Origin of the sequence: Roseateles sp. SL47 (assembly GCF_026625885.1) — a bacterium.
Classification (GTDB): domain Bacteria; phylum Pseudomonadota; class Gammaproteobacteria; order Burkholderiales; family Burkholderiaceae_C; genus Roseateles.
In genome coordinates, this window is sequence record NZ_CP113068.1 from 1,654,567 (window position 1) to 1,711,722 (window position 57,156).

Sequence of the window (57,156 nt, forward strand, 5' to 3'; positions counted from 1 at the left end):
GGCGGAACTATCAGCGCTCTTGGAAGGCCAACTCTTGGCCGAATTGGAATCGCCCGTTTACGCAATGCCCAGGAAGTTTGATCGTCAGCGACTGCTCGCCGATATCAAAGCAGTATTGCTTTAACTTGAATCACAGACAATGGAGTGGCTTGAGAATATTAAGTCGACCTTGATTGTGCGGCCCGAGCCGCACAAGCGTGGGTGCCGGGACCGCTGAGCATGGTATGGCGCGAGAGGTGCGCCGCTGAGGGCCCGCAGCGCAGGAAGGCGCTTTCTGGGGCGAGACGTGTGGCCTCCAATCAAGCGCCAGCCGCGTGGACGCTGGTCGCCTCGCAGAGTGACCTCCTGCACTGTGAGTCCCTACCGTCCAGGCGGCGTGATGGCCAGGTCACAGCTTCGTTCAATTCGAGGCGCGCGCGCCTATCCCGCACACACCCAGGCCGGCCGTCGCGCACCCGCTTCGCGCTGTCATCGCGGAAAGTGACAGTGCGTCTCGCACTTTCCTCAGTCTGCGATTCGACGCGGCCCACCAAGGCCGCTTTCACCGAAGGCTTCGGTGATGTGATGGCCGGACTCAATACACGTAGCGCGCTCCGGCGCCCGCCAGTCGAACGCGTATCTGTGAGCCGCATTTGAGCGCCCGGCCGGGAACGGCTGCAGCCCGTGCTTCGGGTTCGCGCATGGGCGCCGACAGCACCCGAGTCAGCCGACGCCATCACCCGCAATAACGCTGGATTCAATCAACACCAATAAGGTGCATTTCCTGTCGCGTGATGCATATTGGGGCATTGTGAAAATTGTTGGGGCATCACGAAAATAATTTGGCCCGCATACATGGTCGGCGTGTATTTGTGATGTTTGAGGGTTAAGTTTTAATGCTGATCGCAACAGAGTTTCTCAAATGACAGGCTGCCGAATTTCAGAATTGATACCTGAAATCGCCCTCCCTCCTCTGATCCGATCAGCGAAGCGCACGCACCCAACGTCGTGCGACAGGCCGCTTCTGTGTGCATTCCACGGGCTTCACCCGTCACCCGGCCACAACACCCATCCCAAACCTTAATAAACATATGCGACCTGGGCAGATAAATTCGCGCCCGTTGAGCATCGTGCAACTTTCCTCTGGATACCAGCAGGGAAATTGAGCCGCCTCCTTCGGCGCCGCTTGCATATCCAAACTTGGCGCCGCGGGCGCAGCAGGAGTGATGGGAATGATTCACCAGAGATTTGATCGCTTTGCCCTTACCGCACTGGGCTTGGCCGTAACCACCCTGGTCGCTGCAACCAGCGCTAAAGCGCAAACGATTGCAGACGCGCCGAAGCCGGCAACGGACACCTCGAAGCCCGCACCGGACGCCGCAAAGAAGGCGTCCGACTCAGACAAGAAGGCCGCTGACGCCCCGAAGGACCAGACCCCGCAGCGCGCCACGGCGTCCAGCACGTCCAACACAACGAACACCAACTCCACCAAGGCCACCATCCAATCCCTGGAGAAGGTGACCGTCAACGGTCGCCAGGAGATCGGAGGCGGCCTGATGTCGGTGCAAGTCGCGCCCAAGGCCGTCTCCACCATCACGCGCGCGGCCATTGAGGAAGGTGCGCCCAGTGCCACCTATGCACAACTGATCGACTCCATTCCCGGCGTCGTGGCCATCACCGACGACCCGAGCGGCCTGTTCGACGGCAACTACCAGATCCGCGGTTTCACCAACGATCAGATCGGCGTCACGGTCAACGGCGCACCGGTCAACGACAGCGGCAACTACCGTGTCTATCCGACCGAATACGGCGACACGGAGAACATGAACGACATCACCGTGCTGCACGGCTACCCGGATGTTGATCAGGCAGTGGCCGGCGCGGCGGGAGGCTCCATCGCCTGGTCCACCATCGACCCGTCCCACAAGTTCAGCTTCGACACCACCTTGTCCGGCGGCAGCAACCACTACCGGCGCGGATTCATGCGCGTGCAGACGGGGGACATCGGCCCGGTGCGCTCATGGCTGTCCTACTCCCACAACAGCACGGACATCTGGCGCGGCAAAGGCAACGCCGAGGTCTGGAAGGTGGACGGCAAGTCGGTGTGGACCATCAACAGCGGCAACTCGATCTCGGCCTCGCTGCAGTACAACCACCTGATCCGCACCGGCGGCTATCAGTACGAGACACAGGCCACTGCGTCATCGAACTACTACGCCAATTACGACACCACCTACACCGGCGCCAATACCAACTACTACAAGCTGCACACCAATCCCTTCAAGGATTACATGCTGAGCCTGGACGGCGAGTTCACGCTGACGCCCAACCTGCACCTGACCGTGATCCCGTACTTCCAGTACGGCTCCGGCGGCAGCGGCTCCGGCTACACCATGACCGAGAACACAACGGCCGCCAACGTGGGCCGCTTCGGCTACGTCAACTATGACCTGGACGGTGACGGCGTTGTCACCAATGCCAAGAAGGTGATGACCTACACCTACAGCGGCTCGCAAACCTGGCGTCCGGGTGTGCTGGCCAAGCTGATCCAGGACTTCGGCGACAAGGACACCCTGACCTACGGCATCTGGTTCGAGCGTCCCCGCCAGGAGCAGAGCCAGAACTATTCCAAGGTGGATGCCGATGGCAACCCCCTGGACATCTGGGGCGAGAAAAACCTGATCAGCTATGTGGACGGTGGCGGGCCGCAGTACAACTATCTCGACAGCACCACCACCACGCTCAAGCGCGCCTTTGCCAGCAACGAGTGGACACCGAATGACCAGTGGACGGTGACCCTGGCGGGCGCCTACACCAGCGTGGAGCGCGCGGGCTACGGCTACCAGCATTACGGTGCCCACGCGGCCTCGGCCAGCCTGGCCTACCTCAACCAGTACGGCGGCTACAGCTCCCACACCTGGAACAAGTTCACCCCGTCGGCGGGTGTGAAGTTCCAGGTCGACAAGTCCAACCAGCTCTACATCGGTTATGGCCGCAGTTTCCGCGCGCCCGTGAACGGTGTGGTCACTCAGAGCGATGCCGTCAGCGCCTTCTACGCGCAGAACCCGAGTGAAGTCGCGTACAGCGGCTACACGCAGGAGCAATTGCAGGCCGCGCTGAACAAGCTCGCCTCCAATCAGCCGGAAACGGCCGACACGGTCGACCTCGGCTGGCGCTACTACCAAGGCGCCTTTGCAGGCAGCGTCAACGTCTATGGCTCCAACCTGAAAAACAAGCAGGTCAACGGCTACGACAGCGCCAGCGGCCAGACCATCTACCTGGCGGTGCCGATGCTGCACCAGCGCGGCATCAACGCCGAAGGCGCCTACAAGCTGACCCGCAACCTGAGCTTCTACGCCTCCTACGCGCACACCAAGTCCACCATCATGGACGACACCTTCGCGCTGGGCGACGGCACCTATCCCACCACCGGCAAGTCCTTCGTGGACATCCCGAAGAACACCTTTGCGCTCGGCACGAACTATCGGATCGGTGCGTTCTGGATCGGCGTGAACGCCAAGTACCGTGGGCCGTTCTGGGCCGACTGGATGAACACCGAGCAAGCGCCCGGCTTCACCACGGTGAACCTCAATACCGGCTGGAACTTCGGCGATGTGGCCTCCTGGGCCCACAAGGTCAAGCTGAAGGTCAACGTGACCAACCTGACCGACAAGAAGGCGGTGACGTTCGCAAGCGCCACCAACTTCATGTCCAAGAACCCGGCGGGTGCGACCCAGTTGATCGACGCGACCACGGGCAAGGCCCTTTACGCCAGCGCCTCCACCTACAACCTGCAGGCCCCACGCGCCGTGATGGTGACGCTGAGCGCGTCGTTCAACTGATCTGGATCGTCCAGCAGCGCCTCTGGCGTCGCGCACGGCACATGCCGGAGCAGACGCCTGGCGCAGCCCCCTCATGTGCCGGCACAGCGGTCGGCGAGTCAAGGAAACCCTCATGAAGACCTTCAATTTCTGGATGGCCGGTGCAGCGCTCGCCGTGCTGGCCACACTCTCCGGGTGCGGCGGCGGCGGCGACAGCAGCAGCCAGGTGTCCCCCACACTGTCCGCAACGCTGCCGACCACGGCCACCGCCGGTGTCGCGGTGACCATTTCCGGCATCACCGCCACCAACACCTCGGCCCTGACCGTGGATTGGGGCGACGGCACCCAAGAGGCCCCGGCGACCATTCCGACCAGCCTGACCCACACCTACGCCGCGACGGCGACCTGCGTGAAGGCCGGGTCGTGCAGCATTGACCTGGCGGCGCTCGGCTCGGGCACGCCTGCTGAGGTCAAGGGCACCGTGGTGATCAGCCCGGCCCCCACACTGACCGCCACACTGCCGACCATCGGCACGGCAGGCGCGGCGATTACCGTCTCGGACATTGCAGCCGCCAATGGCACCGCGCTGTCGGTGGACTGGGGCGACGGCACGAAGGAAGCGCCGGCCACCAGCAGCACCAGCCTGACGCACACCTACGCCGCCGCAGGCAGCTACACCATCGACCTGGTGCTGACCGGCGCGAACGGCAGCTCGGCGGAGAAGAAGGGCAGCATCACCATCAATTCCGCTGCGGATCCGGCGCTGGCCGCCACGCTGCCCACCAGCGGTGTGACAGGCACGGCCGTGAGCGTGACGGGCATCACCACCTCCAACGGCACGGCGCTGAGCGTGAATTGGGGGGACGGCACCACCGAGGTTGCGGATGTCAGCGCCACCAGCCTGACCCACACCTATGCGGCGACCGGCACCTTCACCATCACCCTGACCCTGGACGGCCCTCCGACCAGCACGCCGAGCGTGAAGACCGGCAGCATCACGATCAACACGCCCGAGCTGTTCTTCAGCGAGTACGTTGAAGGTTCCAGCAGCAACAAGGCGCTGGAAATCTACAACCCGACCTCGAGCACGGTGGACCTGAGCCTCTACTCGGTCCAGATGTGGTCGCGCAGCGCCTCAGGTGTGCCAGTGGCCTCCACGGCCAGCCAGACGCTGACCTTGACGGGTACGCTGGCCCCGGGCAAGACCCTGGTGATCTACAACGCCTCGTCGTCGGCCACGCTGACCTCGGCCGTTGCCGCCAGTGGCACGCAGACCCAGGCGGACGGCACCTACGCGTCCACCAACGGCCACCAGGTGACCTCCTTCAATGGCAATGACACGGTGTTCCTGCTGAAGTCGGGGACGGTAATCGACGCCATCGGCGCCACCACCGACCTCGCCTCGGGCGCTACCGGACCCACCTCCGGCTGGGGCGCAGCCGACGCCTCCGGCACGATGTTGACGGTGGACCATACGCTGCGTCGCAAGGCGGGCATCGGTCGCGGTACACCCAGCCTGGATGAAACCTGGGATCCGACCGTGCAGTGGGATGTCTACGTGAAGGACACCTTCACCGGCCTGGGCGCGCGCTGAGCCCCCGGTGATTCAGGCCAGCGTTGTTCCTCTGGCCCTGAAGAAGACCACGGCCCTGCCTCCATTTGGCAGGGCTTTTTTACTTCGGCGCGGCCGTGCCACGCCGTGTCACCCCGCATCACAGCACCCACCATGACCCAGCAGACCCTCTCCCGCCCGCGGCTGCGCCGCGCCTTGATCGCTCTCGCTGCGGTCCCTTTGTTCGCGGCGCCCAATGCCTTCGCCTGGAGCCATCTCGGCCATTGGCTGGTGGGCGACCTGGCCCAAGGCCAGCTCACACCCGCAGCACGTCAGCAGGTGGCCCTCCTGCTGAAGGATGAGCCGACCCCGACGCTGGCCGGCGTGGCCTCCTGGGCGGATGAGATGCGCAGCTCCGGTTCAGAGCTCGCCAGGAAGTCCGCCAAGTGGCATTACGTCGATCTCGACCCCAATCGTTGTGACTACGAGCCCCAGCGCATGTGTCCCGACGGGGATTGCGTGATCAACGCGATCGACGTCCAACGCAAGATCCTTTCCGACACCACCCAGCCGCTCGAGGTGCGCCGCGATGCACTCAAGTTCCTGGTCCACTTCATTGGAGATGTGCATCAACCGCTGCACGCCGGTTCACGCCAGGATGCCGAAGGCCATACGGACGCGGGCGGCAACAAGTACCAGATCAGCCTGCGCACGGCGGTCACGCCGCAGTCGCGCAACGACAAGCAACGCGCGCCAGGCGGCCCCCTCGGCACCAACCTGCATGCGGTCTGGGACTACTACGAACTCGAATCGGCGGTGCTGCCCCCGGACGACTACGCTGCGAAGCTGCGGCAGGCGGGCGTTCCCTTGCCCACACCGGAGACCCTGGGCACGCCAGCCGAGTGGGCCGTTGAATCCTGCAAGGGCATCAACACGCAAGGCATCTATCCGCTGGATGACGACGGCCAATGGCAGCACAAGATCGGTGGCGGGTATCTGGATGCCAAGCGGCCCTATGCTGAAGCACGCATCCGCATCGCCGCCGGCCGCTTGGCCGAGGTGCTCAATGAAACGCTGAAGTAGTGGGAGCAGACGGTGGTCCGGCGCGTTGAGCGCCTGGCCGCTGCTGTTCGGCAGGCCTGCTCAGCGTGGGCCGCTGGCCGCCGCCGCTCTGGGTACCGCACCGGGCGCCGCACCGGGCGCGACCACGGCCTTCGGTTCGCTCACGGTCACCTCACCCGAGGTCTGATGGATGGCCTTGTAGGCCGAGCGCTCCACCGACTTGACCAGCTTGCCGATCAATTCACCGTTCGACATCTGGCTGGCGACGTCCAGTGCTGTGGAGTCCGGGTCGGCGTACTTGGTGTTGTCGAAATGGCGTTCGCGCCTGATCAGCGCCATGGACTTGGCGTCGAAGGTGAGCCGTTCGAAGTACATGTAGGGCGCGACATAGGTCGATGCGTGCGCCGTCTCGCCCGTGCGCGGATTGACCGTCTTCTCGTCACCGTCATCGCCCTGGCTCATGATGAGGGAGCCTGCGGCCGAGCCATCATTCATGCTGTCGAGGTCGAAGTCCATGCGCTCCACCGGCTGCACGTACACGCCGATGCCGCTGAGCTTGGTGCCGATGCCCTTCATCTCCAGGTCGGCGTACGCCGGGACAATCACTTCGATCCGGTCCCAGGTCTGTCGTTCCGCCAGGCCGTTCAGGTGCTCGGTCAGCGCCGCCAGCACAATGCCCTGACGCTCATTGCCGCGTGCCTTGGCCAGCCTGGAGGCCACGTCGTCGGGCATGGTCCATTGCAGGAGCACATGCTGGGCGCCGGGTTCTTCTTCCGTCAGCGCTTGGTCCAGTCCACGCAGCACCGCGAAGTTCAGTGCCTGGCCGGACACCTGCAGCGTCTGGCGCTTGTAGGGCGCGGTCTTGCTGCTCGAGCGCTTGAGCTGGCGCACAAATTCGATGCGATCACCGACAGCGGCCAGCAGGGCCAGCGTGGGTGGTGTCACCGGCCCAGCCTGGGCGGCCACCACCATCAGCGGCTGGGTGAGCGCAAGAGCAAGAACAAGAGCGAGCGCTAGAGGGGGGAGCGATCTCATGGAGGCACCGGCAGGGGTTTCGATCCAGGGATGCTAGGGACGGTATGTACGGGGCTTGTGAAGCGGGGCGGGTGTGTTGCGCCGATGCCCTGTCATGGTCGGCCCTCTTGCATCAATCGACAGGCAGCTCCCGATACGACGTCTTCACGCGTCCCGTCGCCGCAAAGTCCTTCAACAGTTCCAGGAGCGAAACCGGCTGGCGTGTCGCCAGTCGATTCCCGTCAACTTCTTCAAACGCAAAGAGGCCATGCTCGACATGCGGGTAGACCACCACTGAAATCGGGTGGCCTTCCTGCTTCAGTTTCTTCAAGCGCCTCAAGGTTTCACCGTGCGGTGCGTCGATGTCTTCGCCCCCCAGGATCCACAGTTGGGGCACCTTCAGCGTTTCCAGCACTGGCATCGGGTCGTAGTCCGGCTGGACGCCGTTGAATGCAACCGGGCCGATCTGGCGAATGGTCGCCTCCGGCATCTCCATCATCAGCCGGGTGAGGTTGCCTCGCACGAACGGGAACCATGGCTCGTTGCGATAGGACGCCAGCAAGGCCGCCAGTTCCTGGTAACCGGATTGAAAGCCGCTGCGGAGAATGGCCTCAGCGGCTTTCCCGATCTCAAGGGCCTTGGCGGTTTCCTCGGGGCCGAAACCGTGCCGGGTCATGTCGAGCGCCAGGGCCTCCTGGTCTTGCTCAATCGGCTTGATGGCAAGCCCGTAGCCCACCATCACGAAATCGGCGCGGGTGAGCGTGGCCGCGCGTGGGGCCGTCCACCCGCCCTGGCTGGTGCCATAGAAGCCGACCCGGTCGAGACGGGGTCCAGTCAAGCGCCGAACTTCGGAGAGTGCTGCTGCGGCGTCGCCTGCCAATTGACTGATGTCGTGGGTAAAGGTGCCGAAGGAAGCTCCCGTGCCGCGCTTGTCGTACACAAAGGCGCCCACCCCCACAGCGGGTAACAGGCGCTGGAGGGCGTAGAAGCGCAACGCGGAGAAATCTTCGGAGCCGTGCACCAGCACGACCACCGGCACGCGCGCCCTTCCTGGCGGCAGGACAAGCCGGCCCGCCAGCGTGACATCTCCGCTGGCAAAGCGGCTCTCGACCACAACAAGGGGCTCCCGCTGCGCCCTCTGCCCTTTAAAAATGATGTGTCCTTTTGCACAAGAGCGGGTGTCGACCTGTACGCCATCTGGGCGGCCCGTCCAGCCCAACGTGCTGGTCCATCCCCGTTCGCCCGACGGTGTGAGGAGTCCAGAGGTGCCGTCAGGGCGCCGCCAGCGCAGCTTGCCGTCCGCCGCCGGGCCGAGATCCACGCCACCTCCCCCCGGGAGACGGTAGTAGCCGACTTCGCAATCCACGGGGCGGTCGGATGAACGGACAGCCGAGCCGGCCGCCGCACTGGTGCCACCGGTTGCCAGCGCCGCCCAAAAGACCAACAGAAAGCGGGCCATCAGGTCTTGGAGCTTCATCACGGACGTCCTTCCAACCAGGTGGGGAGAACTGCAAGGTTCAGCGGGTGGGCCCGAGCCGGCAGGGGGGGGCGTCTGAGGCCCCACGAGGCGCCCGCCATGGTTCTGATTGTCAGACTCAGCGGCCAGCTCAAGGAATAGCGCCCCCTGCATCTCATCCCCCCTTTCCTGCATTTCGTCGCCCACCCTTGGCGCGCCCCCCTGGCCCTCGTTATGGTGTGTTACCTCACCAACACACCGGCGCCTTGGCGCCCCACCCGATGCCCAGCTGGAACGACCATGCGCCGATCTACCAGCAGCTTGCCGACCAATTGGCCGCGCAATTGCTGGACGGTGATCCCCATGAAGGCGATGCCATGCCCTCGGTCCGGGTGCTGGCCAGCCGCTATGTGATCAACCCGTTGACCGTCAGTCGGGCCCTTCAGTCGCTGGTGGACGAGGGCCTGCTGGAGAGCCGCCGCGGCATGGGCATGTATGTCCGCAGCGGCGCCCGCACCCGCCTGCTGCAGACGGAGCGCGAGCACTTCCTGCAGCAGGAATGGCCCCGGCTGCGGGAGAAACTGCGTCGCCTGGGCCTGCGCCAGGAAGACCTCTCCTGGGAGGACGCATGAGCCTCCTGGCCTGCCGCACCAACCCGTCGAACATCCGGATCACACGCGATAGGGAGCACCCATGACCCACCTGATCGAGGCTCGCAACCTCAGCCTCCAGTACGGCCGCAAGGTCGCCTTGCAGGACGTGAGCTTCAACATCCCGCCCGGCCGGGTGGTCGGGCTGCTGGGCCACAACGGCGCCGGCAAGACCTCCTTGATGAAGGCGCTGGTCGGCATCAAGGCCTTCAGCGGCGAATTGAAGGTGCTCGGCCTGGACCCGCATGCCCATCGCAGCCAGTTGCTCGACGCTCTGTGCTACATCCCGGATGTGGCCGTGCTGCCCCGCTGGGCGCGCGTGGCCGACCTCATCACCCTGATGTCCGGCCTGCAGCCCCGGTTCTCCGCCGACCGCGCCCGGGCGCTGCTGCGCCGCACCTCGGTGGGTGAGCGCGACAGGGTCAAGCAGCTCTCCAAAGGCATGGTCACCCAGCTTCACCTGGCGCTGGTGGCCGCCATCGATGCCCGCCTGATGGTGCTGGACGAACCCACCCTGGGGCTGGATGTGATGTCCCGCAAGAGCTTCTACGAGATGCTGATCGACGAGTGGTGTGATGGCGAGCGCAGCGTGCTGATCTCCACCCACCAGGTGGAGGAAGTGGAAACCCTGCTGTCGGATGTGATCATGCTGGACGAGGGCCGCCTGGTGCTCAACATCAGCCTGGCCGAGATCGACGCCCGTTTCGTGGCGCTCTCCCACGACCCCGAGGCGGCAGCGGCCATCGAAGCCAGCCATCCGCTGCTGCGCTACCGGGTGCAAGGCCGCCCGGCCGCGCTGTTCGATGGACCGCCCCCGGAGGACATCAGCCAACTGGGCCAGCGCTTGCGGCCCAACCTGGTGGACCTGTTCATGGCCCTCACACGCAAGCCGGAAATCCAGGCCCGCGAGGCCTGAAGCGCGGAGATACCCAAGCATGAGAACCTTCAATACCCTGCTGCTGCGCGAGTGGCTTCAATACCGTTGGGGCTGGGCCGGCATCGTGCTGATCCCGGTGATCGTGCTGCTGGCACTGGTGCCCTTCAGTCAGGTGGCCGGCGTGGAAACGATGGCGCCGGAACCGATCGCCCTCATCAGCGCGGGGCTGACCATGGGCCTGGTGATGGCCATCACCCTCGCCACATCGTTCTATCAACTGATGGCCCTGCCGAGACGCGATCAGCAGGATCGCTCGATCGAATTCTGGAAATCCCTGCCCGGCACCGACAGCCAGAGTCTGGCTGCACCTCTGCTGGCGCATGCCCTGCTGCTGCCCCTGAGCGCCCTGGTGCTGGCCACGGCCGGGGGCGCGCTGGTGGGGGCGGCGATGGCCTTCAAGGAACTGGGCCCGGACGGACTGCGGCAGATGCAGTGGGCCGGGTTGGGCGTGGCTGGCGTGTGGCTGCTGGCCCGGCTGATGCTGGGGCTGGTGCTTGCCCTGCTGTGGCTCTCACCGTTCCTGCTGGCGCTGATGGCCGCCAGTGCGTGGCTCAAGCGCTGGGGCGCACCCTTGCTGATGTTCGGCCTGGGGGGACTGATCAAGCTCTATGACGGCCGGGCCCTGATGGAGGTGCTGGGGCGCCAGGTGCTGGGCGCCAAGCTCTCCCTCATCAGCGGCGCGCCGGGGCTGACGTCCTTCCCGGCAGGCAACACCAGCCTGCCGATGGAAGAGCTGTACGACGCGCTCTATCGCTTCCCGTCCTGGGCGCCGCAGGACATGCTGCTCGCACTTCAACACATGCTGAGCCCGCAATTCTTCGGCGGGCTGGTGGTGGCAGCCGCGTGCTTCGGGCTGATGGTGTGGCAGCGCCGTCGGGTGGCGTGATGATGCGTGGTGGGCCCGTGATGGGCCAGGGCGGCCCGGTATTGGGTGTCGCCGCTGAAACGCGGCGCTGCTCAGGCCAGCGCAGGGCCGCAGGTGGTCCAGTCCGGCGCACGAACCTGACGTAGATCCCCTTCGGCTTCATTCAGCAGCGCCATGGCCGCCCACAGCAGCGCCACCGCCAGCAGGATGCTGGCAGCGCGCATCAACCGTCGTCGAAAGAGTCGGCGTGCGGCAGCCTGACGTCGTTCCGAGCTTGCGTCCGCCACGGAACCATGGAGGTGCAAAGGGGCTTTCATGGCGATGCCTTGAGGTGAAGCAGAGGGAGATCCGCCCTTAGGGCAGCACAGTCCCCAGGCCCCAGAGCAGGGCCGGGTACACGGCGCCCCAGGCCACGGCCATGAGGCCGAGAGCCTTGACTCCGATCAGGACAGGTTGTCCGCGCTTGGCGGCTGCAGCAGTCTTCAACATGGTGCTCTCCTTGAGCTGGCCAACGTACCGTGCAAACGTCGTGCCAGGCCTTTGCGTTGACGGGAGCAACGCCTGCTTGCCGTGCGTTACGCGTGCGTTACTCACGTTCACAGCCGGCTTCCGCCAGCTGACGAGCCAAGGCGGCCCGGCTGAGACACTCACGCGTTGCGATCGACCCGCAGCGCCAGCAGCACGGAGGTGTGGGTCTTCAACACCCCGTCGAACTCCCCGATCTCATCCAGCAATTCGTCCAGCCGCGCCGTGCTTTCTGCTCTGAGCGTGGCCATGTAGTCAAAGGCGCCGCTCACGGACGCGAGCTGCCGCAATTCCGGCAATCGCGACAGCTTCTTCACCACCTCCCGGCCCGCACGCGGTTCCACGGTGATGCCCACAAACGCCTGCACGCCACGTTCCACCGCTGCGCCGCCCAGGCGCACCGTGTAGCCCGCAATCAAGCCGTCCGCCTCCAAGCGCGCCAGCCGAGCCACCACCGTGGTGCGGGCAATGCCCAATTTCCGTGCCAGGTTGGCCGTGGACTCTCGGGCATTGGCCTGCAGCAGCGTGATCAGGTCACGGTCCAGACGGTCCCTCAGCGAAGGCGGTGTGGAGTCGCTCATGACAAACCCTTGGTTCTGACGAAGTGAATGTGGACGATGACGAAACGTCAGGCTAGCAGGCTTTTTCGACGATCTGGTGCTTTCTTTCGTCGCCAGCCCTGGGGAGACTGCGGACAGCTTTGCAAAAACGCTTCGCTCGCATCTCAAACCAGGAACAAGGAGTCGACTCATGAAAGTGGCACTGCTGGGCGCCGGACACATCGGCCAGACCATCGCGCGCCTGCTGCACGGCAGCGGGGATTACCAGGTCACCGTGATGGACCGCAATGCACAGGCCCTGGCCCTGCTGGCCAGGGAAGGCATTGGCACCCAGCAGGTGGACACCGAGCACCAGCCGGCCCTGGCCGCCGCGCTGCGTGGGCAGCAGACGGTGGTGAATGCGTTGCCCTACCACCTGGCGATTCCAGCCGCCCACATGGCGCTGGAGGCGGGCTGCCACTATTTCGACCTGACCGAAGACGTTGCCGCCACCCAGGAAATCAAGCGCATCGCCGAAGGCGCCAAGACCGCCTTCATGCCGCAGTGCGGCCTGGCGCCCGGCTTCATCGGCATCGTGGCCCATCATCTGGCCAAGCGCTTCGATGAACTGCAGGACGTGAAGATGCGGGTCGGTGCCCTGCCGGCCTTCCCCACCAACGCCCTCAAATACAACCTGACCTGGAGCGTGGATGGGCTGATCAATGAGTACTGCCATCCCTGCGAGGCCATCCACGACGGCCAGGCCATCTCGGCGCTGCCGCTGGAAGGGCTGGAGCATTTCTCGCTGGACGGGACCGAGTATGAAGCGTTCAACACCTCCGGCGGCCTCGGCACGCTTTGCGAAACCTGGGCCGGCCAGGTGCGCAACCTGGACTACAAGACCGTTCGCTACCCCGGCCACCGTGACCTGATGATGTTGCTGCTGGACGACCTGCAGCTCAAAAACGACCAGCAGACCCTCAAGGACATCATGCGCCGCAGCATGCCGGCCACCATGCAGGACGTGGTGCTGGTGTTTGTCACCGTGTCCGGCATGAAGAACGGCATGCTGATGCAGGAAGTCTTCGCGCGGAAGATCTTTGCCCAGCGGGAAGGTGATCAGCCGCTGTCGGCCATCCAGATCACCACGGCCGCTGGCATCTGCGCCGCCGTGGACCTGTTCCGCGAAGGCCGCCTGCCGCCAAGCGGCTTCATCCGGCAGGAAGAAGTGGCCCTGCCTGATTTCCTGGCCAACCGCTTCGGCCAGGCCTATCAGCAGTCTCGTCAGGTGGAGTCCATCGGCTGAAGGAGAATCGACCCATGAGCATTGCAAGCACCGATCTGCTGGCCGCCCTGGGCGTGCCGAGCACCGCCTTCACCGGCGGCTCCCTGACTGTCCGCAGCCCCATCGACGGCGCCGTGATTGGCGCGGTGCCGGAGGCCGCCGCCGCCGCCATGAGCGAGGCCGTGGGCCGTGCCCACACCGCCTTCCTGGCCTGGCGCCAGGTGCCCGCCCCCAAGCGTGGGGAACTGGTCCGCCTGTTTGGCGAGGAACTGCGCACCCACAAGGCAGACCTGGCCCGTCTGGTCTCGCTGGAAGCCGGCAAGGTGACCAGCGAAGGCGAGGGCGAAGTGCAGGAGATGATCGACATCTGCGATTTCGCAGTCGGCCTCTCCCGCCAGTTGCACGGGCTGACCATTGCCAGCGAGCGCCCCGGCCACCGCATGATGGAGCAGTACCTGCCCCTGGGGGTGGTGGGCATCATTTCCGCCTTTAATTTCCCGGTGGCGGTGTGGGCCTGGAACTCCGCGCTGGCCCTGGTGTGTGGGGACACCTGCATCTGGAAGCCCAGCGAAAAGACGCCGTTGACGGCCCTGGCCACGCAGGCGCTGTTTGAGAAGGCGGTGGCCCGTTATGCCGGCGCCCCTGCGCATCTGTCGCAGGTGGTGGTGGGCGGTGCCGCTGTGGGCGAGACCCTGGTGGACAACCCCCGTGTGGCCCTGGTGTCGGCCACGGGGTCCACCCGCATGGGCCGCGCCGTGGGGCCCCGCGTGGCCGCGCGTTTTGGCCGCTGCCTGCTGGAACTGGGCGGCAACAACGCCATCATCGTCACCCCCAGCGCCGACCTGGATCTGGCGGTGCGCGGCATTTTGTTCGGTGCCTACGGCACGGCCGGCCAGCGCTGCACCACCACGCGTCGTGTGATTGCGCATGAATCCATCCATGACGAGCTGGTCCAGCGGCTGGAGCGCGCCCGCGCCCAACTCAAGATCGGCAGCCCGATCGAAGCCGGCAACCTCATCGGCCCGCTGATCGACAAGGCCGCGTTTGATGCCATGCAGGCAGCACTGGCGGCCGCTCGGGCGCAGGGCGGGGAAGTGACCGGTGGCGAGCGTGCGCTGGCGTCGCGTTATCCGGAAGCCTGGTATGCCGTGCCCGCGCTGGTGCGCATGCCGGCGCAGACGGCGGTGGTGCGCCAGGAAACCTTCGCCCCCATCCTCTACACCCTTCAATACAAGACGCTGGACGAAGCCATTGCGCTGCAAAACGATGTGCCGCAGGGCTTGTCTTCGGCCATCTTCACCAACGACATCCGTGAGGCCGAAACCTTTGTCAGCGCCACCGGGTCTGACTGCGGTATCGCCAACGTGAACATCGGCACCTCCGGCGCCGAGATCGGCGGGGCCTTTGGCGGGGAGAAGGAAACCGGCGGTGGCCGCGAGTCCGGCTCTGATGCCTGGAAGGCCTACATGCGCCGCACCACCAATACCGTCAACTATTCGCGCGAGTTGCCGCTGGCGCAGGGTGTGAAGTTCGATGTCTGAGTTGGGAACGATCCAAACGTCCTCCGCTGCTCCCCAGGCCGCCTCTCTGGCGGCTGCGGCAACACAGGGGCAGGCGGTGGAGCAGACGGGTGTCTTCCGGCTGCTGACGGTGGCGCTGGGGGAGGTACTGGCTCGCCAGGCCTTTGCGCAGTTGCATGTGGTGCCTGCATTGCTGCGCCCGGTGGAGGCGTGGGTGAGCCGCGCCGAACTGGCGCAGGCCCTGAACATGGCGCTGTTCCTCGACGTCACCCGGCGGGTGCCGATGGCGTCGGCCTATGTGGCGGACCTGCAGCGGGCCGGCGAGCGGCTCGTGTTTGACCATGGCGCGTTGCGCACGGTGGCCTGGCCGAGTGGCCAGCTCCCGCCCGGCGAAGCCTCCATCACACGTGTGCTGCGGCCGTTGGGATTCGAGATGGCGGCCACCTATCCGCTGCCTCGGCTGAAGATGACCGGTCGGGCCTGGCGTCATGCCGACCTGCCGGAGGACGTGGCGCAGTACTTTGTCTCCGAACTGCATCCGGAGCGTTTCTCCGAAGGCTTCCAGGCGACGGTGACGCGGGTGTTGTCCACATCGCGAGATCCGCTGTCGCCGGCCGACCTCGCCTTGCTGGAGCAACTCGCGCGTGACCGGCAGTTGCCCTTTGCAGCGGCGGAGGTCCTGTTGCCGCATCTCATCGCCTGCTTTGCGCGCCACCATGGGCTGTTTGAAGCGGACGACTATCAGCAACTGCTGAGCGAGTCTGCAGAAATGGCCTGGATCGCCACCGAGGGCCAGGCTTTTAACCATGCCACCGACCGTGTGGCCGACGTCGCCGCAGTGGCCGAGGCGCAGCGGGCGCTGGGCCGGCCAGTGAAGGACAGTGTGGAAACCTCGGCCACCGGCCGCGTGCGCCAGACCGCCTTCCGCGCAGCACGGGTGATGCGCGAGTTTCACGACCGTGGGCAGCGGGTGATGCTGGAAGTGCCTGGCAGCTTCCATGAGTTCATCCAGCGTGAGCCCTTGCCCGGCTCCACGGCACTGGACCTGGCGTTTGACGCGGGCAATGCCACCGGCATCTTCAAGATGACCGCCGGACGTGCCACCACCGACGAGGCTCCGACATGCTGACCGCGCTGCTGGCTCAGGCGCGCGGCCTGTGTGGGGACGCTCATGTGCAGGAGGGCGCCGGCATCGAGCCGCGTTATTTGCAACCGGCCCGGTATGGCGCAGGGCAGGCGGCGTGCATGGTGCGCCCCTCCAGCGTGGCGGAAGTCTCCGCGCTGATGGCCCTTGCGGCCGACCATGGGGTGCGGGTGATTGCCCAGGGCGCGCACACAGGGCTGGTGCGCGCCGGCACACCGACGGACGCGCAGCGGGATCTGCTGTTGAGCACCGAACGGCTCAAGCAGGTCTTTGAGCTGGATCTGCTGGACCGGACCTTGCGGCTGTCGGCGGGCTATCGGCTGTCTGAAGTGAATGAACGGCTGGCCGAGCACGGCTTGTGGTTCCCCGTGGACCTGAGTGCCGACCCCAGCATCGGTGGCATGCTGGCCCACAACACCGGCGGTACCCGCATGCTGCGTTATGGAGACGTGCGGGCCAATACCTTGGGGCTGGAAGTGGTGTTGGCCGAACCGGCGGGGCAGGTGCTGCGGTGTGGCCAGGGCCTGCAGAAGGACAACTCGGCGCTGGCGCTGGGGCATCTGTTCATCGGGTCGTCGGGCAGCCTGGGTGTCATCACCGAGGCCACGCTCAAGCTGAGCCCACTGCCGCGTCAGCGGGCCGTGGCGCTGGTGGCGCCCAGTGGCCTCGCGCCGGTGTTTCCGCTCTATCAGACGGTGATGCAGCGCTGGGGTGTGCTGGTGTCGGCCTTTGAGGGCATCAGCCGGGCCGCGCTGGAAGCGGGGCTGCATGGGCAGGATCTGTCCCGATGGTTCAGTGGCGAGCTGCCGGACTATGCCTTGCTGATTGAACTCAGCAGCGAGCTTCCCTCCGACCAACTCGATCTCCAGGGGCTGCTGCAGGGCTGGCTGGAAGCTGAGTTTGAGAGCGGCCGGGTGGCAGACGCCGTGCTGGATGCGGACGAGGCCATCTGGGGCCTGCGGCATCGCATCAGCGAAGGGCTGCGGGTGCAGGGCAAGGTGATCGGGCTGGACCTGTCGCTGCCTCGGCGTGCGTTCATGGTCTTCCGGGAAGAAGGCGCGGCCTGGCTGGCGCTCAACCACCCCCAACTGCGGCTGGCCGACTTTGGCCATCTGGGCGACGGCGGCCTGCACTTCAACATGGTCTGGCCCAAGGAGGCGGGACCCTTGGACCCGGCGCAAGAACTGGCCCTGCGGGAGGGCCTCTATCGGCTGGTGGCGGCGCACGGTGGTTCCATCAGCGCGGAGCATGGTGTGGGACCGCAACTGCAGGAGGCGTATCGGGCGCATTGGCGTCAGGTCTCGCCTGCGGTGCTGGATTGGGCGGGCCGCGTACAAATGCTCTTTGATCCGCACACACGTTTGGGGGGAACGCAATGGGGCGCATAAAACGCTTGCCAACCCCTCCAGCTGTGCTAAAGTCTAATTCTTCGCTGATCAGTGCAGCAAAACAGCAAACAAGCAGCAGCTTGGGAGCTGAAAGCTGAAGTGGTCAGTGAATAAATCCTGAAAGCCCAGGTGGCGGAATTGGTAGACGCACTAGTTTCAGGTACTAGCGGGTAACTCCGTGGAGGTTCGAGTCCTCTCCTGGGCACCAAATCTGAAAGGCCAGCACACGCTGGCCTTTCGCATTTCTGCGCGCTGCTGGGCATGTTGAGCATGCGGCCTGCCGTGCCCGAGGCAGGGCCACCAGTGCGCACGCTGCATCCTCCCCTCACACGGCCGCTCACACGACGCCCCCTCAACGTGCGCCGCTATGTGTGCCGCAACCTGCGCGGCCATGTACGCGGCCATGTACGCGCCCATGTACGCGCCCATGTGCGCCCCCCCGGCAAGCCTCAATTTGCGCTGCACGGAGTGCCCCAGTGACTGCACGCGGTGAGTGCCCCAGTGAGCGCTGCCAGTGAGCGCCTGATGCAGCCCCTCATTTCGCGCTGAACGTCCGTCCCCCCGCTCCCCCGGACATTGCGACAAAATCGGCGCATGCCCAAACCCGCCACCATCATCGATGTCGCCCGCGAGGCGGGGGTATCGATCAAGACCGTCTCCCGCGTTGTGAACCAGGAGGCCGGGGTACACGCCGAAACGCGGGACCAGGTGCAGCAGGTGATGGCGCGGCTGAACTACCGCCCCAAGCAATCCGCCCGAAGCCTGGCCGGTGGCCGGTCCTTTCTCATCGGCCTGCTGTATTACGACCCCAGCGCGGCCTTCGTGGGCGGCGTCCAGCAAGGGGCCACCTTGCGCTGCCGCGAGGCCGGCTACCATTTGGTGGTGGAATCTCTCCACAACGATGCCCCCGACCTGCAGAAGCAGGTGGACCGCATGGTCTCCGCCCTGCGCCCGGACGGCATGATCCTCACTCCCCCGCTGTGCGACAACCCGCAGGTGCTGCAGGCCCTGCGCGACAGCCAGACCCCCTGTGTACTGATCTCCCCGGCGGCGGACAACCCCGAGCATCCCAGCGTCCGGATGGACGACGTGCATGCGGCGGAAGAAATCACCAACCTGCTGATCAGCCTGGGCCACCAGCGCATCGCCATCATCAAGGGCGCCAAGGACCAGGTGGCGTCGAAACGTCGCTACCAAGGGTATGCCGCCGCGCTGAAGGCCCACGGCATCCCGCTGGACAAGGACCTGGTGGTCCAGGGGGACTTCACCTTCCCCACCGGCGTGGACGCCGCTTATCAGTTGCTGAGCCGCCGCCAGCGGCCCACCGCCGTCTTCGCCAGCAATGATGAAATGGCGCTGGGGGTGCTGGTGGCTGCGCAGCGCCTGGGCCTGGAAGTGCCAGGGGACCTGTCGATCGCCGGTTTTGACGACACACCCGCCGCAGCCCGCGTCTGGCCTCCGCTGACCACCGTGCGCCAGCCCATGGATGAAATGGCGCGTGCGGCCGTTGATCTGCTGGTCGGCGCGCCACGGTCCGGGGAGGGCGCCGGGGAGGCCGTCACGCAGGCGGGGCAGCACCGCGTGCTCAAGCACGAACTGATCGTGCGTGACTCCACCGCCGCCTCGCTGCACAAACCCACACGCGCCCGCAAAGGCGCCTGAAGCCTCAAGCGGCCATCTTCAATCCGGCCCGGCTCAGCATCAGCTCGATCAGCTCCCGGTGGCGCGGCAGGTCCCGCACGGCATGCTGACCCAACTGGGCAATCATGCGGAACTCCTGCTGTGCCTCTGCTGAGCGGCGCCAACCCGCGCGGGCACCTTCCAGGCGCGTCTCGTATTCCATCCCATACAGCACATACTGCCAGCTGGCCGGCAGGTACATCTCCACATCGGTGATGAAGTCCAGCCGCTGCGGCGGGCGATGGCGCCACATGGCGAGTTTGTCGCGCAGGCTGTCGGGCATGCTGCTGGGGTCCGCGTTGTCGCGCCAGAAGCGGGTGTCCCGGCGCTGCGTCAGCGCGTAGTGCATCTTGATGAAGTCCACGATGCGGGCATATCGCTCTGACATGAACCGATTGAAGTGGCGGGCCACCGGCTCGGTATCGCCGTCAAACGGGAACAGCTGTGCAATCAGATAGGCGGCCGTTTCAATCAGCCCGATGCCGGAGGATTCCAGCGGTTCCAGGAACCCGCCGGACAGGCCCACGGCCACGCAGTTCTTCACCCACTGCGTTTCTCGATAACCCACATTGAGCGTCAGCTTGCGCGGTGTCAGTGACTGCGCAGCCGGGCCGATGTAGTGACGCAGTTCCCGCTCCGCAGACTCGTCATCCGTGTGCCGGCTGCTGTAGACATGCCCGATGCCGCGACGCTCCTGCAGTCCGATATCCCAGATCCACCCATGGTGCTGGGCCGTGGCCATCGTGCAGGAGGCAATCGGCGCGTCCGGCCGCTCATACGGCACCTGCATGGCCAAGGCGCGGTCCACAAACAGGACATCCTTCAACGGCTTGAAGGCAGAGCCCAGCGCCTGTCCGATCAACCGGGCATGAAAGCCGCTGCAATCCACATACAGCCCGGCCCGCAGCACACCGGCTTCGCGCGTGTGCACCGCCTCAATCGCACCTTGTTCATCCAGCGCCACCTGATCGACAGTGGCAATCACTCGTTTCACGCCCAGCGACTGGGCCTGCTCGGCCAGCAACACCGCAAAGCGCCCCGCATCGAAGTGATAGGCATAGTTGAGTGCGCCCTGGAAATCACCATCGCCGGCCCGCTTGGGCCCATGACGCGCATCCACCACCGCCTTCTGCAGGGTCACGGCTTCTGCAAAGGCCCGGTCGGGACCTGCGTCGCCCATCAGCCAGTACGGCAGCAGTTCCGGCGCGCCCGGGCGCTGGCTTGGCAGGCTGAAAGGATGGAAGTAGTGATCGCTGCCTCGCTGCTCCGGCCCTCGTTCCGCCACCGGCGGACGCACCCAGTCATTGAACTGCACCCCCTGTTTGAAGGTCGCGGAGCAGGCCTGCAGAAATCGCGATTCCGAAATGCCGATGGCAGACAGGGTCCCCCGAATCGAGGGGAAGGTGCCTTCACCGACGCCGATGATGCCAATGTCGCTAGCCTCCACCAGCGTGATGCGAACCCCACCATGGGCCGTGCCGAGGTGCTGCGCCAGAAACGCCGCCGTCAGCCAGCCGGCCGTACCGCCACCCACAATGAGAATGTCCTCAATCGCCTTCATGCCGGTTGTCTCCGTGTTTATGCTGTGTTGTGCAAAGGCATCAGTCGTCCGGGATTGCCCTGCCCATGGGACCTGTGACGCGTCGAGAGGGCAGGAGAGCGACTACGGGTAAATGATAGTGCCCGAAATGACAACGGTGTCAATGTTCTCGTTGACAACGTTGTCAGCGATTGCCTAGGATCGCCATCAAATCACAAGAGCAACCTTTCAAGAGCTTCCCGAAAGCCACCCAGGAGACAACATGACTTCAGCTTCGTCCCGCAGGCCAGCCATTGGGCTGGTGACCCCCGTTCAGATGGCAGTTCTAGCCTTGATGGCCGGCGCGGTCCACGCTCAGCAGGCCCCTGACACCCCCGCGCCTCAGCCCGCCCCTCAACAGGAATCCGCCCCTCAGGGCAGCACCGGTGCCACCGCCGAAACCAAGGACGGCAAGCAGGCCTTGCCGCAGGTGCTGGTGACCGCCACCAAGCGCAGTACTTCACTGCAGAAGACCCCGGTGTCGGTGACCGCCATCAACGCCTCCACGCTGGAGGACGCGCATGTGAAGAGCATGCTGGATGTGTTCAACCTGGTGCCCAGCATGCAGGGCACCGGTCAGGGCGACCACGGCATTGTCAGCATCACGCTGCGCGGTATCGGCAATGACAGTGCCAAGACCGAATACGCGGACCCGGAAGTGGCCCTCTTCGTGGACGGCGTGTTTGCGCCGCGTCCGGAGGGTGCCGCCACCATGCTGTTCGACCTGGACGGCATCGAAGTCCTGCGCGGACCGCAGGGCACCCTGTGGGGCCGGAACTCCACCGTTGGCACCATCAACATGAAGACCGCCAAGCCGGTGCTGCGTGACAGCTCCGGGTATGTCGAAGGCGGTGTGGGCAACTACGCCCGCATGGGCGTCAAAGGCGCCGTGAACATTCCGCTGGGCGATACCGCCGCCGCTCGTCTTGCCTTTGCGCATGAGCAGCACGACGGTTATGTGTCCTACCAGCGTCCGCCCGAGATTTCGCTGGCTTCGCAGCAGGCCGCCTACAACGCCTATGTCGCCGGTGGCGGCACGGCGGTGGGCTTTCAGCCGATCAACAACAGCCTGTTTGTTCAGAGCGGCGACAAATACAACGCCCAGAACCAGACCGCCGCGCGTCTGAGCTTCCTGCTCAAGCCCAGCGACAAGCTGCGTTGGGACGTGTCACTGGAACACTTCATGGATCGTGGTACGCCGTCCATGAGCCTGATGCAGACCCCACGTGAAGGCGAGAAGTTCTGGTCGGCCCTGATCGACACCGCCCCCTCGCTCAAGCGCGACTCCACGTCCATCCGCAGCCGTCTGGAATATGACCTCGGCGGCATGGCACTGGCCTACGTGGCGGGCTACACCCACTTCAAAGGTTCCGGCACCTATGACCAGGACTTCGGTGTCAATGTGCCCACCAGCTTCACCACGGGCGGTCCTCACCAAGCGGACAACACCGTCTGGAGCAAGTACACCAGCCACAGCCATGAAGTGACGCTGCAGAGCAACGAGCGCCAGACCATCGACTGGGTGCTGGGTCTGTACTACGCCGCTGAAGACAACGGCATCCGCTTCGATATCCCCATCATGAACGGCACCCAGCAGGGCACCGTCAGCTGGCAGGGGTCGTTCATCCAGCCCAAGGAAACGGTGGATTCCACCGCCGCCTTTGGCCAGGCGACCTGGAACCTGTCCGAGGCCTTCCACGTCACGGGTGGCCTGCGCTATACGCATGATGACCGCAAGAACAAGGGCGGCCGCGGATGGGTCTGGGCCGGCAATGCCTCGGCACCGCAGATTCCGCTGAACCCGTCGGTGGACCCGACGAATCCGGCCAACGGCTACACGGCGGGCAACATCAACGATGCCCACTACACCGGAAACAAGACGACCTGGCTGGCCCGCGCCGCCTACGACCTGAGCAAGACCGCGATGGTCTATGCCAGCGTCTCGACCGGGTACAAGTCCGGCGGCACTGGTGACGGTGGCTTGCCTTATGGTCCCGAAACCCTGACCAACTACGAGCTGGGCTACAAGACCACGCTGTGGGATGGCCGCATGACGTTCAATGCCAGCGCCTATCACATGAAGTTCAAGGACTTCCAGTTCAGCGCGCCGGTGATCGTCAACGGCAACCGCCAGTTCGCCTACAGCAATGCGGAAGGCGCCAAGGTCTCCGGCCTGGAAGTGGAAACCGCTGTGATGCTCACGTCGGACGACAAGCTGCAACTGAGCGCCAGCTACACCAAGACCAAGCTGGGCCAACTGGTGGCGGCGTCCAACGACTATGCGCTGCCCACCTGCTTTGACCCAGCCCTGGGCGGAAACTGCGTCGACGTCACCGGCAATGAACTGCCCCATGCGCCGAAGTTCGCCTTGCAGCTGATGTACGAGCACAACTTCCCGCTCTCCAATGGAGACGGCATTGCGCCGCGCATCAGCTTCCACTACCAGACCGCCAACTGGCTGTCGGTGTTCAACCTGGGTGATGGGGACCGCCAGAAGGCGTATTCCACCGCAGACATCAGCCTGCGCTACACCTCCAAGCGCAACTGGTATGCCGATCTTTATGTCCGCAATGTCAGCGACGAGAAGATCAAGACCAGCGCAGGCAGTGCCGGTACCTATGCCAATCCGATCTGGGTGGCGCAGTACTCGGCGCCCCGCACCTTCGGCCTGAACGCGGGCTACAACTTCTGACGGGCAGGTGATGGGAGTGCCCGGCTGGACATCGTTTGACTGCACTGCGCGGCCTTGCCCGAGGGCGATGGCCCGCCGTGCCACTCCCTGCCTTTGATTCCGCCATGAACAGAAAGACCATGCAGCCTTCCGACGCCACGCCCGCGACCGATACCGCCCTGATCCGCGATCTGATTTTCCAGCCTGCCTGCAGGCTTTCAATGGGGCTCTGCTACCAGTGCTGCACAAATCGAGGGCGCAGCCCGCGAGGACGGCAAGGGGGAATCCATCTGGGACCGCTTCTGCGCCCAGCCCGGCCGCATCAAGGATGCCTCCAACATCGATGTGGCCTGTGATCATTACCACCGCTATGGCGATGATGTGGCGCTGATGAAGTGGCTGGGCCTGGATGCCTACCGCTTCTCCATTGCCTGGCCTCGCGTGCAGCCACAAGGCCGCGGCGCCTGGAATGAAGCCGGCTTTGCGTTTTACGACCGGCTGGTCGACAAGCTGCTGGAAGCGGGCATCCGCCCGCATGCCACGCTCTATCACTGGGACCTGCCGCAGGCGCTGGATGACGGCATTGGCGGCTGGCTCTCCCGCGATGTGGTGCCGCTGTTTGCCGACTATGGCGCAGAGGTGGCGCGTCGTTTGGGTGATCGTCTGGCCAGCATTGCCACGCTGAATGAACCGTGGTGCTCCGCGACGCTGGGCTACGAGACCGCGCAGTTTGCGCCCGGTCACACCAGCCGTGCCGAAGCGGCGCAGGTGTCCCACCATCTGCTGATGGCCCACGGCGCGGCCATCCAGGCCATGCGGGCCGTGGGGCCGAAGTCCGAGCTGGGCATTGTGCTGAACTTCACCCCGTCATTCCCGGCCGAACCGCTGCTGGAGGCCGACCGCCGTGCCGCGCGCATTGATGACGGCCTCAGCACGCGCTGGTACATGGACCCGGTGTTCCGGGGCCAGTATCCCGCCGACATCATCGACTACCTCGGGGCGGACGCGCCGAAGATCCAGGCGGGCGACCTGGCGCTGATCCATCAGCCGCTGGACTTCCTCGGGGTGAACTTCTACACCCGCAGCTTCATCAGCACCCAACAGCCTGGCCTGACACCGCCGGGGGAACTGGGCTTCACCGACATGGGCTGGGAGATCTATCCGCAGGCGTTGACGCAACATCTGCTGCGCATCACCCGTGAATACACACCGCCCCCCATGTACATCACTGAAAACGGCATGGCCAATGCGGATACGGTGGTGAACGGTGCGGTGCCCGATCAGGCCCGCATTGCCTATCTGCGCAGCCATCTCTCCGCGCTGGCGCAGGCGGTGGCATTGGGCGCGGATGTCCGGGGCTACTTCTATTGGAGCCTGCTGGACAACTTCGAATGGAATTCCGGCTACCTGAAGCGCTTTGGCCTGTTCCATGTGGACTATGACAGTCAACAGCGGTTGGCCAAGGACAGTGCCCACTGGTACCGCAACGTGATTGAGCAGTTCCGGCAGCCGTAAGAACCGGGGGCGCTCCTCTGGGCGCGCCCCCGACCGCCCTCATCACCAGATGCGGATACGGTCTTCAGGCGCCTTGTACATCTTGTCGCCCTGGCGGGTCTTGAAGGCCTCGTGGAAGCCGTCGTGGTTGACCACCGCGCCATTGGCCCGGAAGGCCGGAGGCGAATGCGGGTCCACCGTCAGCAAGGTGAGCTCGCGCTCCTCACGCGTCTTCTGGCGCCAGGCCTGTGCCCAGCCCATGAAGAAGCGCTGCTCGCCGGTGTAGCCGTCAATCACCGGGGCCGGCTTGCCGCCCAGCGACCGCAGATATGCCTTGTAGGCGATCTGCAGGCCGGACAAGTCCGCAATGTTCTCCCCCAGGGTCAGCTTGCCGTTCACGTGCTTGCCCGGGATCGGCTCATAGCCTTCGTACTGGGCCACCAGGCGGGCACCGATGGCGTCAAAGGCCTTGCGGTCTTCATCGGTCCACCAGTTGCGCAGGGTGCCGTTGCCGTCGAACTGGCTGCCCTGATCGTCAAAGCCATGGCTGATTTCATGGCCGATGACCGCGCCAATGGCACCGTAGTTCACCGCATCGTCCGCCTTCGGGTTGTAGAAGGGCGGTTGCAGGATGGCGGCCGGGAACACGATCTCGTTCATCGTGGGGTTGTAGTAGGCATTCACCGTCTGCGGTGTCATCAGCCAGTCGCGGCGGTCGACCGGCTTGCTGGCCATGGCCGCCTTGCGCTGCCATTCAAACTGCGCGGCACGCTGGGCATTGCCCAGGGCGTCACCAGCCCGGACCTCCAGCTTGCCGTAGTCGCGCCAGGTGTCCGGATACGCGATCTTGATCATGTATTTGGACAGCTTGTCCTGCGCCTGCGCCTTGGTGGCGGGCGTCATCCAGCTCAGGCCGTCGATGGAGGTCTTGTAGGCCGCCAGCAAATTGTTCACCAGCGCCAGCATGCGGGCCTTGTCCGCCGCCGGGAAGTAGCGCTTCACGTATTCCTGGCCCACGGCTTCGCCCAGCGCGCCGTTGACATGGTCCACCGCCTTCTGCCAGCGCGGCTGGTCGGTCTTCAGGCCGCTCAGCGCCTGGCCGTGGAAGGCGAAATGCGCCTCCCGGAAGGGCTTGGGCAGCACGTCGGCATGGGCATCCAGGGCATGCAGGGTCAGGTAGAGCTTCCAGTCCTCCAGCGGGGCGTTGGCCAGCAGCTTGGCGGCGCTGACGAAGTAGCTCGGTTCCATCACCACCAGCTTGTCCAGCTGGGGCAGCGACGCGGCGGCGAAGTAGGCCTTCCAGTCGAAGCCAGGCGCTTTGGCGGCCAGCTCCTCCGGCGTCATCGGGTTGTAGACCTTGGTCGGCTCGCGCAGGTCCACTTTGTCCCACTGCACCTCGGCCAGGCTGCGCTCCAGGGCCAGCACGCGGCGTGCAGCATCGGCGGGGTCCTTCAGGCCGGCATGGCGGGCCAGGGTTTCCAGATAGTGGTGGTAGGCGCCCAGGGCCTTGGCCAGACGCTCGTCGTCCTTCTTGAGGTAGTAGTCGCGATCGGGCAGACCCAGGCCGCTCTGCCCGGCCTGCAGGCGGTTGGTGCCGGGTTCGGCATAGTCGGCCTCGATGTCCAGCCCCACGGCGGTGTCGACCACACCGTTGGTCTTGCCCATCCAGGCGGCGAGCTGCTCACGGGTCTGGATGGCCTGGATGCTGTCCAGCATCGGGCGCATGGCGGCCAGGCCGGCCTTGTCGATGGCGGCGGTGTTCAGGTAGGCGTTGAAGTAGTCGCCGATCTTCTGGTCGTTGCCGGCCTTGCTTTTCTTGGCGGCAATCGCTTCGGCGATGGTGCGCACCCGCTTGTCGGTCATGTCGGCCAGCACGGTGAAGGCGCCGAAGGAGGACTTGTCGTTGGGGATGGCGGTGTGGGTCAGCCAATGGCCGTTGGCCGCACGGAACAGATCATCCTGCGGGCGGACGGTCTTGTCCGCGCCGGACAGGTCCAGGCCCGACTGCGGGGGAGCGGCCATGGCAAGGGCGGCGAACTGCATCGCGGTCGCCAGCAGGGTCAGACGGATGGCTTTTTTCATCACAGGCGCATGAAAGGAGTGCGGGCAAGCCCGACGGAGCATCTAGCCTATGACAAAAGACAGGGGCTGCCAAAAGCCATGAGTCCCGCAGGCGCAGGGGGCGACCCGTCGGGACCGCCGCCGGGCGACTGCCGTCGGGACTGCGATACTCCGCCCAAACAGGACCAAGGACCGCTGCGGCCTGCGGGGCGATGGCCGCGCGGACCGCCGACAGAGTCAGGAGTGCATGTGGAGACATTGCAGATATCAACCGATGCGCGGGGCGTGGCTCGCGTGAGGATGAACCGGCCGGAGGTGTTCAACGCCTTCAACGAGGCCATGATTGCCGACCTCACCGAGGCCTTCCGGCAACTGGGCGAAGACCCCGCCGTGCGGGTGATCGTGCTGTCCGGCAACGGCAAGGCCTTCAGCGCCGGAGCGGATATCCAGTGGATGAAGCGGGCCGCCGAGGCCTCGCAGGGCTGGAACGTCGAGGACGCCCGGCGCTTTGCCACCATGCTGGATGGGCTGGCGCGCTGCCCCAAACCGACGCTCGCCCAGGTGCATGGCGTGGCACTGGGCGGCGGCGTGGGCCTGACCCTGGCCTGCGACATCGCCATCGCCACCCGTGGGGCGCAGTTCGCTGTCAGCGAGGCCCGCTTCGGCATCCTGCCGGCGGTCATCGGGCCCTATGTGGTCAATGCGGTCGGGCCGCGTCAGGCACGCCGTCTGGCGCTGACCGCCAGTCGCATCGAGGCACCGGAAGCCCTGCAGTTGGGCCTGGTGCAGCAGGTGGTGGACGCTGAGGGCCTGGACGATGCCGTGCAGACCTGCATCACGGAGCTGCTGGCCGGGGGGCCGCAGGCGCAAGCCGAGATCAAGCGGCTGATGGCGCAGCTGGCGGTGGGACCGATCACGCCGCAGGTGCTGGAACTGACCGCCCAGACCATCGCACGGATACGAACCGGGGACGAAGCCCGCGTAGGGTTCGCCGCCTTCCTGGCCAAGCAGCCCGCGCCGTGGATTCCGCCGGCCTGAGCCGATGGCGAGGCCTATCCTGACCACGCCCCTTTCACTGATCGATGCACAGACGGCCGCGCCGCAGCGCGCCGCTGACGGAGACTTTTAATGACCACAGCAACACCCGCAGGCGCTCCTTGGCGAGTGACCGAGGTGCCTCCAGCGCAGGCGCCGGTGGCGGTGATCGGTGCCGGTGTGATGGGCGCGGGCATCGCCCAGGTGGCCGCGCAGGCCGGGCATCCGGTGCAACTGATGGATGTGCGGGACGGGGCCGCCGCTGGCGCCATCACCGGCATTGGCAAGGCGTTGGACGGCCTGGTCACCAAGGGCCGGATGCCGCCGGAGGAGCGCGACGCCATTCTCTCGCGCCTGCGGCCGGCACGGTCGGTGGCCGATCTGGCCGGCGCCGCGCTGGTGGTGGAAGTGATCATCGAACAGCTGGAGCCCAAGCGGTCGCTGCTCAAGGAGCTCGACGCGCTGCTGCCGCCGGATGCGCTGATCGCTTCCAACACCTCGTCGATCAGCATCACCGCCCTGGCCAACGGCATGACCACGCCGCAGCGCCTGGTGGGCATGCACTTCTTCAACCCGGTGCCGCTGATGAAGCTGGTGGAGGTGGTGTGGGGCGCCGAGACGGCGGCCGGCGCCGCAGCCGCCGTCGAGACACTGGCACGGCGTTGGAACAAGACGCCTGTGCATGCGCGTTCCACCCCGGGCTTCATCGTGAACCGGATCGCCCGTCCTTATTACGCCGAAAGCCTGCAGGTGCTGCAGGAGCAGGGGGCGACAGCGGCGGTGGTGGACCGGGCGTTGCGGGGGGCCGGCTTTCGCATGGGGCCCTGTGAGCTAATGGACCTGATCGGGCATGACACCAATGCGCTGGTCACGCAGTCGGTGTTCGAGGCCAACTTTGGCGACAAGCGCTTCCAGCCCTCCCTGGTGCAACGCGCACTGGTGGAGGGGGGGCGGCTGGGACGCAAGGTGGGCAGGGGCTTTTACGACGGCGTGCCGCCGGCACCATCCCCCGTCGAGCGGCCCGACACACCGGCTCCCGCCGTGACGCTGGCCGGGCAGGGGCCGCTGGTGGAGTCACTGGCCCACTGGCTGGGGCATCGCGGACTGGTCTTCACGCGCGCGCCGGAAACGGATTGGCAGGGGCTGATGCTGGACGGTGGGAAGCTGCAATTGCATCTCACCGAGGGACGCTGCGCGGCCGAAGTGGCCCACCGTCGTCGCCATCCCGGGGTGGCCGTGATCGACTGGCCGCTGGCACCGGACCGGGCAGACGGCCTGGCCGTGGCCTTTGCGCCCAAGGTGGATGACGCGCAGAAGCAGGCTGCCCGGGACCTGCTGCGTCATCTCGGCTGGGAACCGCTGGAGCTTCGCGACCTTCCCGGCCTGCTGGTGGCTCGCACCGTCGCCATGCTGATCAACGAGGCGGCGGATGCCGTCTGGCAGGGGGTCTGCGACGCCTCGGCGGCGGACACCGCGATGAAACTGGGCGTGAACTACCCGGCCGGACCTTTCGAGTGGCTGGCCCGCTTGGGAGCCGGCCCGGTGGTCGACCTGCTGGACGCCTTGTTCACCAGCTATCGCAGCGAGCGGTACCGGGTGAGCCCGTTGTTGCAGCAACAGCGCTGGACGGATTGAGCCACCTGCGGCGCTGATCCCTTGGACGCGCTGAATGGGCCGTGCTCCGCCATCGACCGCGCTCAACCCTGATGCGCCAAAGAAAAACGCCGCTGAGGGAGTCCGCAGCGGCGTTTTTGATGGGCGGGGCTGACTTCAGAGCAGCATGCGCAGGTGCGCCTGGGCTTGCAGCAGCGGGGGCAGGCAATGCTCCACCATCTGTTCCATGCTCATGCGCGAGGCGTGCACGCTGATGGCCATCGCAGCGACGGTGTCGCCCTTGTAGTTCTTCAGCGGCACGCTCACCGAGCGCAGACCCTGTTCCAGTTCCTGGTCGATCAGCGCATAACCCTGAGCACGTGCCCGGGCGATTTCGATACGCAGACGTTCCGGATGGGTGATGGTGTGCGGGGTCAGGGCGTTGAGTTCCTGGCGGGCGATGAAGGCATCCACATCCGCCTGCGACTGGGCGGCCAGCAGCACGCGGCCATTGGCGGTGCAGTAAGCCGGCACGCGGGTACCGGGTTGCAGGGTGGGGGACACCACACGGCCGGCGCTGGTCGCGGAGATGCAGATCACATCATTGCCATCCAGCACCCCTGCGGAGCTGGCTTCCTTCATGGCGTAAGCCAGCTTGTGCAGTTCCGGCTCGATGATGCGCGGCAGGCGGGCGGAATGCATGTAGCTCTGGCCCAGGCGCAGCACCTTGGGGGTCAGGGCAAACATCTTGCGGTCCTGCGACACAAAACCCAGGTGGGTCAGGGTGAGCAGGTAGCGGCGCGCGGCGGCGCGGGTCAGGCCGGTGCGGCCAGCCACTTCGCTGATGGTCAGGCGCGGACGTTCCTGATCAAAAGCTTCAATCACGGCCAGACCTTTTTCCAGGCCGGCCACCAGGTCCCGCTTCAGCGGACCGGTACGGACTTCTTCCGTGGGGGATTCAGGAATGACCGCAGCAGCGGTCAGTTCGTCGTCAAGGGAGCGTTCAGCGGACATGGCAAACCATCTGTGCGTTTAACGCCCAAATCTGCTGGGCGTGGGCAGGAGATGCCCGTCACTATAGGGACAACCCTGTGAAGAATCTTTGCCAGGGCAATTGTTTCCAACGCTATTCGCACACTTTTGCACCAATCCGGGGAATTTGCGACGTAGATCGCCCTCCACCCTTCATTTTGAGGATGTCGGGGGCGGCCATCGCAAATTTGCTTGATGAAAGGGGAGGCGAAGGGCGATTGGCAACGGGAAATGACGAGGCGGACCTTATATCAAGAGGTCATACAACTCATATATGAGCGGTATGCGCCACTTAACGGCGTCAGTATCCCACGCGATGTGCGATTACCGCTTGCGCCAATGGAACCGATGTCATGACAATTTTTCAGCCTCCGCTGACTTTTGTTCATGCATGCCTTACGCGTACGGCAGCGCGCAAGCCGCCCCGGGGTGGGGGCGGTGGGTCAGACCCGCTCGATGACCACCGCGATCCCTTGGCCGACGCCAATGCACATGGTGCACAGCGCATAACGTCCGCCGGTGCGCTGCAACTGGTTCACGGCCGTGGCCACCAGGCGGGCCCCACTGGCCCCCAGGGGATGGCCCAGCGCAATCGCGCCGCCGTTGGGATTCACGCGCGGGTCGTCATCCTGCAGGCCCAGGTCCCGCAGCACGGCCAGGCCCTGGGCGGCAAAGGCCTCATTCAGTTCGATGACATCCATGTGCTCCAGCTTCAGCCCCACCTGAGTCAGCACCTTGCGGCTGGCCGGCGCAGGGCCGATGCCCATGATGCGGGGCGGCACACCGGCAGTGGCCATGCCCAGCAACCGCGCTTTGGGTGTCAGGCCGTGGCGGCGCACCCCCTCTTCACTGGCCATCAGCAAGGCACAGCTGCCGTCGTTGACACCCGAGGCATTGCCCGCTGTCACTGTACCCTCCGGGCGCACCACGCCCTTGAGACGCGCCAGGGCTTCCAGACTGGTTTCGCGGGGATGCTCATCCTGGCTCACCACAATCGGGTCGCCCTTTTTCTGCGGCAGCGTGACCGGGCAGATTTCTTCAGCCAGGACGCCGTTGCGCTGGGCGGCCAGTGCCTTGGTCTGGCTGGCCAGCGCCAGGCGGTCTTGCGCTTCGCGCTCGATGCCGAAATCCGCCGCCACGTTTTCGGCCGTCTCCGGCATGGCGTCCACACCGTATTGCGCCTTCATCAGCGGATTGATGAAGCGCCAGCCGATGGTGGTGTCGTACAGCGCGCTGCTGCGCGAGTAAGCGCTCTCCGCCTTGGGCATGACAAACGGGGCGCGGCTCATGCTTTCCACCCCACCGGCCACCATCAGATGGGCCTCGCCGCTGCGCAATGCACGCGCCGCCGTTCCCACCGCATCCATGCCGGAGCCACACAGACGGTTCAGCGTCATACCGCCCACCTCGACCGGCAGGCCGGCCAGCAGGGCTGCCATGCGCGCTACATTGCGGTTGTCTTCTCCGGCCTGATTGGCGCAACCGTAGAGCACATCGTCCACGGCGGACCAGTCCAGGGACGCATGGCGGGCGATCAGCGCCCGGATGGGAATGGAAGCCAGATCATCCGCACGAACGGACGACAAAGCGCCCGCATAACGTCCAAAGGGCGTTCGTTGTGCGTCACATATGTAGGCGAACATGACAGTCTCCGGTTTCTTTATGAGAATGGTGATCCGGAACGATCATAGGGGGCAGGGCGAAAAAGCTGTGACAAGTTGCACGCAAGTGGTGGGAACGTCCGCCGGCTCGTGTTGCTGACCCGAAATTGGCTTAAGTTCACAGCGTGCCCAGCCGAAGCAAGGATGAGGGCGCAAGACCCTGTGGATTCAAAATGAAGGAAAAAGTGGCCGATCCGTTGATCGATGTCAGCCAGCTCAAGGTGGGGATGTTCATCCACCTGGATCTGGGCTGGATGTCGCATCCGTTTCCGCTGAGCAGCTTCAAGCTGAGCTCGGACGAGCAGCTGTTGATCCTTCGCCGGCTGGGCCTGAAGCAGGTCCGCTGGAGCCCCAGTCGCAGCGAATTGCCGCTGGAGGCCTCGCCGATGCCGGCACCAGCGGTGCAGGCACCGGTGGCCGCCGCCGCCGATGTGGACCCGGAAAAGGAACAGCGCCGTCTGGCGTTGGCACAGCAGCGGGAAGCGCTGCTGCTGTGCGCGCGCCAGTATGGGGAAGCTGCCGCCGCGCTGCGCGACCTGATGGATCTGGTCCCGCGCGATCCCGTCACCTCCCGCGACCAATCCGCTGCTTTGTCACGCGCACTGCTGGACAAGATGCTGGTGGAAGGCGACATCAACATTCGCCTGCTCAGCGAAGGTGCGGGCGATCGCGCCTCGGCTCACGCCCTGAATGTGGCCATCATCTCGATGCTGCTGGGCCGTGCCTTCGGCCTGGGCAATGAAGATCTGATGGACCTCGGCCAGGGCGCCTTGCTGCATGACGTGGGCAAGCTGGAACTGACGCCGCGGTTCCGCCATCGGGACGACAGCTTCACCGGCGCCGAAGTGCAGGCCTATCAGCAGCACGTGGCCAAGGGCGTGGTGCTGGCGCAGAAGATGGGCGTGGGCGCCGCACCGCTGCTCATCATTGCTCAGCATCATGAGCATGCCGATGGCAGCGGGTTCCCGCAGCATCTGAATGCCGACCGCATGAGCATCCTGGCCCGCATCGTGGCCCTGGTGAACCGTTTTGACGGCCTGTGCAATCCGTTGATCGCGGCCAAGGCCATGACGCCGCATGAAGCGTTGTCGCTGATGTTCGCGCAGGGGCGCAGCCGTTTTGACGCCACCATGCTCAATGCCTTTATCCGCATGATGGGGGTGTATCCGCCGGGCTCTGCGGTGCAGTTGACCGACGATCGTTATGCCTTGGTGGTGGCGGTGAATTCGTCCCGCCCGCTCAAGCCCAGGGTGATGGTGCACGACGCCAAGGTGCCGCGTGAAGAGGCGCTGATCCTCAATCTGGAAGAACTGCCCGACCTCGGCATCCGCCGCAGCCTCAAGCCGCAACAGCTACCACGTGCATCGATGGAGTATTTGTCTCCTCGCGGCCGCATTGCCTATTTCTTCGAACCTGCGACGCCAGCGCAGCCCCGGGAGCTGGCGGCGTGAGTCCGCGTCGTCCTGTTCGCGGCGCCACGCTGGTGCCGGGCCCGGTGGCGGAGGCGTCACCCCCCATGCCGGCCGCGCCACTCAACCCGGCGTTTCTGCGCTTGATCGATGGTCTGCAGGAAGCCGTCTGGCTGATCTGTGCCCGCACGCATGCGGTGGTGGCGGTGAACGCCGCCTCGCGTCATCTGCTGGGCATGGACGCCAGGGACCTGATCGGCAGCAGCATCGAATCCCTGGCCTCCACACCGGAAGACGCCCTGTTCTGGATGGATGCCGCCATCGGCCGCCGCGAGCCGCTGCACACGGACACGATGATGCGCCATGCGGATGGCCGCATGCTGTGGGTGTCGCGCCGCATCAGCCATGTGCCGCAGCAGGAGGGCCACGGCCTGTGGCTGGTGGCCATGCGTGACCAGACCCAGCAGCGCCATCACGACGAAGAGCGCGAAACCCTGCTGGCCGAATTGCGTGCCACGCTGGAATCCACGGCCGACGGCATTCTGGTCACCGACCTGGCCGGGCGCATCCGCAGCTTCAACCAGCGGCTGGCATCGTTGTGGGGCATTCCCGAAGACCTGCTCAACGAACGGAATGACGAGGCCGTTCAGGCCTGGATGCGCCGCAGCGTGCTGGACGGCCAGGCCTATGCGGTGCGGCTAACCGCCATCCAGGAATCACCGCTGCTGCACACCAGCGACAACATCAAGCTGATTGACGGCCGGGTGCTGGAGCGGGTGTCGCTGCCGCAATGGAGCCGTGGTCGTCCGATCGGCCGGGTCTATTCCTTCCGCGATCTCAGCGAAAAGCTGGCGGCCCGCCAGCGCATCGAGGAGCTGTCCCACAACGACATGCTCACCGGCCTGCCCAACCGCCGCGCGCTGCTGGAGCGGGTGGACTATGCGCAGGCCATGGCGCGCCGTGAAACCTCGCCGTTTGCGCTGCTGAATGTCGACCTGGACCGCTTCAAGCAAATCAACGACACGTTGGGGCATTCCTATGGTGACCGCGTCATCAAGGAAGTGGCCCTGCGGCTCAAGGAGTCGCTGCGCGAGGTGGATACCGTTGCCCGCCTGGACGGGGATGAATTCGCGCTGCTGATCCATCAGGCGGATGCCCGCGGGGCGGAACATGCCGCGCGGCGGGTGCAGGAAGCCATGTCCCGGCCGTTCAGTTTCGACACGCTGAGCTTCACGGTCACCTGCAGCATCGGCATCGCCCTGTTCCCCGGCGACGGCGCCAGCGCCGACGATCTGCTGGCCAGCGCCGAACGCGCCATGCACTGGGTGAAGGAGAGTGGGCGCAGCGCCTTCCGCTTCCATCAACCCCGCAAGGATGTGGACCTGCTGTCGCGCATGCGGCTGGACCATGCCATGCGCCGGGCGCTGCAGGAGCAGGAGTTCCGGCTGCACTTCCAGCCCCAGATTGCGGTGGGCAGCGGCGCGTTGATCGGTGCGGAGGCCCTGATCCGCTGGCGCGATCCGCATCGCGGCGATGTGCCTCCATCCGAATTCATCCCGGTGGCCGAGGAGAGTGGCTTCATCGTCGCCATCGGGCAATGGGTGCTGCAGCAGGCGGTGGACCAGGCCGCGCACTGGCTGCGCCAGGGCCTGCGGGTGCCGGTGGCGGTGAACGTGTCGGCCGTGCAATTCCAGCAGCCGCAGTTTGTGGACACCGTGGCCCAGGCGCTGCGCGCAGCGCAATTGCCGCCGGAGCTGCTGGAGCTGGAACTGACCGAATCGGTGCTGCTGCGTGATGCGGACGAAGCCTTGCATCGCATGCAGGCGCTTTCCGAGCTGGGTCTGCAGCTGGCCATCGATGACTTCGGTACCGGCTATTCCAGCCTGGGGTATCTCAAGCGCTTCCCCATCCAGCGCCTGAAGGTGGACCGCAGCTTCGTGAAGGGACTGCCCGGCGATGCCAGCGATGAAGGCATCGTGAATGCCATTGTGCAGATGGGCCGGGCGCTGAATCTGAAGGTGATCGCCGAAGGGGTGGAAACCGAGGCGCAACTGAACTTCCTGGCGCGCTGCGGCTGCCATGAGTATCAAGGCTTCCTGTGTGCACCGGCCCTGGACCCGCGCACATTCGAACACCGGTTCAAGCCCACGGAGGCCATCCCCGCAAAGACGGTGGCTGCCGTCAAGGCGGGCACGGCCGTGCAGGCGGTCGGCGCCAGCCCGACGGTCCGGCTGGTCCGCGGCGCCTGAGGGCACAATGCACGCATGTCCGCCGCTACTCGGCGGACTGGAGACAAGCGTGCTCTACAAATTCAAATCCAAGGCCGGGGCCGATGTGCTCATGCTGCAGGCCCACTTTGACCAGGCCCTCCAGGCGCTGGGTCGTGAGCCGGCGCCACAAGGCATCTTCCAGGCCGCAGACCTGCCCGCCCTGATTCAGACCGGCGAATCCGCCATTCAGGCGGAACAGGACGCCCATGAGCGGGCCAAGGCCGAGGCGCAGGCAGAGGGCCGCAAGCCGCCTCCCGCGCCGGAGGTCGCGTTGCGCCAGCGCCTGTGGCCGCTGCTTGAGCTGATGCGGGCGGCCTCGTCCGCCCATACCGATGTGGTCTGGGGCGTCTGAGTGGAACCGACGCTGATCCTCGCCATACGCCATGGAGAAACCGCCTGGAACCGCGAAGGGCGCCTGCAAGGCCATCTGAACCTGCCGCTCAATGACCTGGGTCAGGCCCAGGCGCAGCGCCTGGGGGCGGCTCTGGCCGACCAGACGATCCATGCGGTCTACGCCAGTGACCTGGACCGTGCACACGCCACCGCCCGCGCCGTGGCCGAGCCGCACGGGCTGGTGGTAACCACCGACCCGCGCCTGCGTGAGCGCAGCTTTGGCCGCTTTGAAGGGCGCTTGTGGGCCGACATCGAGGCCGAGGCGCCGGAGTCCGCCCTGCGCTGGCGCCAGCGGGATCCGACCTTCGAGCCGCCCGGCGGCGAAAGCCTCACCACTTTCTATGCCCGCTGCGTCGAGGCCGCGTCCGCGATTGCCGCAGCGCATGCCGGGCAGACGGTGGCGCTGGTGGCCCATGGGGGTGTGCTGGACTGCCTCTACCGAGCGGCCACACGGGTGGATCTGCAGGCGCCGCGCAGCTGGGTGCTGGGCAATGCCAGCATCAACCGGCTGCTGCACACGCCACAAGGGTTCAGCCTGGTGGGCTGGAACGACGACCATCATCTGCAGGGCCTCGCGCTGGATGATCCTGGAGTGCCGGGCTTCATGCCCAGGAACGAGCCGGCCCGCGCCTGAGCCTGAGCCTCAGCATGACCGCCGAGGCCCAGGTCATTCATTGACCTGGCAAGCCCGATGTTCCTGCTGCTGATCGGGCTGGAATGCTGGATCGGCAGACACAGCGGCACGGCTCAATGACGCCATCAGCAGCACCGGCCAGCGCATGCTGAGCCCGGTGATGGGGGAGGAACTGCCGCAGGAGCCGTGCGTGTACGGTATCTGCGAAGTGCTGGCCCCCTGGAATCCCCTGGTGGCCAATTGGCAGGTCTACGGCAAGCTGCTGACAAATCCACGGTCACTGCCGCGATGGCAAGACCGTTTGCGTTTGTGAGGGGGCGCCCGCGCATTGGGTGCCGGGTTCGGTGCGCGTATGGCGCACGGCTATGACCCCCACAGTCGATTGCTATTCGACCCCGAGGTTTCCCTAACGCACGTAATCATTGGATCGCCAATCTTCTTTGTCGTATTGACTGGCACTGCCCTCTTTTTATGGCATGCCCACCCGCCGGGGGCCATCGCCCGGATCGCCGTATTGATGGGGCTTCTGGGCTGTCAGGCCCTAATGGCACGGGGCCTGATGCATTCACCGATTCCCTAGCCGATAACTGTTGCAATTTCGCGTCGGCCACACTGAGGGCGTTCCACGCACTTCTATACTCCGCACACTCTGCAGTACGCCCTTCGCGCCATTCGCGACAACTTTCTCCAACAGATGAAGGTGAATATGAAGAAGATTGCCATTGCTGCTGCCGTTGCGGCACTGTCCGCCCCGGCTTTTGCCCAGAGCTCCGTCACGCTGTGGGGGCGTATCAACACCTCCATGGAGTCCCAGAAGACCGGCAACGGCGATCGCGTCTCGGTGCTGCAGAACAACGCTTCGCGTCTGGGCTTCAAGGGCACCGAAGATCTGGGTGGCGGCCTGAAGGCCAGCTTCGCCCTGGAGCACGGCCTGAATTCGGACAACGGTGTCTCCACCGGTGGCTCGCAGTTCTGGAACCGCGAAGCCAGCGTGCAACTGGCAGGTGACTTCGGTGCCGTGCGCCTGGGCCGCTGGACCAACGGCAGCTACTACGCCACCGCCGACTACGTGTCCATGCACAACCATGACACCGGCACCTCGTCCGATGCGCTGTATTCCGGCGTGGGTTTCTTCACCCCGAACGGCAATCCCCAAAGCAACAAGATCGCCTACTTCACGCCCAACGTGGAAGGCTTTAATGCCGAGCTATCCCTGCATGCTGGCGAAGGCGTGGACAAGCGTGCCTACGATGTGGCGCTGAACTACGACCAGGGCCCTCTGCACCTGGGTGCCGGCTACACCAAGCAAGGCAGCGCCAATCAGTACGCCGTGCGCGCACTGTATGAACTGGGCCCGTTCACCTTCGGTGGTTATGTCCAGCGCGAAGACAGCGGCACGCCGCAGTCCCTGGGCGCCAAGGAAACCCGCACCATCGGTCGCCTGTCCGGCATGTATACCGTGGGCCAGTCGGAATTCCACCTGAACGTGGGCGGCACCAAGGCCGGTGGCTACTCCTTCAATGGTGGTCGCAACGGCGGCAAGCAATACACGCTGGGCTACAACTACAACCTGAGCAAGCGCACCAAGCTGTATGGCTTCTACACCGCTGTGGACGCCACCACCGCCAACAAGGCTGACGACTTCAACTCGTTCGCCGTCGGCATCCGCCACAACTTCTGATCATGCGGCGGGCTGAGCGCCCGCTGGTCCTGGCACGCTCGGACAGCGTCCGAACGATGGGTCCGGGGCCTGATCAGCAAAAAGGCGCCTCCGTGTGGGGCGCCTTTTTTTGGTTCATCGCCGATCTCCGGGGAACGCAGCCCGGATCTTGAGGAAGAAGTAGTCGTCATCACGGTAGCCATAGGCCATACGTTTGATGACCTTGATTTTGTTGTTAATGCCCTCGACGAGGTTGGTTCCTAAGGGCCATCGGCAGTGGGACAGGATGCCAGGCAGATAAGTCTTGAGGTTGCGAGCGAACGCCTTGAGCGGCTCAATCCGGCTTCGCATGGCCCTGTCGTACCACTGCTTCCAGAATCGCTCGGCGTATCCGCTGTGCCGGTAGTCCCACAGCGTCTTGAGGTCGTCCTTCATGACATAGACCGTGAAGAGCGCCTTGTTGGCCTTGAGCATGTCCCTCAGCCGCACCAAGTCCTGCGGGCGGGTCACGTTCTGAAGGTTACGCGCCAGCAGCCAGCGTGAGCCCTTGATCAGCTTGCGTGCAGCCTTGTTGTGCCTGAGCTTGTTGGCCTGATCCACACGGACCCGATCAATCACTTGGCGACCGTACTTGGCGACGACGTGGAACAGCTCGTACACGATCTTGGCGTGCGGGCATTGGGCGCGAACCTCTTCGGCGTAGCGGTGCCCCTGGTGGATGGCGAACTCGTCCATCGCGATCCCTCTCACGCCAGCAAGATCGATGGGTCCAAGGGCTCGCTGCAAATGCCGCTTGTCGATCCTCTCTTGACCGCGGTCCATGACAGCCCGAAGAACTGGGCTGCGTGACGGATCGACATCACCTTGCACAGCCGCGCCACGCTCTGGGCCAGCCGCACGGTCACCCTCGAATACGGCTCCAGCCAGCACAACTGCTCCAGCTTAGGGCCACATCGTGGGCACAGCACACGCACCCTGGGCACGACAAGCTCGACTGGAACATCGAACAGCGGCAGGTCTCTGACTCGGCGCGTCTGCAGGTCGTGGACTGACTGGCACCACCCTCCGCAGGCGCTGCAGCGATGTCCTGTCCGCCTGGCCGGGCGTAAATGGATCACGCACCAGGTCACGCCTGCTTGGCAGACCTCCTCGTCATGGTCAATCTCGTAGCCTTCCCAGGCGCTCGAGCCGAGCAATACACTGGGTTGCGGCCATGGCTGCCCCCTATTGGGCAGAGTATAGACAGCTTCAACTTAGCAGGTCAGGCGCCTCCGCGTCCCGTTATTCCCCGAACTTCGGCGAAGAACCTAACAAAATCGAGCAGGCCCTGGCCAGGCTGGTGGACCTGCCGAGGGCGAACAGCCGGAGAACCTGTTGCTGCGCTTCGATCCCGCCGGCGGCGTGCCTATGCTGGTGGCCTGCTTGTGGTCGCGCTGGGTCGGCGCTGATGGCGAAGAGTTTCTGTCCTTCGCGGCGATCACAGACGAGGCGCCGCCGGAGGTCTCGGCCGCCGGTCATGACGGCTGCGTCGTGCCGATCAAAGCCGAGGACATCGACGCCTGGCTGACCACGGCCGGCGCTGACCCGGCGAGCCTCTACGCGGTCCTGGATGACCGCAAGCGGCCGTACTATGAACACCGGCTGGCAGCCTGAAAAGCGCTTGCGCATCTCGACGCCTTACATTAAAGTAAGGCGCATCAGGAGTTCAATGCATGACCACCGCAACCATCTCATCCAAAGGCCAGATCACGATCCCCGCCGACGTTCGGCATGCCCTGGCAGTTGATGCTGGCGATCGGGTGGAGTTCGTCCAGATCGAGCCCGGCCAGTACCTGTTCGTCGCTGCAAATCGTTCGGTGACGGAGTTGAAGGGCATGTTCGGCAAGCCGTCCAAGGTCGTCTCCATCGAGGACATGAACCTGGCCATTGCATCTCGTGGAGCGTCGGCACGATGATCGGCCTGGATACCAACGTGATGGTCCGATACATCATGCAGGACGACGTCAAGCAGGCCGCAAAGGCCACCAAGCTGGTCGAGGGCCTGTCTGCGACAGCGCCAGGCTTCATCACCCTTGTGTCGGTTGTCGAGCTGGTGTGGGTGCTGTCGTCGAGCTATGACTTGAGCCGGGCGCAGGTTGCCCAGGCGCTGGCGGTCATCCTCCGATCCAAACAACTCATCGTGGACCAGGCCGAGCATGTTGTTCGCGCGCTGCGCGCCTTCAGCGCGGGGAATGCGGATTTTGCGGACTGCTTGATCGAGCGCATGGCCGCATCAGCAGGCTGTGCGCAGACGATGACGTTCGACACTGCCGCCGCGAAGACTGCCGGCATGACGCTGATTCAGTAAGGAAAGGCGTGTTCGAAGCAGATCATCAGCATCGAGAAGGCGTGGCTTCGGGGGCTGGTGTCACTTCGCGACGGAAGTTCAATGGCTGTTCATGCGACCTCAGACGCTCACGCCAGGAATCTAGTCATCTACGGCGAGTCTGACTTGCCGGGACAGACGGACATGATGGCGATGTCTGCAGGGCGGCACCGAGTACGTCCTGACAACATTCAACGCTGTGAGCGGCTCATCGCGCTCGGCTATTCGTCGAACAGCTGACCCGCCTGGCGCGGTGGGGCCACACCCAGATGGCGGTAGGCCGCCAGCGTGGCGATGCGTCCTCGGGGCGTGCGCTGAAGAAAGCCCTGCTGGATGAGATAGGGCTCGATCACGTCTTCAATGGTGCCCGGCTCTTCACCGATGGCCGCCGCCACGTTGTCCAGGCCCACCGGGCCGCCGTCAAAGCGATGCACCACCGCCTCCAGCAGCTTGCGGTCCATCAGGTCAAAACCTTGGGGGTCCACATCCAGCATGGCCAGGGCTTTTTCGGCCATCGGGATGGTGATGGTGCCGTCGCCCTTCACATCGGCATAGTCCCGCACCCGGCGCAGCAACCGGTTGGCGATCCGCGGTGTGCCACGAGAGCGGCGGGCCACTTCCAGTGCGCCGCCCGCTTCAATGGGCGCACCCAGCAAGGCGGCCGACCGGGTGACGATGCGCTGCAACTCCTCAGCGGTGTAGAACTCCAGCCGGGCGACGATGCCAAAGCGGTCCCGCAGCGGGTTGGTGAGCATGCCCGCCCGGGTGGTGGCCCCCACCAGGGTGAACGGTTGCAGATCCAGCTTGATCGAACGGGCGGCCGGGCCTTCGCCGATCATGATGTCGATCTGATAGTCCTCCAGTGCGGGGTAGAGGATTTCTTCAACAACCGGCGACAGCCGGTGGATCTCGTCAATGAACAGCACGTCATTGCGTTCGAGATTGGTCAGGATGGCGGCCAGGTCCTTGGGTTTTTCCAGCACCGGGCCGCTGGTCTGGCGCAGGTTCACGCCCAGCTCCGCCGCGATGATGTGGCTGAGCGTGGTTTTGCCCAAGCCCGGCGGGCCGAACAGCAGCACATGGTCCAGCGCCTCGCCGCGCTTGCGGGCGGCGCCGATGAAGATTTCCAGCTGTTCACGGGCCTTCGCCTGGCCGACATATTCGTCCAGCAGCTTCGGACGCAAGGCCCGTTCGATGGCGTCTTCGTTGGGCGACGCCGGATGGGCGCTGATGAGCCGCGCCTGCTGAGGGGCGGGGGTGAAGTCGTCGGTCTGGATGCTCATGGCCGCTTCAGTCCGTCAGGAGAGATGTTTCATGGCCAGCTTGATGCCGTCGCTGACCGACACATCGGCCGGCAGGCTCTTGAGCGCGGCGCCGGCTTCCTTCTCGCTGTAGCCCAGGGCCACCAGCGCTTGCAGGACGTCCGCATGGTTGTCGTTGGCTACGGTCACCGGCAGGGCCAGGTCCGGGCCCAGCTTGCCCTTGAGTTCCAGCAGCAGCCGCTCGGCCGTCTTTTTACCAATGCCCGGCACCTTGACCAGCCGGCCGGCTTCCTGCCGGGACACCGCCTGCGCCAGCTCCGGCACCGACATGCCGGACAACAGCGACAGCGCCATCTTCGGGCCGACGCCGCTGATCTTGATCAGCAAGCGGAAGGTGTTGCGTTCTTCGGCCGTGAGGAAACCAAACAGGACGTGGGCATCTTCCCGGATGGAGAGATGGGTGAGCAGGCTGGCCCGCTCTCCCAGGGCCGGGAGATTGAAGAAGGTGCTCATGGGCACGTCGACTTCATACCCGACGCCCTGGACGTCGATGAGGATCTGCGGGGGCGATTTTTCCGCGATGACGCCGGTCAGTCTGCCGATCATGTCGGCATTATCCGCGCCCGACGTGCGTGCCTTGTCAGTTGCGGCCGAACAGGCCCAGGCGCTGGGCTTCCAGCGCCGCTTCGGCGCGGGAGCTCACATTGAGCTTGCGGTAGATCTGCTTGACGTAGTCGGCAATGGTGTGGCGCGACAAGCCCAGCTGCACGCCGATTTCCGGCAGGGTGAAGCCTTTGGCCACGCGCAGCAGCACTTCGGTTTCCCGGTCGGTCAGGGAGACTTCATGCAGCACGGCAGCGGCCTGCGGGCGGCGCTGGGAGGTGAAGTAGGCGATGACCTTGCGGGCAATGCTGGGCGACAGCGGCGGCTCACCCTGGCTGATGCGCTGCAGTTGTTCCACCAGCAGTTCGCGCGATTGCTCCTTGAGCAGGTAGCCAAAGGCACCCGCCTGCAGAGCCGGGAACAGATGTTCGTCGTCATCATGGATGGTGACGATCACCGACTGCACCTCGGGCTGTTTTTCCCGCAGCGCGGTAATCACTTCGACGCCGGAGCCATCCGGCAAGCCCAGATCGAGAAGCGCCAGAGTGAAACGCTGGCTGTTGACCTGCTGCAGGGCGTCCTGCACCCGGGAGCATTCGGTGACCACCGCGTTGGCAAAGACCTGTTTGATCAGGACCTTCAACCAGGCACGGATTTCGGGAATGTCTTCGAGCAGGAGGATGTGATTCATGGCGCTCGATTCTTGCTCAATTTCCAGGAGGGACAACCCAGATGCAGACGCAATGGGCCCCGATGCAACACTACGGCTTTCTTGGCGGCATGCCTACCCCAATCGCTCGCCCGTGCCGTCCGACGTGGGTAAAGCGTCACGGTGGTGGCCCCCCCAAAGGTGGGGAATGAGAGAGAAATGGAAGAGAGGCCGCGCCACCATTGATCACAAGGGAATGGTCAACCGAATCACCGTGCCCCAGCCCGGGCCGGATTCCACCAGACATTGACCATGCATTTGCTTGGCACGCGACTTCATGCTGGCCATGCCGTGTCCCTTGTCCAGGCGACCTTCCAGTTCCAGCGGAATGCCTTGGCCGTTGTCCTGAATCACCACCGAGAAATAACCGTCCTGGGCCGAACATCCCACCACGCAATGGGTGGCACCACTGTGTTTGATGATGTTGCTCACGGCTTCGCGCAGGATGCGGGTGGTCTGCACATAAGCGCGGGCCGGGAAGGTGTGTTCAATGTCTTCGGCCGGCGATTTCCATTCCGCCAGGATGTTGGCCTGTGCCAATCGCGAGACGACTTCCGCCCGCCAATCGCCCAGGGCATCCAGCAGTTGCACCGGCTTGCCGGTGAGCCCACGCACCGACAGGCGCATTTCCTCCAGGGCCTCACGGGCCAGGGTGGAGATGCGGTCCGATTCGCTGGTGTGCACGATGGTGAGCAGCTTGGCGCCCAGGTCGTCATGCAGGTCGGCGGCGATCCGTTTGCGTTCGCGCTCGGTGACCTGCTCCAGCTTGGCCTCGGCGACCTGGTCGAAATGACGCTCCAGTTCCGCAATGCGTTCCTGCATCCGCAGTTCACCCTGTAGCACCTGCAGTTCTGCCTGGGTCAGCGCGCGTGAAAACTCGCGGACCCGCTGCAACCCCAGGCCGATGAGGCACAGCGCTGCCAGCACGCTGGTCAGCCCCCGCCCGGGCAGCAGCCAGGCGGCGAGCACCGCCAGGTCCCCAGTGGCGAGCAGCGCGCAGGTCACGATGAAGTCGGTGCGCGGGTATCGCTCTTCCAGTGTCGGCAAGAACATGTCCTGCCACAGATGCCAGACATGCCAACCCATGGCCACCAGCAATTGCCCGCCCAGCCACCAACTGGCCAGCAGGGCCAGCGTGGCCGGGGGGATGGGCAGCAGCAGGGCCAGCGGCAGCATGACGGCCTGCAGCAGCAGCACGCGCCGCAGACGTCGGTCCTGTCGGCGCACCCGACGCAAGAGATATTGAACCGCCATCCAGACCAGCCAGGGCCCCAGCACCAGGGCCACGGCCGACGGCCATGGCGTGTGCGGCGCCGCGCCGATCAGCAGCACCCAGCCCACCATCAGGCCGGCCAGCCAGCCGATGTGGCGTTGGGCACGGCGCTGCCAGATCAGCAGCCCCAAGACCAAAGCCAGGCTCAGCACCATCGCATTGAGACCGCCCATCAGCCAGTCCAGCGGGTGGGCATGGGCCATCACCAGCGGCGAGGACTGGGGGAGCAGGGGGGCCGCCTGGACCGGGGCGCTGGACAGACCCAGGACGCCAATGACGCTGGGCAGCACTGTCATCGCGCGGGTCGGGAGGGGCATGGCTGAGGAGGGGGCGGGGGCGACGAATGTCTGGAATCGAGGACCGTCGTTTGCTGGGATGCGGTGCATGAAGATGATTGTGCAGGTCGAAACGCACACCAAGGCGCGCGCGGGCGACAATAGCGTGCTTACCCCCCCTGAATACGGAGCTTCGGCCGTCTTGAACCTGCGCCACGCCTTCACCCCTGTAGACAACCAACGGCTCTCGCACCTGTGCGGCAGTCTGGATGAGCACCTCCGTGCCATCGAGGTGGGTCTGCATGTGCGGATCAGCCATCGAGCTGAACACTTCCAGATCGAGGGCGACAAGCCCGCTGTACAACGCACGCTGAGCCTGCTGGAAGCGCTCTATGCCCGAGCGGATCGTCCCATCGCTCCGGAGAGCCTGCGGCTGGCGATTGTGGAGGCGGCGGGTGACGTCAGCGCCCCCAATGCGGATGCCAACGGCGCGGGCGGCGGTGGCGCGGATGGCGGTGTGGTGCTGCGCACGCGCCGTGCCGACCTGGCGGGCCGCACGCCCAATCAACATCAGTACCTGCGGCAGATCCTCTCGCACGACATCAGTTTCGGCCTCGGCCCGGCCGGTACCGGCAAGACTTTTCTGGCGGTGGCCTGCGCGGTGGATGCGCTGGAGCGTTCGTCAGTCCAGCGCATCATCCTCACCCGCCCGGCGGTGGAGGCGGGGGAGCGGCTGGGGTTCCTGCCCGGTGACCTGGCGCAAAAGGTCGACCCGTATCTGCGGCCGTTGTACGACGCGCTGTATGACCTGATGGGTTTTGACCGTGTCACCAAGGCCTTCGAGAAGGGGCAACTGGAGATTGCGCCGCTGGCCTTCATGCGGGGACGCACGCTCAACCATGCCTTTGTCATTCTGGATGAGGCCCAGAACACCACACCGGAACAGATGAAGATGTTCCTCACCCGCATTGGCTTCGGCAGCAAATGCGTGGTGACTGGAGACACCAGCCAGATCGACCTGCCGCGCGGCATGGTCAGCGGGCTGGTGGATGCGCAGCGGGTGCTGGAGGGGGTGGAAGGCATTGCCATGACCCGCTTCACACGGGCCGATGTGGTGCGGCATCCGTTGGTGGCGCGCATCGTCCAGGCTTATGAGGAACGCCAGTCCGCACGGCAGTTGCAGGAAGCCCAGGAGGCGCGGGACGCTCGCGGCCAGGCGGCCGCAGCGGCTCGGGCAGCAGGGGCCCAGGCAGCGGTGGCGCATCGAGCCACGGCGGCAGAAACGGAGACAGTCATACCCGCAGCAGCAGAACCAGCGGCTGCGAAGAGGGCTGCAAAGACGGCTGCAAAGACAGCTTCAAAGAGGGCTGCGAAGGCACCTGCGAAGACGGCTACGAAGACGCCTGCGAAGGCGGCTGCACAGACCACCAGAAAGACGGCCGCCAAGACAGCAGCGAATACGACTACCAAGCCAGCCGCTAAGACAGCCGCTAAGACGGTGTCCCAGCCCGCCGCGAAGACGAACGCAGGGGTGATTGCCCCTGCAGCAACCCGGGCAGTCAAGAAGCGAGCGACTCCTGCGTCAACATCCACCGGCCAGGGCCGAGCAACAGCCGCCACGCCCAGACCCGTCCAGGCGCCAGCCAAGGCCGCCGGGTCACGTGCAGGCACTTCGAGCCGCAAGGGAGGCGGGAAGCGATGAGTCAACCGGACCTGAGCCTGTCCCTGCAGTTTGCAGACCCGCGCCACAAGGCGCTGCTACCGCGTCACAAGGTGATGCGTTGGATGCGTGCAGCGCTGGAGTTGCCCGGCGAGATGACGGTGCGGATCGTGGATGCCGAGGAGGGCCGCAGCCTGAACCTCGAATATCGGCAGAAGGACTACGCCACCAATGTGCTGACGTTTGACTACACGCATGAACCGGTGGTCGCCGCCGATCTGGTGATCTGCGCCGAGGTGGTGGAGCGGGAGGCGCGTGAGATGGGCCTGGACCTGACGGCGCACTACGCCCACATGCTGGTGCATGGCACCTTGCATGCGCAGGGCTACGACCATGAAGAGGATGACGAGGCCCAGTGCATGGAGGCCCGCGAGACGGAGATCATGCTGGCGCTCGGATTTGCTGATCCATATCGCTGAGCCCCCCAGTCGCTTCGCTCCTGCCCCCGAGGGGCGCAGTCGTTTGTTGGCCCCCCAGTCGCTCGCGCTCCTGCCCCCAAGGGGCGCCACCCGGCGGCCTGGCAGCGCCAGTTCCGCGGGTGTGGCTAGGTAAGCCCCGGCGCGGGGCGAGTGGTGGTGGGCAGTGCGGGGTTAGTTGGAGGTGCCGAGGTAGCGTTTGCGCCAGAAGAAGGCGCCAAGGCCGACGGCCAGGCCGGCCATGAGGGCGACCGCTATCCAGAAGCCCGTGGCCTGGTGGATCAGGGGCAGGTTGTCGAAGTTCATGCCAAAGACGCCAGTGATCAGGTTCAGCGGCAGAAAAATGGCCGTCAGCACCGTCAGCGTCCGCATGATGTTGTTGGTGCGCTCACCCGTCAGCGAGAAATGCATCTGGACGGACGTCTCGGCCGAACTCTCCAGCCGGCGAACGTGCGTCAGCACCCGCTCCACATGCTCCAGCACATCCCGCGAGCGCACGCGCAGCAATTCCCGCTCGCGTTCTTCCTGCTCGCTGCGCATCGGCCACTCTCCCAGCGCATCAATCCATTCCTGCACCGCACTGCGCTGGTCTTCACAGATGTCTTCCAGACGTGAGAGCGTGTCCCGCGCCACCAGCACCACATTCCAGTCCCGGAAATGACTGCGGCGGTCCAGCAGCAGTTGCTGCAGGGTCGTCAAATCACGGGTCAGCAGCCGGCGCAGGTCCAGATAGCTGTCCACCATGTGGTTCACCATGCGCAGCATCAGTTCCGCCGGACTCGTCGGCAGCCGGGTGCTGCCTCGCACATCCCGCCCTTCCTGCTGCGCGCCCAGCTTCGACGCAAAATAGTCCCGCAGCGAGCACTCGCCCGGATGCACCGTGATCAGCACCCGGTCAAACACCGCAAAGCCCACCGGGCTGGTGTCGATCGATTTGAAGGCCCGGTCGGCCGAAGCCACCGTGTGAGGGGCCTCGTCCGCCGTCGGCGCGCCACCATTCCCGCCCCCGCCCCCGCCCCCACCCGGTCCACCCGGCAAAGACCCCGGCAGCGCCGCCAGACGACGGAACACCATCAGGTCATACCAACTGGTGTAGTCAAAGTGGGACGGCAACTGCTGGTTCAGCAGATCCGAGATGTGCAGATCCAGCAGCTGCGCGCCGGTCCAGTGCTGCAGGCGCTGCTGCATGGTGGGCAACTGGAGCTCAAACTCCCGGCGCGGCATCCCAATCCAGAGGAAGCCCTGCGCCGGCAGGTCATGCGGCAGCTCGGACAGCTCCTCGTAGATGTGCTCGCTGAGATGGAAGATGCGCATGCGCGACCGGTCTTACGCTTCCCGAATGAGGCGGGCGGCGTCCATGGCGAAGTAGGTGAGGATGCCGTCAGCCCCCGCCCGCTTGAAGGCCAGCAGCGCTTCCAGCATCACCGCATCATGGTCCAGCCAGCCGTTGGCCGCAGCCGCCTTGATCATGGCGTACTCACCACTGACCTGATAGGCAAAGGTAGGCACGCGGAATTCATCCTTGACACGGCGCACGATGTCCAGATACGGCAGGCCCGGCTTGACCATGACCATGTCCGCGCCTTCCGCCAGATCCAGGCCGACTTCGCGCAGCGCTTCGTCACTGTTGCCCGGGTCCATCTGGTAGGTCTTCTTGTCCGCCTTGCCCAGGTTGGACCGTGAACCAACGGCATCACGGAACGGCCCGTAGAAGGCGCTGGCGTACTTGGCGCTGTAGGCCATGATGCGCGTGTGGATATGCAGGTCGCCTTCCAGCGCGTTGCGGATGGCGCCAATGCGACCGTCCATCATGTCACTGGGCGCCACGATGTCCACACCCGCCTGGGCCTGGACCAGCGCCTGCTGGGTCAGCAGGTCCACCGTGCGGTCGTTCAGGATGTAACCCTGCTCATCCACCACACCGTCCTGGCCGTGGCTGGTGTAGGGGTCCAGCGCCACGTCGGTCAGCACGCCCAGTTCCGGGAAGTGCTGCTTGAGCGCGCGCACCACCCGGGGGACCAGCCCGTCCGGATTGGTGGCTTCGATGCCGTCCGGCGTCTTGAACTGCGCCTCGATGGCGGGAAACAGCGCCAGCACCGGAATGCCCAGCTTGACGCATTCCTCGGCCACCGGCAGCAAACGGTCCAGGCTCAGCCGGGAGACGCCCGGCATGGAGCTGATCGGCTCCACCCGGTTCTCGCCCTCGTGGACAAACACCGGGTAGATGAAGTCACTGGCGTGCAGGCGGTGCTCCCGCACCAGGGCGCGGGTGAAGGCGTCCCGACGCAAACGGCGCGGGCGACTGGCGGGGTAGGGGGCTGGCAATTGCATGTTTGTCGTGAAATTTGCGAGAAATTCCACCGGTATGGGGGGACTTACGTAGAAAGACGTAGCTACGGAAATTCGACAGATCTGTTAAAGTCGCTCCTGAATGATAGCCGCACGGTTGTCATTCCCTGCTTTTCCTCCCTGAGCAGGAGCCTTAGCGTGATGACAGCGATAAGGCTTTCTAACCCCGGCTGTGAAGCCGGGGTTTTTTTTCGCCGCGTTGATAATGCACAGATGCTCTGGATCAAAGCGCTGCACATCATCTTCGTGGCCGCCTGGTTTGCCGGCCTCTTCTATCTTCCCCGCATTTTGGTGAACCTGGCCATGGTTCCTGCGGATAGCCATGCGGAACGCGAACGCCTGTTGCTGATGGGCCGCAAGCTCTACCGCTTCAGCAGCGGCCTGATGGTGCTGGCCCTGGCCTTCGGGGCCACGCTCTGGCTGTATTACGGCATCGGGCGCGGCCCTGGCAACGGCTGGATGCATGCCAAGCTGGCCCTGGTGGTGGGGGCCATCGGCTACCACCACGTCTGCCGCGCCATGCTACGTCGTTTTGAACATCTGGCGAACAAGCGCACCCATGGCTTCTATCGGGTGTTCAACGAGGTGTCGGTGCTGCTGTTTGCGGCCATCGTGATCCTCGTGGTGGTCAAGCCGTTCTGACCGGAAGCGGATCGTGCACCGGCGAAGCTCCGCCACCTGGCTCGCTCTGGGCTATTTGGTGCTGGTGATCTACGCGAGCCTGTATCCGTTCTGGCCCTGGCGCCTCCCCCCCAGCCTGCCCTGGCCCGGCATCGTGGGCCTGCCCTGGCCCCGCTATTGGATCCGGTTTGATCTGTGGACCAATGTGGTGGGGTACTGGCCGCTGGGGCTGTTGTGTTTTGCTGCCGTGCTGCGCAGCGGCAAGGGCCTGTGGCCGGCGCTGCTGCTGGTGGGGGTAGGCTTGCCGCTGCTGTCGTTTGCCATGGAGACGCTGCAGTACTTCCTGCCGGGCCGTGTGCCTTCGCTGGCGGATTTTCTCTTGAACAGCGCAGGCGCCTGGTTGGGCGGGGCCACCGCCTGGGCCTTGCATCGCTTTGGCGGGCTGGAGCGCTGGGACGGTTGGCGGGAACGCTGGTTCGTGCCGCACAGTGCCGGCGCGCTGGCCTTGCTGGCCGTCTGGCCGGTGGGCCTGCTGTATCCGGCGCCCGTGCCGCTGGGCCTGGGACAGTTGTTTCCGCGCCTGAGGGAACTGGCGGAGCAGGTGCTGGCCGGCACCCCCTGGGAACTGATGCCCGACGAATCCGTCATCGACCTGCCGCTGCCGCCGGGGCTGGAAGCCATTGCGATTGCCATGGGCTTGCTGGCGCCCTGCCTGCTGGCCCTGTCCGTGGCCCGTGCGGGCTGGCTGCGGCGGATGCTGCTGGTGGTGGGCGCGGGCTGTCTGGGTCTGGCGGCGACCGCGTTTTCCACCGTCCTGAATTTTGGGCCGGACCATGCCTGGGCCTGGTTCACCACCACCACCTGGCCGGGCTTGATGGCCGGCGCCGTGCTCGCCCTGCTGGCGGCGTTCCTGTCGCGTCGGGCCAATGCCGCCTGGGGGCTGGTGGTGTTGACCGCCCTGATCGCCCTGATGTCGGAGGCCCCCGCCGACCCCTATCTGGCGGAAAGCCTGCAAGCCTGGGAGCAGGGCCGCTTTGTGAATCTGTATGGGCTGGCGCAGTGGGTGGGCTGGTTGTGGCCGTTCGCGGCGCTGGCGTGGCTGCTGTATGGGGTGACGCAGAGCGATTCGTCGCCGTCCCCGCTGCGGTCGCGGTTGGACCTGCCCACGGCGGACGTATCGGCGCGTGACAGATCGCACACTTCAGCGGCTGGTGAAAACCCCGACCCTACAATGGCGCCATGAGCTATTACCAGCGTCACATCTTCTTCTGCCTGAACCAGCGCGAAGGCGAAAACGCCTGTGCTCAGCACGGCGCGCAGGAGGCGTTTGATCACTGCAAGAAGCGGGTCAAGGTCGAAGGCCTGGCCGGCAAAGGCGGTGTTCGGGTGAACAAGGCCGGGTGTCTGGACCGCTGTGCCGGTGGGCCGGTGGCGGTGGTGTATCCGGACGCGGTCTGGTACAGCTTCGTGGACAACACCGACATCGACGAGATCGTCGAACGCCATCTGAAAAACGGCGAAGTGGTGGACCGTCTGGTTCTTCCGGATCACGTCGGCCGTTGAGCGGAGCCGCTGCATGAATGCACAGACCCAGCGCCGGCAGGTGGCCGGACCGGCCGGCGAGATCGAATGCGCCATTGATGAACCCGTACTGGCCGAGGGCCAGTCGCTGCGCGGCGTGGTGGTGATCTGCCATCCCAACCCGACCCAGGGCGGCACGATGGACAACAAGGTGGTCCAGACGGTGGCGCGCGGGTTCCTGCAGCTGGGCTATCGCGCGGTGCGCTTCAATTTCCGGGGCATCGGGCAGTCGCAAGGCGGCTGGGATGAAGGCCGGGGTGAAGTCGACGACGCGCTGGCCGTGGTGGCGGCCTTCCGCGATGCATCGCTGCCTTTGGCTTTGGCTGGATTTTCTTTCGGGGGCTTTGTGGCGTCCCAGGCGGCTTTGCGGCTGGACACGCCAGCGGAGCGCCTGCTGCTGGTGGGCCCTGCGGCCAGCCGGTTCGGCGTGGCCACCGTTCCCGCCACCACCGTGGTGATCCACGGCGAACAAGACGATGTCGTGCCGCTCACTGCGGTGCTGGACTGGGCGCGCCCACAGGCGTTGCCGGTGATCGTGGTGCCCGGCGTCGGGCATTTCTTCCATGGGCAGTTGCCGCTGCTCAAGAACCTGGTGCTGCGCAGCTGGCATCCCGTCGGGACTGCACCCGTCTGAAGCACGCACCTGAGGACTTTTCCCGCATGAAACGATTCCTTGCCCCCTTGATGGCATTGGCCACGGGCCTGTTGACCGCCGTGGCCGCCTCTGCACAGGTGCAGCCGCCTGAGATTGCGGCGCGCAACTATGTGCTGATCGACCTGACGACGCATCAGACGCTGGCCGAGCGCGATGCCGATGCCCCGCAGGATCCGGCGTCGCTGACCAAGCTGATGACCGCCTATGTGGTGTTTGACGCGCTGAAGGCGAAGCGGCTGACGCTGGATCAGACCTTGCCGATTTCGAAGCGGGCGTGGGAGGAGCGCAAGGGCGATCCGTCGCTGATGTTCATCGATACAACGATGACACCGAAGGTGGACGAACTGCTGCGCGGGATGATCATCCAGTCCGGTAATGACGCGTCGGTGGCCCTGGCGGAAGGCGTGGCCGGGTCGGTGGAGCAGTTCGTGGCGCTGATGAACCGTCAGGCGCAGGCGTGGGGGCTGAAGAACACCAGCTTCAAGAACGTGACCGGCATCACCGAAGCAGGTCACAAGACCAGCGCGCGGGACATCGCGGTGGTCTTCGCCCATGTGATTCAGGACTTTCCGCAGTATTACGCCGACTACTACTCGAAGAAGGAATACACCTTCAACAAGATCCGCCAGTACAACCGGAACCTGCTGCTGACGCGCGATCCGACCGTGGACGGCGGGAAGACGGGTTTTACCGATGCCGCCGGTTATTGCCTGGCCGCGAGCGCGCAGCGCGATGTGCCCAACGGCAAGCGTCGTCTGCTGAGCGTGGTGATGGGCACGGCGTCCAAGGAGGCGCGCGCCACCGAGAGCCAGAAGCTGCTGAACTGGGGTTATGCAGCCTTTGATGCGGTGCGACTGTTTGACGCCAACCAGGCCATCACGACCGCGCAGGTGTGGAAGGGCACCAGCTCGGAAGCCAAGCTGGGTGCCGCAGGTGCGGTGTATGTGGCAGTGCCGCGCGGAGAAGGCGGCAAGCTGAAGACGGAAGTGCAACGGACCGACCCACTGGTGGCCCCGCTGACAGCCGGGCAACGCGTGGGGACCCTGAAGGTGACCACGTCCGGAGGCGCCACGGTGGCGGAAGTGCCGCTGGTGGTGCAGCAGGAAGTGCCGCTGGCAGGGATCTTCGGCCGCGCCTGGGATGCCATTCGCTTGTGGATCAAGTGATCGGGGCGTCCTCGTTGTTTCAGCGTTGAACGCTCAGAACGCCACCTGCGGGTGGCGTTTTGCTGTGCGTATGAAAAAGGGCGAGCCTGCCGGCTGGGGGCGGTTGACCGACGCTCAGAGGACCACGCCGGAAAGCGCAGGGCCTTTTCTCACCCACCCACCGCCCGTCATCGCGCCATCCCGCCGAACGCTGGATGCGGCCCACCGCACCAAGGTTGCCGACCATTGCCACAAGTTGATAATGAGTCACGCGTTGCACGGGAGAACCGCTGATGACCACGCCTTGGACCGAGCTGCCCTGCTATCTCAATGGCCATCTCGGCCGGCTGGGCGAAGCCCGCGTGCCGGTGATGGACCGGGGATTCCTCTTCGGGGACGGCGTGTATGAGCTGATTCCCGTGTATGGCGGGCGCCTGTTTCGCGTTCAGGACCATCTGAGCCGACTAGGTCGAAGCCTGAAGGCCCTGCGCATCGAGGATCCCTATGAGCGGGAAGCCTGGATCGATCTGTTCCGCAGCCTCATTCAGCATTTGCCCGACCACGAAGATCAGTGGATTTATCTGCAGGTGACACGGGGCGTGGCGCCCCGTGACCATGTGATGCCCAAGGACCTGGAACCCACCGTGCTGGTCTACAGCTCCCCGCAGCGCGCCTTGACGCCCGAGCAGCGCCATCAGGGGCTGTCGATGGTCACGGCACGGGACTTCCGCTGGCAGCGCGGCGACATCAAGAGCATTTCGCTGCTGGGCAATGTGCTGGCCCGCCAGATGTCCGCCGACCAGGGCGCGGATGAGACATTGCTCATTCGCGACGGCTATCTCACTGAGGCGTCCGCCAGCAATGTGTGGATCGTCCGTGACGGCGCCCTGCTGGGGCCGCCGCCGGGGGAGTTGCTGCTGGAGGGAGTGCGGGTGGGGTTGCTGGCCGAGCTGTGCGAGGAACTGGGGCTGGCCTACAACCTCTGCCCGATTGCAGAAACCGAATTGGCCACGGCCGACGAGATCCTGCTGAGTTCGGCCACGAAGGAAGTGGTGGCAGTGACCCGTCTGGACCATGAGCCGGTGGGCCATGGCGCATTACGAGGCCGGCCCGGCCCGGTGTATGCCCGGCTGTACGAGGCCTACCAACGGGCCAAGCTCTTGCAAAGTGTCTGACCATCACCAAGTAGGATGTCATCATGACCAGCGCTTTTAATGCCCCGATCCCGCCCGAACAGTCCCTGATCGAGTATCCGTCCCAGTTCCCCATCAAGGTGATGGGCGCGCATGTGGAAGGCTTTGCCGAGGCCATCGTGTCGATTGCGCGCCAGTTCGATCCCAGCTTCGATGCCTCGACCGTGGAACACCGCCCCAGCAAGGGCGGCAACTACCTCGGTGTGACCATCACCGTGACCGCCACCAGCCGGGAACAACTGGACGAGCTGTATCGCACCCTGACCACGCATCCGATGGTCAAGGTGGTGTTCTGATCCGCTGAAGCATCCCTCCTGCATCGCCTCGGCACCCGTGCCGAGGCCTCCGGTCCCGGCTGACTCAGCCTGAACCGGCCTGGCCCCTCGACAGAGACACCGCCTCAGATCGATGAGGCCTCCGCCGACAGTTGATCCGCCAGCACCTTGACCTTGGCCTTGGCGGCCACATCCCCGTTGCCCGCCGCCGCTGCGTACCAGTAGCTCGCCAGGCGCAGATCCTTGTCCACCCCCAGCCCGGTTTCGTACATCGAGCCGATGAGGTACTGAGCGCCCACATCCCCACCCTTGGCCGCTTCGCGATACCAGCGAGCCGCTTCACCCATGTCGCGCTCGGCGCCCCGGCCAAGATAGAAGGCCGTCCCCACCGCCACCTGAGCGTCCACGCTGCCGTGATCGGCCGCCTTGAGGTACCAGGACTGGGCCTGGACGAGGTCTCGGGTGCCCAGCACACCTTCTTCATAAAACTGACCGAGAGCCAGTTCGGCCCGCACCAGGCCGCGCTCGGACGCACGCTTGAGCAATTGCTGCGCGAGGGCCAGGTCCGGTCGGGCGGCTTCGCGACGCAGATGCATCATGGCCAGGTTGTAATCCCCCAAGGCCTCCCCCCGGGCCGCCAGTTCGCCGAATTGGCGCTCGGCCTGTCGCATACGTCCGCGCGCATAAGCATCCAGGGCAGTATCCAGTGTGATTGACGTCGCAGCGCGGGGCGCGGTGGCGCCACTGGTGGCTGGGCCGGAAGCCGATGAAGAGGGCGGCCCAGACATGAGTGGCCGCGCTGCAGTGGCGACCGCAGGAGCAGCCGCAACGCATGCCACCAGGCCCGCGCACAACAGCGCCCGGAGGCCCTGCGGCGCGGCGCGCCACTGCGCTGCGGCAGGGCTCGCATCCCCGCGCGTTGCCCATCGGCGGTTGGAGAATTTCGAGAATCCCAGCTTCATGATGCGCCCCGAAAGTCCAGATAAGCCGCATCCTAGTGTGCTGTCCCACAAGTTCCTACCAATGAAACCGCGTCTTTCGCGCCCGTGCTGCGTTGCGAATCCTCGCGATGCCGACGGGCATCGCTGTGGACATCCATCGGTTTCATTTTTGGCAGTGACCTGCTGGGCAGCACACTGGGCACTTCACCGCTAGCATGCTGACATGTTGATCAAGACCCTGGGCCGCGTGGACTATGCGGCCACCCTGGAGGCGATGCGCGCCTTCACCGACGCCCGCACCCCCGACACCCCCGACGAGCTCTGGCTGTGCGAGTTCGATCCGGTCTACACCCAGGGCCTCGCCGGCCAGGCGGACCATGTGCTGGCCCCCGGCGGCATCCCGGTGATCCAGACCAACCGGGGCGGCCAGGTCACGTACCACGGCCCCGGCCAGGTGGTGGCTTATCCGCTGGTGGACCTCAAACGCCTGGGCATTTACGTCAAGGAATATGTGTTCCGGCTGGAGACCGCCGTGATCCAGACCTTGGAATCCGTGGGCATCACCGGGCACCGGGTGGCCGGCGCCCCCGGGATTTATGTGCGGCTGAATGATCCCGGGGCGCATGGCGCACTGTCCTTGCCGGCCGATCCGGCCGACCCCTTCAAGGGGCTGGGCAAGGTGGCTGCCCTGGGGATCAAGGTGAGCCGCCACTGCACGTATCACGGGGTGGCACTCAATGTTTCGATGGACCTGAAGCCCTTTGACGGTATCAACCCGTGCGGTTACGCCGGGCTGGCAACGGTGGACCTCGCTACACTGGGGGTTTTCACGGACTGGGCCACGGTGGCCCGGCGGTTCGGTGA

The 57,156-nt window shown here is 65.1% G+C and carries 49 protein-coding genes, 1 tRNA gene and 3 pseudogenes (2 of these 53 cut by a window edge); 36 read left to right on the plus strand and 17 right to left on the minus strand.

From position 1 onward, the window contains the following. From OU995_RS07155 to OU995_RS07170, 4 genes are all read left to right on the plus strand, one after another. Positions 1 to 124, plus strand: the 3' portion of a protein-coding gene (locus OU995_RS07155) for a hypothetical protein (protein WP_267834849.1). The gene continues 296 nt to the left of window position 1, outside the view; the window shows 124 of its 420 coding nt (coding positions 297-420); its start codon lies beyond the left edge, outside the window; its stop codon occupies positions 122 to 124. 1,087 nt (positions 125 to 1,211) lie between these two features. Then, on the plus strand, positions 1,212 to 3,821 hold the full coding sequence (locus tag OU995_RS07160; protein WP_267834850.1) for a TonB-dependent receptor: 2,610 nt from the start codon (positions 1,212 to 1,214) through the stop codon (positions 3,819 to 3,821). 112 nt (positions 3,822 to 3,933) lie between these two features. Then, positions 3,934 to 5,394, plus strand: coding sequence for a lamin tail domain-containing protein (locus OU995_RS07165; RefSeq protein ID WP_267834851.1), 1,461 nt, complete (start codon positions 3,934 to 3,936; stop codon positions 5,392 to 5,394). A 132-nt stretch (positions 5,395 to 5,526) separates the two neighbouring features. Continuing rightward, the gene (locus OU995_RS07170) at positions 5,527 to 6,435 is read left to right on the plus strand and encodes a S1/P1 nuclease (protein WP_267834852.1); all 909 of its coding nucleotides are present in this window, start codon (positions 5,527 to 5,529) and stop codon (positions 6,433 to 6,435) included. Between the two features lie 60 nt (positions 6,436 to 6,495). On the opposite strand, the gene OU995_RS07175 is transcribed toward OU995_RS07170, so the two are convergent. Further along, positions 6,496 to 7,449, minus strand: a complete 954-nt coding sequence (locus OU995_RS07175; protein WP_267834853.1) for a hypothetical protein — start codon at positions 7,447 to 7,449, stop codon at positions 6,496 to 6,498. Positions 7,450 to 7,561: 112 nt separating this feature from the next. Then, a complete protein-coding gene (locus tag OU995_RS07180) occupies positions 7,562 to 8,905 on the minus strand; it encodes an alpha/beta hydrolase family protein (RefSeq protein WP_267834854.1) in 1,344 nt (447 codons plus the stop codon). A gap of 260 nt (positions 8,906 to 9,165) precedes the next feature. On the opposite strand from OU995_RS07180, the gene OU995_RS07185 reads away from it, so the two are divergent. The 3 genes from OU995_RS07185 (at position 9,166) to OU995_RS07195 (ending at position 11,357) form a co-directional block, all read left to right on the plus strand. Beyond that, positions 9,166 to 9,516, plus strand: coding sequence for a GntR family transcriptional regulator (locus OU995_RS07185; protein WP_267834855.1), 351 nt, complete (start codon positions 9,166 to 9,168; stop codon positions 9,514 to 9,516). A gap of 61 nt (positions 9,517 to 9,577) precedes the next feature. Then, positions 9,578 to 10,450, plus strand: coding sequence for an ABC transporter ATP-binding protein (locus OU995_RS07190; protein ID WP_267834856.1), 873 nt, complete (start codon positions 9,578 to 9,580; stop codon positions 10,448 to 10,450). Positions 10,451 to 10,469: 19 nt separating this feature from the next. Next, positions 10,470 to 11,357: a hypothetical protein gene (locus OU995_RS07195; RefSeq protein WP_267834857.1), complete on the plus strand. Its 888-nt coding sequence runs from the start codon at positions 10,470 to 10,472 to the stop codon at positions 11,355 to 11,357. A gap of 71 nt (positions 11,358 to 11,428) precedes the next feature. Here the strand turns inward: OU995_RS07195 and OU995_RS07200 are convergent, their stop codons facing one another. From OU995_RS07200 to OU995_RS07210, 3 genes are all read right to left on the minus strand, one after another. Beyond that, complete coding sequence (locus OU995_RS07200) at positions 11,429 to 11,560, minus strand: hypothetical protein (protein ID WP_267834858.1); 132 nt, start codon at positions 11,558 to 11,560, stop codon at positions 11,429 to 11,431. Positions 11,561 to 11,690: 130 nt separating this feature from the next. After that, positions 11,691 to 11,825, minus strand: a complete 135-nt coding sequence (locus OU995_RS07205) for a hypothetical protein (protein WP_267834859.1) — start codon at positions 11,823 to 11,825, stop codon at positions 11,691 to 11,693. Between the two features lie 158 nt (positions 11,826 to 11,983). After that, complete coding sequence (locus tag OU995_RS07210; protein WP_267834860.1) at positions 11,984 to 12,442, minus strand: Lrp/AsnC family transcriptional regulator; 459 nt, start codon at positions 12,440 to 12,442, stop codon at positions 11,984 to 11,986. Positions 12,443 to 12,611: 169 nt separating this feature from the next. Here OU995_RS07210 and OU995_RS07215 point away from each other — a divergent pair, with 169 nt between their 5' ends. From OU995_RS07215 to OU995_RS07240, 6 genes are all read left to right on the plus strand, one after another. After that, positions 12,612 to 13,706, plus strand: a complete 1,095-nt coding sequence (locus OU995_RS07215; RefSeq protein WP_267834861.1) for a saccharopine dehydrogenase family protein — start codon at positions 12,612 to 12,614, stop codon at positions 13,704 to 13,706. A gap of 14 nt (positions 13,707 to 13,720) precedes the next feature. After that, positions 13,721 to 15,226: an aldehyde dehydrogenase family protein gene (locus tag OU995_RS07220; RefSeq protein WP_267834862.1), complete on the plus strand. Its 1,506-nt coding sequence runs from the start codon at positions 13,721 to 13,723 to the stop codon at positions 15,224 to 15,226. Between the two features lie 100 nt (positions 15,227 to 15,326). Next, positions 15,327 to 16,334 (plus strand): 2-oxoadipate dioxygenase/decarboxylase family protein, encoded by a 1,008-nt coding sequence (locus OU995_RS07225; RefSeq protein WP_420714878.1) that lies wholly within the window; start codon positions 15,327 to 15,329, stop codon positions 16,332 to 16,334. Beyond that, positions 16,328 to 17,737 carry an FAD-binding oxidoreductase gene (locus tag OU995_RS07230; RefSeq protein ID WP_267834863.1) on the plus strand — a complete coding sequence of 470 codons (1,410 nt, stop codon included), beginning with the start codon at positions 16,328 to 16,330 and terminating at the stop codon, positions 17,735 to 17,737. Before OU995_RS07225 ends, OU995_RS07230 begins: the two co-directional genes overlap by 7 nt. A gap of 123 nt (positions 17,738 to 17,860) precedes the next feature. Beyond that, positions 17,861 to 17,945: transfer RNA gene (locus OU995_RS07235), tRNA-Leu, on the plus strand. 386 nt (positions 17,946 to 18,331) lie between these two features. Beyond that, positions 18,332 to 19,399 (plus strand): LacI family DNA-binding transcriptional regulator, encoded by a 1,068-nt coding sequence (locus OU995_RS07240; protein WP_267834864.1) that lies wholly within the window; start codon positions 18,332 to 18,334, stop codon positions 19,397 to 19,399. Between the two features lie 4 nt (positions 19,400 to 19,403). Here OU995_RS07240 and OU995_RS07245 read toward each other — a convergent pair whose 3' ends face one another. Next, the gene (locus OU995_RS07245; protein ID WP_267834865.1) at positions 19,404 to 20,978 is read right to left on the minus strand and encodes a tryptophan halogenase family protein; all 1,575 of its coding nucleotides are present in this window, start codon (positions 20,976 to 20,978) and stop codon (positions 19,404 to 19,406) included. Between the two features lie 295 nt (positions 20,979 to 21,273). Between OU995_RS07245 and OU995_RS07250 the strand changes: the two genes are divergently transcribed. Both OU995_RS07250 and OU995_RS07255 read left to right on the plus strand, forming a co-directional pair. Further along, positions 21,274 to 23,688 carry a TonB-dependent receptor gene (locus OU995_RS07250; RefSeq protein ID WP_267834866.1) on the plus strand — a complete coding sequence of 805 codons (2,415 nt, stop codon included), beginning with the start codon at positions 21,274 to 21,276 and terminating at the stop codon, positions 23,686 to 23,688. A gap of 183 nt (positions 23,689 to 23,871) precedes the next feature. Next, the gene (locus OU995_RS07255) at positions 23,872 to 25,182 is read left to right on the plus strand and encodes a GH1 family beta-glucosidase (protein ID WP_267836200.1); all 1,311 of its coding nucleotides are present in this window, start codon (positions 23,872 to 23,874) and stop codon (positions 25,180 to 25,182) included. A gap of 42 nt (positions 25,183 to 25,224) precedes the next feature. Here OU995_RS07255 and OU995_RS07260 read toward each other — a convergent pair whose 3' ends face one another. Beyond that, on the minus strand, positions 25,225 to 27,243 hold the full coding sequence (locus OU995_RS07260; RefSeq protein WP_267834867.1) for a M13 family metallopeptidase: 2,019 nt from the start codon (positions 27,241 to 27,243) through the stop codon (positions 25,225 to 25,227). Positions 27,244 to 27,471: 228 nt separating this feature from the next. Between OU995_RS07260 and OU995_RS07265 the strand changes: the two genes are divergently transcribed. Together OU995_RS07265 and OU995_RS07270 are read left to right on the plus strand one after the other, a co-directional pair. Beyond that, positions 27,472 to 28,260, plus strand: a complete 789-nt coding sequence (locus OU995_RS07265) for an enoyl-CoA hydratase-related protein (protein ID WP_267834868.1) — start codon at positions 27,472 to 27,474, stop codon at positions 28,258 to 28,260. 90 nt (positions 28,261 to 28,350) lie between these two features. Beyond that, positions 28,351 to 29,892, plus strand: a complete 1,542-nt coding sequence (locus tag OU995_RS07270; protein WP_267834869.1) for a 3-hydroxyacyl-CoA dehydrogenase — start codon at positions 28,351 to 28,353, stop codon at positions 29,890 to 29,892. A gap of 135 nt (positions 29,893 to 30,027) precedes the next feature. Here the strand turns inward: OU995_RS07270 and OU995_RS07275 are convergent, their stop codons facing one another. Further along, the gene (locus OU995_RS07275; protein WP_267834870.1) at positions 30,028 to 30,864 is read right to left on the minus strand and encodes an IclR family transcriptional regulator domain-containing protein; all 837 of its coding nucleotides are present in this window, start codon (positions 30,862 to 30,864) and stop codon (positions 30,028 to 30,030) included. A gap of 461 nt (positions 30,865 to 31,325) precedes the next feature. Next, positions 31,326 to 32,525: a 3-oxoadipyl-CoA thiolase gene (pcaF, locus tag OU995_RS07280; protein ID WP_267834871.1), complete on the minus strand. Its 1,200-nt coding sequence runs from the start codon at positions 32,523 to 32,525 to the stop codon at positions 31,326 to 31,328. A 191-nt stretch (positions 32,526 to 32,716) separates the two neighbouring features. On the opposite strand from pcaF, the gene OU995_RS07285 reads away from it, so the two are divergent. The 6 genes from OU995_RS07285 (at position 32,717) to OU995_RS07310 (ending at position 38,930) form a co-directional block, all read left to right on the plus strand. After that, positions 32,717 to 33,994, plus strand: a complete 1,278-nt coding sequence (locus OU995_RS07285) for an HD-GYP domain-containing protein (RefSeq protein WP_267834872.1) — start codon at positions 32,717 to 32,719, stop codon at positions 33,992 to 33,994. Then, positions 33,991 to 36,201 (plus strand): putative bifunctional diguanylate cyclase/phosphodiesterase, encoded by a 2,211-nt coding sequence (locus tag OU995_RS07290; RefSeq protein WP_267834873.1) that lies wholly within the window; start codon positions 33,991 to 33,993, stop codon positions 36,199 to 36,201. The genes OU995_RS07285 and OU995_RS07290 overlap by 4 nt, the downstream gene beginning before the upstream one ends. 49 nt (positions 36,202 to 36,250) lie before the next feature. Then, on the plus strand, positions 36,251 to 36,574 hold the full coding sequence (locus OU995_RS07295) for a DUF1840 domain-containing protein (protein ID WP_267834874.1): 324 nt from the start codon (positions 36,251 to 36,253) through the stop codon (positions 36,572 to 36,574). Beyond that, positions 36,575 to 37,249, plus strand: a complete 675-nt coding sequence (locus OU995_RS07300; protein ID WP_267834875.1) for a histidine phosphatase family protein — start codon at positions 36,575 to 36,577, stop codon at positions 37,247 to 37,249. Between the two features lie 145 nt (positions 37,250 to 37,394). Beyond that, positions 37,395 to 37,562, plus strand: coding sequence for a hypothetical protein (locus OU995_RS07305; protein ID WP_267834876.1), 168 nt, complete (start codon positions 37,395 to 37,397; stop codon positions 37,560 to 37,562). Between the two features lie 393 nt (positions 37,563 to 37,955). Then, positions 37,956 to 38,930 (plus strand): porin, encoded by a 975-nt coding sequence (locus OU995_RS07310; RefSeq protein ID WP_267834877.1) that lies wholly within the window; start codon positions 37,956 to 37,958, stop codon positions 38,928 to 38,930. A 114-nt stretch (positions 38,931 to 39,044) separates the two neighbouring features. On the opposite strand, the pseudogene OU995_RS07315 reads toward OU995_RS07310, so the two are convergent. Next, a pseudogene (locus OU995_RS07315) lies at positions 39,045 to 40,105 on the minus strand (transposase). Positions 40,106 to 40,256: 151 nt separating this feature from the next. Here OU995_RS07315 and OU995_RS07320 point away from each other — a divergent pair. The 3 genes and pseudogenes from OU995_RS07320 to OU995_RS07330 all read left to right on the plus strand — a co-directional run. After that, positions 40,257 to 40,562: pseudogene (locus tag OU995_RS07320) on the plus strand (SOS response-associated peptidase family protein); the annotation flags it as partial. A gap of 59 nt (positions 40,563 to 40,621) precedes the next feature. Further along, positions 40,622 to 40,864 (plus strand): AbrB/MazE/SpoVT family DNA-binding domain-containing protein, encoded by a 243-nt coding sequence (locus OU995_RS07325; RefSeq protein WP_267834878.1) that lies wholly within the window; start codon positions 40,622 to 40,624, stop codon positions 40,862 to 40,864. Then, positions 40,861 to 41,256 carry a PIN domain-containing protein gene (locus OU995_RS07330; protein ID WP_267834879.1) on the plus strand — a complete coding sequence of 132 codons (396 nt, stop codon included), beginning with the start codon at positions 40,861 to 40,863 and terminating at the stop codon, positions 41,254 to 41,256. Before OU995_RS07325 ends, OU995_RS07330 begins: the two co-directional genes overlap by 4 nt. Before the next feature lie 239 nt (positions 41,257 to 41,495). Here the strand turns inward: OU995_RS07330 and ruvB are convergent, their stop codons facing one another. The 4 genes from ruvB to OU995_RS07350 all read right to left on the minus strand — a co-directional run bounded on the left by ruvB (position 41,496) and on the right by OU995_RS07350 (position 45,417). Then, positions 41,496 to 42,557, minus strand: coding sequence for a Holliday junction branch migration DNA helicase RuvB (gene ruvB, locus OU995_RS07335; protein WP_267834880.1), 1,062 nt, complete (start codon positions 42,555 to 42,557; stop codon positions 41,496 to 41,498). 15 nt (positions 42,558 to 42,572) lie between these two features. Next, positions 42,573 to 43,142: a Holliday junction branch migration protein RuvA gene (ruvA, locus tag OU995_RS07340; protein ID WP_267834881.1), complete on the minus strand. Its 570-nt coding sequence runs from the start codon at positions 43,140 to 43,142 to the stop codon at positions 42,573 to 42,575. Positions 43,143 to 43,176: 34 nt separating this feature from the next. Beyond that, positions 43,177 to 43,830, minus strand: coding sequence for a response regulator (locus OU995_RS07345; protein ID WP_088453502.1), 654 nt, complete (start codon positions 43,828 to 43,830; stop codon positions 43,177 to 43,179). 204 nt (positions 43,831 to 44,034) lie between these two features. Then, entirely contained in the window at positions 44,035 to 45,417 is a 1,383-nt protein-coding gene (locus OU995_RS07350; RefSeq protein WP_267834882.1) for a sensor histidine kinase, read from the minus strand. A gap of 181 nt (positions 45,418 to 45,598) precedes the next feature. Here OU995_RS07350 and OU995_RS07355 point away from each other — a divergent pair. Both OU995_RS07355 and ybeY read left to right on the plus strand, forming a co-directional pair. After that, a pseudogene (locus tag OU995_RS07355) lies at positions 45,599 to 46,570 on the plus strand (PhoH family protein); the annotation flags it as partial. Positions 46,571 to 47,094: 524 nt separating this feature from the next. After that, a complete protein-coding gene (gene ybeY, locus OU995_RS07360) occupies positions 47,095 to 47,535 on the plus strand; it encodes an rRNA maturation RNase YbeY (protein ID WP_267834883.1) in 441 nt (146 codons plus the stop codon). Between the two features lie 171 nt (positions 47,536 to 47,706). On the opposite strand, the gene OU995_RS07365 is transcribed toward ybeY, so the two are convergent. Both OU995_RS07365 and hemB read right to left on the minus strand, forming a co-directional pair. After that, positions 47,707 to 48,846, minus strand: coding sequence for a CorA family divalent cation transporter (locus OU995_RS07365; protein ID WP_267834884.1), 1,140 nt, complete (start codon positions 48,844 to 48,846; stop codon positions 47,707 to 47,709). A 12-nt stretch (positions 48,847 to 48,858) separates the two neighbouring features. Beyond that, positions 48,859 to 49,863: a porphobilinogen synthase gene (gene hemB / locus OU995_RS07370; RefSeq protein ID WP_267834885.1), complete on the minus strand. Its 1,005-nt coding sequence runs from the start codon at positions 49,861 to 49,863 to the stop codon at positions 48,859 to 48,861. A 231-nt stretch (positions 49,864 to 50,094) separates the two neighbouring features. Here hemB and OU995_RS07375 point away from each other — a divergent pair, with 231 nt between their 5' ends. From OU995_RS07375 to OU995_RS07405, 7 genes are all read left to right on the plus strand, one after another. Next, on the plus strand, positions 50,095 to 50,523 hold the full coding sequence (locus tag OU995_RS07375; RefSeq protein WP_267834886.1) for a CopD family protein: 429 nt from the start codon (positions 50,095 to 50,097) through the stop codon (positions 50,521 to 50,523). 13 nt (positions 50,524 to 50,536) lie between these two features. Further along, the gene (locus tag OU995_RS07380; RefSeq protein WP_267834887.1) at positions 50,537 to 51,745 is read left to right on the plus strand and encodes a VanZ family protein; all 1,209 of its coding nucleotides are present in this window, start codon (positions 50,537 to 50,539) and stop codon (positions 51,743 to 51,745) included. Next, a complete protein-coding gene (locus OU995_RS07385) occupies positions 51,742 to 52,065 on the plus strand; it encodes a (2Fe-2S) ferredoxin domain-containing protein (protein ID WP_267834888.1) in 324 nt (107 codons plus the stop codon). Before OU995_RS07380 ends, OU995_RS07385 begins: the two co-directional genes overlap by 4 nt. Positions 52,066 to 52,078: 13 nt before the next feature. Then, positions 52,079 to 52,717 carry an alpha/beta hydrolase gene (locus OU995_RS07390; protein WP_267834889.1) on the plus strand — a complete coding sequence of 213 codons (639 nt, stop codon included), beginning with the start codon at positions 52,079 to 52,081 and terminating at the stop codon, positions 52,715 to 52,717. A gap of 26 nt (positions 52,718 to 52,743) precedes the next feature. Continuing rightward, positions 52,744 to 53,904 carry a D-alanyl-D-alanine carboxypeptidase family protein gene (locus OU995_RS07395; RefSeq protein ID WP_267834890.1) on the plus strand — a complete coding sequence of 387 codons (1,161 nt, stop codon included), beginning with the start codon at positions 52,744 to 52,746 and terminating at the stop codon, positions 53,902 to 53,904. 272 nt (positions 53,905 to 54,176) lie between these two features. Beyond that, positions 54,177 to 55,058 carry an aminotransferase class IV gene (locus OU995_RS07400; protein WP_267834891.1) on the plus strand — a complete coding sequence of 294 codons (882 nt, stop codon included), beginning with the start codon at positions 54,177 to 54,179 and terminating at the stop codon, positions 55,056 to 55,058. A 23-nt stretch (positions 55,059 to 55,081) separates the two neighbouring features. Then, positions 55,082 to 55,372 carry a DUF493 family protein gene (locus tag OU995_RS07405; RefSeq protein ID WP_267834892.1) on the plus strand — a complete coding sequence of 97 codons (291 nt, stop codon included), beginning with the start codon at positions 55,082 to 55,084 and terminating at the stop codon, positions 55,370 to 55,372. A gap of 104 nt (positions 55,373 to 55,476) precedes the next feature. Here OU995_RS07405 and OU995_RS07410 read toward each other — a convergent pair whose 3' ends face one another. Continuing rightward, entirely contained in the window at positions 55,477 to 56,022 is a 546-nt protein-coding gene (locus OU995_RS07410) for a tetratricopeptide repeat protein (protein WP_267834893.1), read from the minus strand. A gap of 493 nt (positions 56,023 to 56,515) precedes the next feature. Between OU995_RS07410 and lipB the strand changes: the two genes are divergently transcribed. Beyond that, positions 56,516 to 57,156, plus strand: the 5' portion of a protein-coding gene (lipB, locus tag OU995_RS07415) for a lipoyl(octanoyl) transferase LipB (RefSeq protein ID WP_267834894.1). The gene runs 28 nt beyond the window's last position; 641 of the gene's 669 nt are visible here — the first part of the coding sequence; its start codon is at positions 56,516 to 56,518; the stop codon falls past the right edge of the window.

Bases quoted from the DNA above. Each gene is read 5' to 3' on its own strand.
- OU995_RS07230 (WP_267834863.1), top strand. From the start codon at position 16,328: ATGCTGACCGCGCTGCTGGCTCAGGCGCGCGGCCTGTGTGGGGACGCT.
- hemB (WP_267834885.1), bottom strand. From the start codon at position 49,863: ATGCAATTGCCAGCCCCCTACCCCGCCAGTCGCCCGCGCCGTTTGCGT.
- OU995_RS07270 (WP_267834869.1), top strand. From the start codon at position 28,351: ATGACCACAGCAACACCCGCAGGCGCTCCTTGGCGAGTGACCGAGGTG.
- OU995_RS07170 (WP_267834852.1), top strand. From the start codon at position 5,527: ATGACCCAGCAGACCCTCTCCCGCCCGCGGCTGCGCCGCGCCTTGATC.
- OU995_RS07180 (WP_267834854.1), bottom strand. From the start codon at position 8,905: ATGAAGCTCCAAGACCTGATGGCCCGCTTTCTGTTGGTCTTTTGGGCG.
- OU995_RS07250 (WP_267834866.1), top strand. From the start codon at position 21,274: ATGGCAGTTCTAGCCTTGATGGCCGGCGCGGTCCACGCTCAGCAGGCC.
- OU995_RS07160 (WP_267834850.1), top strand. From the start codon at position 1,212: ATGATTCACCAGAGATTTGATCGCTTTGCCCTTACCGCACTGGGCTTG.
- ruvB (WP_267834880.1), bottom strand. From the start codon at position 42,557: ATGAGCATCCAGACCGACGACTTCACCCCCGCCCCTCAGCAGGCGCGG.
- OU995_RS07175 (WP_267834853.1), bottom strand. From the start codon at position 7,449: ATGAGATCGCTCCCCCCTCTAGCGCTCGCTCTTGTTCTTGCTCTTGCG.
- OU995_RS07275 (WP_267834870.1), bottom strand. From the start codon at position 30,864: ATGTCCGCTGAACGCTCCCTTGACGACGAACTGACCGCTGCTGCGGTC.
- OU995_RS07345 (WP_088453502.1), bottom strand. From the start codon at position 43,830: ATGAATCACATCCTCCTGCTCGAAGACATTCCCGAAATCCGTGCCTGG.
- OU995_RS07210 (WP_267834860.1), bottom strand. From the start codon at position 12,442: ATGAGCGACTCCACACCGCCTTCGCTGAGGGACCGTCTGGACCGTGAC.
- OU995_RS07330 (WP_267834879.1), top strand. From the start codon at position 40,861: ATGATCGGCCTGGATACCAACGTGATGGTCCGATACATCATGCAGGAC.
- OU995_RS07375 (WP_267834886.1), top strand. From the start codon at position 50,095: ATGCTCTGGATCAAAGCGCTGCACATCATCTTCGTGGCCGCCTGGTTT.
- OU995_RS07185 (WP_267834855.1), top strand. From the start codon at position 9,166: ATGCCCAGCTGGAACGACCATGCGCCGATCTACCAGCAGCTTGCCGAC.
- OU995_RS07285 (WP_267834872.1), top strand. From the start codon at position 32,717: ATGAAGGAAAAAGTGGCCGATCCGTTGATCGATGTCAGCCAGCTCAAG.
- OU995_RS07245 (WP_267834865.1), bottom strand. From the start codon at position 20,978: ATGAAGGCGATTGAGGACATTCTCATTGTGGGTGGCGGTACGGCCGGC.
- OU995_RS07305 (WP_267834876.1), top strand. From the start codon at position 37,395: ATGCTGAGCCCGGTGATGGGGGAGGAACTGCCGCAGGAGCCGTGCGTG.
- OU995_RS07215 (WP_267834861.1), top strand. From the start codon at position 12,612: ATGAAAGTGGCACTGCTGGGCGCCGGACACATCGGCCAGACCATCGCG.
- OU995_RS07390 (WP_267834889.1), top strand. From the start codon at position 52,079: ATGAATGCACAGACCCAGCGCCGGCAGGTGGCCGGACCGGCCGGCGAG.
- OU995_RS07195 (WP_267834857.1), top strand. From the start codon at position 10,470: ATGAGAACCTTCAATACCCTGCTGCTGCGCGAGTGGCTTCAATACCGT.
- pcaF (WP_267834871.1), bottom strand. From the start codon at position 32,525: ATGTTCGCCTACATATGTGACGCACAACGAACGCCCTTTGGACGTTAT.
- OU995_RS07405 (WP_267834892.1), top strand. From the start codon at position 55,082: ATGACCAGCGCTTTTAATGCCCCGATCCCGCCCGAACAGTCCCTGATC.
- OU995_RS07410 (WP_267834893.1), bottom strand. From the start codon at position 56,022: ATGCGACAGGCCGAGCGCCAATTCGGCGAACTGGCGGCCCGGGGGGAG.
- OU995_RS07165 (WP_267834851.1), top strand. From the start codon at position 3,934: ATGAAGACCTTCAATTTCTGGATGGCCGGTGCAGCGCTCGCCGTGCTG.
- OU995_RS07385 (WP_267834888.1), top strand. From the start codon at position 51,742: ATGAGCTATTACCAGCGTCACATCTTCTTCTGCCTGAACCAGCGCGAA.
- OU995_RS07200 (WP_267834858.1), bottom strand. From the start codon at position 11,560: ATGCGCGCTGCCAGCATCCTGCTGGCGGTGGCGCTGCTGTGGGCGGCC.
- OU995_RS07400 (WP_267834891.1), top strand. From the start codon at position 54,177: ATGACCACGCCTTGGACCGAGCTGCCCTGCTATCTCAATGGCCATCTC.
- OU995_RS07325 (WP_267834878.1), top strand. From the start codon at position 40,622: ATGACCACCGCAACCATCTCATCCAAAGGCCAGATCACGATCCCCGCC.
- OU995_RS07395 (WP_267834890.1), top strand. From the start codon at position 52,744: ATGAAACGATTCCTTGCCCCCTTGATGGCATTGGCCACGGGCCTGTTG.
- OU995_RS07365 (WP_267834884.1), bottom strand. From the start codon at position 48,846: ATGCGCATCTTCCATCTCAGCGAGCACATCTACGAGGAGCTGTCCGAG.
- OU995_RS07240 (WP_267834864.1), top strand. From the start codon at position 18,332: ATGCCCAAACCCGCCACCATCATCGATGTCGCCCGCGAGGCGGGGGTA.
- OU995_RS07190 (WP_267834856.1), top strand. From the start codon at position 9,578: ATGACCCACCTGATCGAGGCTCGCAACCTCAGCCTCCAGTACGGCCGC.
- OU995_RS07260 (WP_267834867.1), bottom strand. From the start codon at position 27,243: ATGAAAAAAGCCATCCGTCTGACCCTGCTGGCGACCGCGATGCAGTTC.
- ruvA (WP_267834881.1), bottom strand. From the start codon at position 43,142: ATGATCGGCAGACTGACCGGCGTCATCGCGGAAAAATCGCCCCCGCAG.
- OU995_RS07350 (WP_267834882.1), bottom strand. From the start codon at position 45,417: ATGACAGTGCTGCCCAGCGTCATTGGCGTCCTGGGTCTGTCCAGCGCC.
- OU995_RS07220 (WP_267834862.1), top strand. From the start codon at position 13,721: ATGAGCATTGCAAGCACCGATCTGCTGGCCGCCCTGGGCGTGCCGAGC.
- ybeY (WP_267834883.1), top strand. From the start codon at position 47,095: ATGAGTCAACCGGACCTGAGCCTGTCCCTGCAGTTTGCAGACCCGCGC.
- OU995_RS07310 (WP_267834877.1), top strand. From the start codon at position 37,956: ATGAAGAAGATTGCCATTGCTGCTGCCGTTGCGGCACTGTCCGCCCCG.
- OU995_RS07205 (WP_267834859.1), bottom strand. From the start codon at position 11,825: ATGTTGAAGACTGCTGCAGCCGCCAAGCGCGGACAACCTGTCCTGATC.